The sequence below is a fragment of the Massilia sp. CT11-137 genome (assembly GCF_047302885.1).
GTDB classification, from domain to species: Bacteria; Pseudomonadota; Gammaproteobacteria; order Burkholderiales; family Burkholderiaceae_D; genus Telluria; species Telluria orientalis.
In genome coordinates, this window is the sequence record NZ_JBKYMP010000002.1 from 3,138,811 (window position 1) to 3,194,820 (window position 56,010).

Below are 56,010 nucleotides of genomic sequence, written 5' to 3' on the forward strand. Positions count from 1 at the left end.
CGCTGCCCGTCTTCATCTCCGCCGTGCGGCAGGCCGTGCAGCGCATGCCCTGGAACAGCTTCGCGCCGGCGCCGACCTGCACGGGATCGACCCTGTGCTCGTCGAGCGGCGCGACGCCTTTCGGGAAGCCGCTGGACAGGCTGCGCTGCGCGGGCACGGCGACGAGCGCCAGGTAGTGGGCGATCTTCCGCAGGTCCGCTTCCGCGATGCCGGTTTGCGTGCCGGCGGCGGCGCATGCTGCCGGTCCGTTCACGCAGGCGCGGTTCGGATAGACCGGCGACGTCACGCCCATGTCGAGGAGGAGCGCTTCGGCCGCCTGGTGGCGCAGGGTCGCTTTCGCCGCCTTCCAGCCGAAGCGGCCCAGGCGCACGGCGCTGGTTTCCGGATCGTAGGCGAAGTTGGCCACGCCGCGCACGCCATCCACGTCGGGCGTCGTGCGCGTGCGCGCGAGGATGTCCGCTTCCGGCACGGCTTCCAGCAGGCCGGTGCCGACCACGTACACCCATTCCGGGCCGTCGTAGCGGATGCCGCGGTTGTCGCCGTTCGCGGCCATCGCGTCCGTCGTCGAGAACATCGACGGCGCGACCTCGATGACGTCGCCGGCGACGAGCGGCCGGGCCGGCACGTCCTTCCCGTTCGGAAAACCGTCCGCGCCGAGATCTCGTTCCAGTCCTCGCCGCGCTCGCGTCCGTGGCGGCCATCGCGCGCGCGCCGAAGCGCGTGACGAGCGTACCGTCGGGGGAGGGTGAATTGCAGCGTCTCCAGCGGTTCGGCCGAGGCGGGCAAGGGCGTCCATCCGCTGCCCGATGCGGGATAGTTCAGGGGTGACGTCGCGTTGACGGGCAGCGTGTTGTCGTTGGCGGGCGTGCGGAGCTCGGCTTCGAACAGCGAATAGCCGTATTGCGTGGCGCGCGCGACACCCTGCAGGCGCACGTAGCGCGCGCTCGTGTCCAGGTTGAGGAATTCTTCCGTGCCGCCCTTGCCCTCGGCGACGTAGCGCAGCTGCGCCCACGTCTTGCCGTCGTCGGAGACGCGCAGCGCGTATTCCTTGCCGTACGCGTTCTCCCAGGTCAGTTTGACGGCGCCGATCGGAGTCGGCACGCCGAAATCGAACTGGATCCAGGCGCCGTCCTCGGCGGCGCCGGCCCAGCGCGTGTCCGGCTTGCCGTCGATCGCCATCGACGCCGCCAGAGCGCCGTTTCCCACCGTCGATGACGTCGCGGCCACCGGCTTGACGACAATGCCGGGCCGGGTCAGGTCGACCGGGATCGGCGTCGGAACGCTCCCGCCCGGCGTGGCGGGCGTGCCCGTAAACGGCTGGATCTCGAAGATCGAATAGCCGTACTGGCTCGAGCGTTTCACACCCTGCATGCGCAGGTAGCGGCCCTGTGCGGACAGGCCGCCGAAGTCCTCGGTGCCGCCCGTGCTGGCGTCGACGGTCTTGATCGTGGTCCAGTGCACGTTGTCGTCCGACACCTGCAGCAGGTATTGCAGCGCGTGCGCGTTTTCCCAGGCGATGTTGATGCGATTGATCGTTACGGTCTTGCCGTAATCGAGCGTCAGCCACTGGTCGTCCGTGAACCCGCTGCTCCAGCGTGTGACGGCGTCATGGTCGATCGTTGCGGCGGCCGACAGGTCGCCCCGTTCCGACGCGCTGGCGGTCGCGGCGGTGGGCGTCAGTGCGGTTTCGGTGACGATCTGGGCCGCCGTGCGCGTCATCGACTGGCCGCCCGGCGCGCCCGGATCGCCGGCACCGCAGGCGGAGAGCAGGGCGCTGGTCAACAGCGCCAGAAATGAAAATAACGGCCGTCGCAACGGCCGCTATTGAAACGTTTCCGCATGGAAATGTTGCCGATAGCTCGGGATATTGAACGTTTCAAGCGTGCGGCAAACGCGCGATGACCTTGATTTCGAACTCGAATCCGTACAGCCAGGTCACGCCGACGGCGGTGACGTTCGGATAGGGCGCCTGGCCCCAGTATTCCTGCGCCACGGCCCAGACACGCTCGAATGTCGATTGGGGATCGACGATGAACACGGTCACGTCGACCACGTCCTCGAAGCGGCAGCCGGCCGCGGCCAGGACGGCGTTGAGGTTCTCGAAGGCGCGCCGGACCTGGTCGTCCAGGTCGGGTTCGGGCGAGCCGTCGTCGCGGCTGCCGACCTGACCCGAGACGAACAGGAAGCCGTTGGCGCGCACCGCCGGCGAATAGCGGTTCTTTTCGTACAGCGCCTGGCGGCCCGGCGGGAAAACGACGTCGCGGTTGGTCATGGTGATCTCCTTTGTGGGTCAAGGATCTCACTGTAGAGCCTCAACCGTTCCCGATAAATCGCCAAGTCACGCCATCACTGTTTGTATAATCGAAACAATCAACCTTTGGAGGGAGCGTGGACCGATTCGATGGCATGCGGGCATTCGTGCGCGTCGTGGAAGCCGGCAGTTTCACGAAGGCGGCGCAGACACTGGACATGAGCCGGGCGACGGTTACCCAGCTCATCCAGCAACTGGAGACGCGCCTGCGCGTAAAACTGCTGCACCGGACCACGCGCAAGGTCAACGTCACGGAAGACGGCGCGGTGTATTACGAACGCGTCGTGCACATGCTGGCCGAGCTGGAAGACCTCGAGGCCGGGTTGCCGAACAAGGCGACGGCACCGGCAGGGCGCTTGCGCGTCGATGTGCCGAGCCCGTTCGCGACGATGCTGCTCGTGCCGGCGCTGCCCGGGTTCTACGCGCGCTACCCGGACATCCAGCTCGACCTGGGCGTCAGCGACCGGATGGTGGACCTGATCGGAGACAATGTCGATTGCGTCGTGCGGGGCGGCGTCCTGACCGACCAGTCGCTGGCCGCGCGTCACGTGGCCGACCTGCAGTTGCGGGTCTATGCGGCGCCCGCGTATCTGGAACACGCGGGCGTGCCGGCGCATCCGGCGCAACTGCGCGAGCCGTCGCACCGCATCGTGCAGTTCCGCGGCGCGCGTTCCGGGCAGGGATTCGAGTACGCATTGCGGCGGGCTGGCGAGACCGTGCTGCTGGACGCGCGGTACATGCTGGCGATCGACGACGGCAACGCGTATCTCGCGGCCGGGCTGGCCGGCCTGGGCGTGCTCTGGCTGCCCGATTACATGGCGCGGGACGCGGTCGCGCGGGGCGAGCTCGTGCGGTTGTTCGACGGCTGGGAGATCGCGCCGCTGCCACTGTACGTCGCGTATCCTGCCAATCGGCGCATCGGCAGGAAGCTGCGGGTGTTCATCGACTGGGTGGTTGAATTGATGGAGGAAAAACAATGACGATCAAGCGCATGGATAACGTCCTCATCGTCGTGGACGATCTCGACGCCGTGAAAGCGTTTTTCATCGACCTGGGGCTCACGCTGGAGGGCGAAACGACGGTCGCGGGGCCGGACGTCGGGCGCCTGATCGGCCTGGAGAACGTCAGGGCGACGCTCGCGATGCTGCGCACGCCGGATGGCCAGGGCATCGAGCTGGACAAGTTCCACACGCCGGACGCCGTCAGGTTCGGGCCGGTGGCGACGCCGATGAATGCGCTGGGCTTGCGGCGGGTGATGTTTGCCGTCGACGACATCGATCAGATGGTCGTGCGCATGCGGGAGCTTGGTCACGAGGTCATCGGCGAGATGCGGTACGGCGAGTCCTACCGGCTGGCGTATATCCGTGGGCCGGAGGGGATCATTGTTGGGCTCGCTGAAGCGGTCGGGGCGTGATTTATGTGATGCGAAACGGCGTTTGCGTAATTTCGCATAATCTATATTATGTCAAATGACGTTTATCGAGACGGCCGAGGGATGTCTCCCCTGGAGTACGCCGACACGAAGTTGGGGTTCACAGGGACAGGAGGATGGGTTTTTTGCGAATCGGCAGAAAAGGTACAACTTCGCGTCCCGCATCTGGGCATCGCGCCGCCAAGAACCAGTCTCACCGCTGCCTTTCGCTTCCATAGTCCCCGGCGACTTACTCGATCGTTGCTTCGGCTTTCGTCGACAGTCGATCAGCAGAATGCACCCCCTATAGCGACAGAACCGTGTGAGTTCTTTCCCTTCTGGAGCGAATGCGATTTACTCACACCATTCTGTCGCGGTTTTAGGGACGCCTCCGGAAGAATCAGACGGTTCTGTCGTGGTTCAGGCCTTCATTTTGGCTCGCAGCGTCCGATTTTCTACACCTTCACAGGATTCTGTCGCGCTCTCCTAGGAGCTCGATATCCAGACTGGCGGCAAACTCACATCATTCCGCCGGCAGCATGCTGACATGATTCTCTCGCTATCAGGGCGGCGCGTCCAACTCTAGCGACCACTTTTCTAACCACCCAGTCCGGCTCCTGCGAAACCTGGCGGGACGCGGTTTTTGGATTACGTGCCGACAACGCGGCTGCCGCTGCTCCAATTGTCTAATGCTTTCTGTACATGAAACGGCAGTAGTTGCTGAGGCCAATCTTTGTTCGCGCACCCAAGAGGATGGACACCGCCGCTCTTCGAGCCATGTGAAGAACGCTGAACAAAGGACTTAGCCGGTACCACCGAATACTGAAGGAGCGCATGTACAAAATGACCGCTAGGGCCACGTGTGTTTGATCTGGGAGCTGGTTGCAATCATGCCGGACCTTCACTCAGGTAGGCGTCAAGTGTGCCGACTAAAGCTGTATGCGGTGTTTCCCTAGCGAGACAATATGTGGAGGTCGAAAAGCAAACTCGACATTACAAACAGTATTGTCGAGTTTGTGACGCGTGGTATGTTGTGGGCATGATGCGAGTGCGTTTGGCGCCTTCTGAATTCGGGCCACATCGTAGCTCGATAAGCGCCAAATGCTGAGGGTCGTTTGGTTGACACCAGGCGGTAGCTATTGTGATACGGTCCGTCCGTCTGGTATACCAAGCGGCGCCGGTTACGGCCTCTTCGGTGCGCCCTGACTCTCCTAGCCACATGAGTAATCAACTCACCTTCCTCGAACTGATCGTCGTCTACAACAAGCAAGGACTTCGAGCGTTACGTCGACACCCTTCGCCGAACCATTGAACCGCGCTGTTGACTCAAGCGACATGGCTGGATCGTCGCCCCCCTTGCCTTGCCGGATACCCGCAAGAAAGGATGCAAAGTAAACATCCGTTGTGCCTGAACGCGGTAGGAGGACCGGCGATTATCGTGGTGCGCCCTCCCCTAAACGCTCGTGCATCCGGACGCCGCAGCAGCGAAAAGACTTCGCGCTTTGGACTCTTGCATGCGAAGGCGCCCGGAATCTTTCAGAGCGGCGTCGGATCAGAGCCCACCTGATGTTACTTCTATAACCACATCCGCAAAGCCGGTCGACGGGCCGCAACGATTCCGCAAACGCCAAGCTCGACCAGTTGGGGCACTACCGTGTAGTACGGCCAGTACGGCATTGGCAACACGGCACGGCGGGTGTCGGCCTACTGAGCGCAGGCGGGCCGCAGCGGCGCTACGGCTTGTCGTCCACCGGCGGGATCGCCGCAGGCACGTACGCTACCGGCGCGACGGCCTTCACCGGGATCGTCAGGTGCGCGGCCCGCAGTCCGGGCGCGCTGGCATCGACTTCGATCGAACCACTGCTGTTCCAGTTGCTCTGCACGAGCAACTGGGCCAGGCCGTTGAACAGCTTACGCGTGCTGCCTTTCTCGTCCTCGTGCGAATTCGGGTCGCCATTGCCATGTCCAATCGACCGGCCCGCGCCGGCGATGGTAAACCGCACCTCGTCCTGCGCGAGCGGCACCGCCCTGCCCTCCGCATCGAGTGCACGGACCGTGATCGGCATCGCATCCCGTCCATCGCCATCGAGGGCGGTCCGATCCGGCACCAATTCCAGCGCGACGGCCGGGCCGGTGGTCTCGACGCGCGCGCGTGCCACTTCCTTGCCGCCCGTATAGGCAATCGCCTCCAGCGCGCCCGGCGCATAAGCGACCTTGAAGTCGTTCATCCGGTAATGGTCGACCTTCTGCTCGCCGATTTCCCGACCGTTCAGAAGCAGCTTGACGCGTTCGGCATTGGACATCACCCTGACCAGGATCTCCTGCCCCTCCTTGCCGGCCCAGTTCCAGTGCGGCGCGATGTAGACCAGCGGCCGGTCCTTGATCCACTGCACCTGGTGCATGTAGTAGGCGACCTTTGGAAAACCGTTCAGGTCCATGATGCCGAAGAACGAGCTGACCGATGGCCAGGACGCGTACGGCCACGATTCGCCGTGATAATCGAAGCCGGTCCAGACAAAGCCACCGGCGACGAAATCGCGCGTGTCGATTGCTTGCCAGGCGTCGCGGTGCGTATTGCCCCAGGCCGGCGCCTGGGTGTCGTAGCTGGTCTCGATATGACGCGCCTTGTCGGTCGCGAATTCACCGCGCGTCATGAACGCCGACGTATCTTCGGAACTCGTGAACGGCTTGTTGGGATGGGCTGCATGGAATTTGTCGTACTCGGGGATCTGGTAGTTGGCGCCGACCACGTCGACCGCATGCGACACGTTCAGTGGCGTCAGCAGACCGTTGCTCATGGCCGCAGTGGTCGGCCGCGTCCCGTCGAGTGCCTTGGCGACGGCCACCATGCGGCGCGCCATTTCGTAACCGGCCTCGGTGGCCTGCACCGGCTCCTCGTTGAACACCGACCACAGGATGATCGACGGATGATGGCGGTCGCGCTTGAGCATCCACTCGAACTGCTTCATGTAATCCGGCGACGGATTGAAATTGCGGTTCTCGGCCATGACCAGGAATCCCATGCGGTCCGCCATGTCCAGCACTTCGGAGGCGATCGCATTGTGCGAGAAGCGGATCGCGTTCACCCCGAGTTCTTTCAAGCGGCGCAGACGGAATGCCCAGATCGCGGTCGGCACGGCGACGCCCACGCCGGCATGGTCCTGATGAAGGCAAACGCCTTGCAGCTTGACGTGCTCGCCGTTGAGGAAGAAGCCTTTTGCTGGGTCGAAGCGCAGCGTGCGAAAGCCGGTATCCAGCGTCAGCCGGTCCACCACCTTGCCGTCGCGCCGCACGGTCGTCGTCACGTGATACAGCGTGGTCTTGTCGAGCGACCACAGCGCCGGCCGGCGTATCGTCATCGGCAGCGACGCCGTCACCTGGGTCAGCACCGGCACTGCGATCGACGTGCTGCGGCGCGCCACCTGCTTGCCGTCCGGCCCAGTGACCACCATTTCCACTTCGACCCGCGCGTCCCGCTTGCCGTCGTTATCGAGCGTGACCGCGGCCGGGATTTCCCACGTCCCGGCGGCGGCCTCGCGCGGCGTCACGCGCACGCCATCGGGCACCACGTGCACGGCATCGGTCTTGACCAGCCAGGTGTGCCGGTACATGCCGGCCCCCTCGTACCACCAGCCTTCCATCGCGTTCGCATCGACGCGGACCGCGACGACATTGGCGTGCTGGTCGCCATAATGCAGGTACGGCGTAATGTCGATGCGCACCTCGTTATAGCCCGACCAGTTATGGTTGACGAGGTTGCCGTTCACCCATACCGTGGCATGCGTCGCGATCGCGCCGAATTCGAGTTCGACGTGCCGGCCACGATCGCTTTCGGGCAGGGCGATATAGCGCCGGTACCAGGCGATGCCGCGCGGGCGAAATCCCTGGGCCATATTCGCTTTCGGGTCGAATGGCTGTTCGACCTGCCAGTCGTGCGGCAGGTCGAGCTTGCGCCAGGCGCTGTCGTCGAATTTCACGGCTGCCGCACCCGACGCCAGGCCGGCCTTGGTGGCGTAATAGGTTTCATCCTGCGTCGCGGGCACGTGGAAAGGTACATCCCCAAGATGAAACAGCCAACCGCGATCGAGCGACAGCCGTTCGCGTCCGGCGTCGGCGTGCGCCGGCATGACGAGCAGCGCGCCGAGCACTGTGAACAAAACATGGCGAACCAAAATCCGCCAACCAGGAAAAGCAGACTTGTGCAGCTTCATTGCGTCGTTCCTATGCGAGTAAAAAATCTGTGTATCGAATCAGGGCATCAATACACGTAAGGCCAGCCATCCGCCGTAAAACCGATGCGGTTGACGCCCAGCGTCGGATTGCCATTGTTATTGGCATCGTAGTAGTGGTACACCATCAGGGGGCCGTCGCTGTCGGTCATCAGGCTCTGGCCGCCGGGTCCCTTGATGTTGCCGTGCGCGCTCAGGACGATCGTGCCCCCGCCGTTCAGCAAATTGACACCGCCGCGGTCCAGGTAGGGGCCGGTCACCGAGCTCGAACGGCCAACGATGATGCGATAAGTGCTGTTCGCACCGCTGCAGCAGTTATTGATGGACGCGAAGAGGTAGTAATACCCGTTGTAATAGTAGAGATACGAACCCTCCAGTCCCTTCGGACGCTGGGCCAGGTGGTAATTCGTCGTATTGGCCGTCGATTGCTTGCCGGTGGCCGGGTCCAGCTTGATCAGGTAAATGCCGTTCCACCACGATCCGTAGGACATCCACCAGCCGCCCGCCTGGTCCTGGATGATGCTCGGGTCGATGGCGTTGTAGGGCGTCGATGCGCTCGACGTGACCACGGTCCCCAGGTCCGTCCACGTCGTGCTGTTCGGCGTGGACGCACTGGCGACGCCGATGGCCGAGGTCTGCGCCCCGTAGCTGGATGCGGAATAGTATTGGTAGTACGTGTTGTTCATCCGCGCCACATTCGGCGCCCACAGCGTGCCACCCTTGGTATAGGTGCCGGTCCACGCAGGTATCGGCGCCAGCGCACTGCCGGCATTCGTGAAATTGATCCGGTCGCTCGAGGACGCCAGCGTATTGTTGGTGCCGTACAGCCAATAGGTCCCGCCGCCGTCGCGCAGCATGAACGGATCGTGCACGCCCGTCCCGTTGCCGCTCACGGCGCCCGGCGCCGGATACGGATCGGTGCCGGTGCTCACCAGCTGCCATTCCTGGCACAGGCAACCGGACGCGCTCCATTGGTCGATGATGGCGCTCGTCGACGTGTTCGCCTGGTAGACGTCGAGGTACAAGCCGCTATTGACGTTCTTGATCAGATAATTGCCATCGGACGCCTGGGTGACCGTCCACAAGTGATCCGCCGTGCCGTTATCGGCCCATTGGACGATTTGCGCGCCGGCCGATTTCGATCCGCTCGACACACCCAGCAACTGGTGGGTCGCGAGGTTTTCGATGTTGTACTGGCCGCCGCCCATCGGAATGAAATGCCACAACTGCTCGCTGCCGCCGGTATCGCTCCATTGAATCACGTTGGTTCCCGCGGCCTGGCTGGCGCCGGGAATCGCGAGCATCAATCCGCTGTTGACGTTCTTGATCTTGAACTGCACGGCGTCGCTCACGGCCACCTGCGCGCGCGCCTGGGTCGCCAATGCAGTCAGTAATACCAGTCCCACTGCAAATCTTTTCATGAACATCCTCCTGTCAGTAAGTACGTCAACCACGCACGCCTTCCAACAAAAAAGTGGCAGCCGAGGCTGCCACAAAGGCCACGACGGCCAAGGAGACGAGTCGTGGTTGAACGGCCCGCGCCCTTGTGAATCAAGTGACACGGTATATATTTTCGCGACGTGCTTTAACGTTAAACCAATGTTCAATAATACTAGTTGAACGTAAAACTAATTTCAAGGAAAATCCCGACATCCATTCATGCAAGGCTTTCGAATCCACTCATGGCAACCATCAAGGAAGTAGCGGCCCATGCCGGCGTCACGCCGACCACCGTCACCAACGTTCTACGCGGACGCGGCAGGACGAGCGACGCGACCCGGCAGCGCGTGCTCGATGCGGTCGCGCATCTGGGCTATCGTCCCAACCTCGCGGCGCGTGCGCTCGTCGAGCGCAAGGCCCCCACCTTCGCCCTGGTACTTACCTGCATCACGAATCCCTTCTATTCTGAGCTCATGCTGTACGTGGACCAGGCCGCCCGCAAGCACCAGCGCTATCTCATCGTTTGCAACACCGACTACGAAGCAGAAAAGGAAACCCGCTTCCTCGACGAAGTGGCCGGCTCGCTGTCCGACGGCGTCATCGTCGCCAACAATCCGGGCCTGAACGTCGAGCATCTCAAGCAGATCGTCGCGCAGGGCACACCCGTCGTCGTCAACCTGTGGGAAGACCCGGACACGCATCCGGGACTGCCCTGCCTTGCCTTCGACGGCCGCGAGGCGGGACGGATGGCGGCCGGCCATCTGGTCGAACTCGGCCACAGCAAGATCGGCGCGATCATCGCCAGCCCGAAAGACGGCATCCACAACCTGCGCTACCTGGGCTTTCGCGACGTCATGCGCAAGGCCCGCCTGGCTTGCCCAGCTGCGGCGGTGCGGTTTTGCGCGGACACGTTCGAAGGCGGAAAAGCGGCGGCGCTCGACCTGCTGTCCGCCATGCCGGACCTGACGGCGGTCTTCGTCTCGAACGACCTCGCCGCACTGGGCGTCCTCGACGCCGCCGCTCAACTGGGCCGTCCGGTCCCCGCCGCAATTTCGGTGGTCAGCATCACCAACATCATGGTGTCGAGCCAGTCGCGCCCGGCGCTGACGACAGTCGCCATCCCCACTGCCGCGATGGCCGCGCGCGGCGTGGAATTGCTGATGGAAATCCAGGAGCGCAAATACGACGCGCCGCCGATGGAATGCATTCCCGGCCTGGAACTGATCGTCAGGGAATCGACGGCGGCGCCGCGACTGCGCGCCTGAAACATCGACCGTCCGATCAGTTCTTCCAGTTCAGCGCCAGCCCAAACGTACGGTCATAACGGCGGGTATCGCGTGGATACAGGCGCTGGTCGGTCCAGTAATCGACATACTGGAAGTTCAGCAGGTTGGTGGCAGTCAGGGTTACCGACAGGTTCGGCGTGAACTTGTAGCTCAGTGAACCATCCAGCGTGGACATCGGGGCGGCGATCAAATCGCGCGCCGGTGCGCTGCCCGAATTGCTCGGGTGATCGCCATAGACCTCCACGAATTTCGAACGCCAGTTATAGGCGAGGCGCGCCGATACGCCGGCCCTTTCATACAGCGCGACCAGGTTGTACGAATTCTTCGACATGCCGCTGAACGGCTTGCCCTGCAATCCCGGCACGATGGACGACGTCAGGCCGCCTTCCATATAACTGGCATTCGCCTCCATGCCGAAGCCGCCCAGCCAGCCCGGCAGCTTGTCGTAGAACTGGCGGTACGACATTTCCAGGCCTTGCAAATGGCCCTTGTCGGTATTGAACGGACGGCTGGTGTCGTACTTGAGGCCCTGGAACATTTCGGGCACCGATTTGTTGATGATGTAGCCGTCGAAGTTATGCCGGAACACCGTCGCGCTCAGCATGCCGGTCGGTGCGAAATACCATTCCAGCGCCGCATCCAGGTTCTGGCCGGTGAACGGCTTCAGGTTCGGATTGCCGCCGCTGGCCGTCGCCTGTACTGTCGTGCCGTTCGCCGCGACGTAGGCCGTACCGGGATTGAGCTGTGCAAAACTCGGACGCGTCAGGGTCTTCGCGTAGGCAAAGCGCGCAATCACGTCATGCGGCAGCCTGGCCTTGAAGTTCGCGCTCGGCAGCACGTCGGTGCCGCTCGCGCTGACCGGCGTCTCCACGTACTGGCCGTTGACCTGGCTCTTGCCGATCAGGTCGGAGTCGGTCCGCGTCACGCGCACCCCCAGCAGGCCGTCAACGGGAATGGAGCCGACATCGAAGCCGATCTTGCTCGACACGTACATCGACACATTCTTTTCGACGTCCTTGAAGAACGAACCCGGATCGAGTCCCTTGGCGGCCGGGTTGCCCGTCACCGCCTGCCGCACCGTCGCGGTATCGTCCAGCAAGTAGCTCGCGCATGGCGTGTACCAGTTCTGCGTGCCGTAATCGCGCGACAGCGTCGGCGTGTTGCAGGTCATGCCAGGCAACGTCGATGCCTTGACGTTATTCGGCGCAGAGGCGCTGCCCTCGAACGACTTGATCGACTCCGCGGTGCGGCGGTTGGCGCGCACGCCGGCCAGGAATTCCTTGAACAAGCCGTCGGACGCCGGGGTAAAGGTGGCGTCCGAGCGGAAGTCGGTCGAACTCCCCTTGTCGTTGCCGTAACGGTCGAACAGCTGCAACAGGTTGATATTGGCCGCATTGCCGATATCGAAGCCGCTGTATTTCACATACGCGCCGCCGTCGACATTGGTCTTGCCGTACGCGTTCGGCACGGTGGTGATCACGTCCAGGATCGGATTGCGCCAGACGTATTTCGAGTCGGTATGCGCCAGTTCTGAGGTCAGGCGCAAGCCGGGCGTGACCCGCCACTTCGCACCAAGGGCGATCTGGGATGTCTTGTTGTCCGCGTTGCGCGCCTGCGTCGACAGGATCGTGTTGGCGTTCTGCGAAGTCACCGTATCGACTTCCTTGGTGCCGGGTATCATGGTGGCGCTGCTGCTGCTGGCCCAGAACGGAAAGCCCACCAGCAGGTCGGTCTGGTCGTTGCCCTGGAAATGGGAAGCCAGGCCTTCGGCGTAGACTTCCAGGTCGGCGCTGGGTTTGTACTGCGCGGCGAAATTGGCGGCCGTGCGTTTGCGTTTGCCGTAAATCGCCTGCAGGCCCAGCACGTCTGGACCGGTCGCGCCGGCCCCGAGCCAATCCTTCGAGATCGGGAACGACTGGAAGCTGCGCTCTTCCCAGTAATCGCTCTTCACGTACGACGCGCCGATCAGCGCGCCGAACTCGCCGGCACCCGTCTTCCAGCGGTTCGAGAACAGGGCGTTCGCTTCCGGGTTGGTACGGTGCGCCTTGTCCAGGTGGCGCGCGCCGGCGTTCACGCTGACCGTGGCGCCCTTGAAGTCGAACGGGCGATTGGTGCGCACGTCGATCACGCCGGCGATACCGCCTTCGAGCAATTCGGCGCTCTGCGATTTGTACACATCCACGCGCTGCAACATCGTCGATGGAATGTCCGCCAACTGGATATAGCGGCCGGTCGTCGTGAACATTTCACGGCCGTTGAGCAGCGTCGAAATCCCCGGCAGGCCGCGGATCAGCACAGAATTCGCTTCGCCGGCGTCGCGCCGTACCTGGATGCCAGTAACGCGCGCCAGCGTCTCGGCCACGTTCGTATCCGGGAATTTACCGATATCGTCCGCGACGATCGAATCGACGACGTTGTCGGCATCCTGCTTGATTTTCTGCGCCGTCTGCGCGGCCCGGCGCACGCCGGTGACCACCACGACGGTTTTCTGGTCCGCCTGCGGCGCATCGGCCGGGGCGGTTTCCTGCGCGCGAACCGGGACGCTGCTCAGGACGCCCGCTGACGCCAGCGCGGCCACCGTGAGCTTGAGCGCACATGGCGCCGTTGTGTTCTGTTTCATCCTATGTCTCCTCAAGATTTTTACTGTTATCGATGGAACCTGGACAATCACGTCGTTTGGTTTATCGTTAAACCAGACCGCGCAAAAAAAATGGACGATGCATGTCCGGTCGGAACGAATTTTAGTTTAACGTAAAACCAAAGCGCAAGAAAAATCGCGCCGACGTCCATGTACCGTGGTTTTTTTGGCACCGTCCTGTATGTTCCTGGGCCACGAACGCCCGTCTCCACGAATGAAGGCATGGCAGTGCGGCACACCCGCCATGTTGCGTAACTAGTCGAGCAATCCGTTTGCGATCTGACTTACTTGCCTGCGAAGACTTTCTGCTCGAACGGTTCCATCTGGAATTTGGTCTTGGTGGGGGTTACGGTCGGCCAGCCATCCGCGTCCATGTAAAGCGGCTTGATGTTGAGCACCGAGTTGTAATCGAAAGCCTTGGTGTAGGCGTGATAGACCAAGTAGGTGGTGTCGCCTTCCGAGTAGATGCCGTTATGGCCGCGACCGGGTTCGTTCTCGTCGCCTGCCAGCAGCAGCGAATACTTGTCGTCGACCCAACTGCCGCCATCCTTGGTCAGGTAGGGCCCGGTGATCGTCTTGGAGCGGCCCATCACGATCTGGTAGGTGCTGTTGGCGCCGCTGCAGCAGATGCCGCGCGAGGCAAAGATATAGTAATACTGCGGGTCCTTGATCAGGAAGACACCTTCGCCGAGCGACTTCGTGAGGACCGTTGGCGTGGGCGTTTCCGACAGCAGTTTCCCGGTTTTTCGATCGAGTTCGACCATCCGCAATCCAGCCTTGAAGGATCCGTAGAGCAGGTAGATCTTGCCGTCCTTGTCGATGAACACGTTCGGGTCGATGACGTTGACCCCTTCGCCGCCGTTCTTGTACGAAATGACCTGGCCCTGGTCTTCCCATTTATAGGCCGGATCAGTCGGATCGAGCGTAGTGTTGGTGGCGAGGCCAATGCTGGAATCGAAGTTCATCCAGGCCGATACGGCGTAGTACATCCAGTACTTTCCGTCGTGCCAGGAGATATCGGGTGCCCAGATCTGGGCGCCTTGCGGGATATCACGGCTCCACCAATCGAGCTTGAAGCCATTCGGGAAGACGGCGCCGGCACTCTTCCAGGTGACCATGTCCTTCGAGGTTTTGATGCCGGTGAAGGTGCCAAACACGTAGTAGGTGTCGCCGCCCTTGATCATGACTGGATCATGCACGCCAAGAGCACCTTTGAGCCCGCCGCTTTCAATGTAGGCCGGCAATGGTTTTCCCGCCACGACAGGGACGGCATCGGGCGTCGGCAAAGAAGCGGCGCCGCTTGCCCCGCCACCGCAAGCGGCGAGCAGCAGTAGGGAAAGCAAGCTGGTCGACAATCGGAGTTTGTTCACGGAATTTTTCGTCATCTGCGAGGATCTTTCTTTAAGCTGTAGGAAGGAAGAGCACGAAACCGGCGCTCGGTTGCCGGCGGCATGTTTAACGTTAAATCACTTTCTGAGTTTAACGCAAAACCGCGTTTAAGAAAATCCGCAGCGTTGCGATGCCGGCCCGCGCTTCCGTTGGCTGCCGGGCGTCGTCCGGCAAGTCCGCCACGTCGAAGCGCAACGTGGCGCGGTCGATGGCGTTGGACTGGGCTCCGCCAAGCGACGGCAATTGGCAGGTCGTCGTCTTCAAGCAATTCGTCGTGGACAGTCCAGTCATGGCAGGCGTGCGCGAAGCGGGCCGAATAGGAAAGTCATCCTTTTCAAACCTCAGTATTCTCCCGCTCCAGTAGGAAACTCCTTCCCCAAAGACGCGCTCTCTCGCCCTGACCCCTATCAACAACGCCGAGCCCGTTTGTCACGATAGTGGACGGCGCGGGAATGGCGCCTGCCCTCTGCCGGTTCCAATGCTGCAAGCTATTTCAATGGAAAGGAGTAATGTCGTGAAACATTCTGCTATCGAAATCGGGACTCAACTGGAGGCCGCGGCGCCGCAACTGAGGACTGTGGAGACCATGCTGCAAGACATGGAAAGCAATGTGGCGCCGAATGCGCGTGCGGTCGCCCAGGGAAAATCGAAGCCCTTCCTGCCGACGATGCCTGCGGCCGAGTATGAAGAACTTAAATCGAAACTGCGGGCACAGGACCGGATGGCCGACAAGCTGGTCGAGGCGGACATGGAAGCCGAAGCGGAAGCCGAAGCCGAAGCCCTCCCCCGCGCGCCCATCGTCCTCGTCGGTCCGAATTTCGCGGGTGCGACCGACGTCGACGGCCTGATGCCGCCGGACACGCATGGCGCGGTGGGTCTCGATCATTTCGTCGAGGTGACCAACTCCCACATCGATATCTTCCTGCGGACCAATCCCAGCCAGCGCACCAGCATTTCGCTGGCCGCCTTCTTCGGCTATAGCACACGCGTGCTGTTCGACCCGCGCGCCGTGTACGACAGCGTGTGGAACCGCTGGGTCGTCACGGCGGACGCGTTCCAGGAGTCGAGCACGCGCCAGCTCTTCTTCGTCGCGATCTCCACCACGTCGAATCCGCTTGGCGCGTATTTCATCTACGCGCTGAACGTGACCTTCAATGCGGGCGATTTCTGGGATTACCCGCAGCTCGGCTACGACCAGGACGCGGTCATCATCACGGCCAACGTCTTCACGTCGTCCGGCGGATTCCGGGGTGCGGACATGTTCGCGGTGGCGAAAGCGCGCCTGTATAACGGGCTCGGCTTCTCGGTTCCCGTCTTCACGGGCCTGCGCGCCACGCTCGCGCCGCCGATCGTGCTCGACCAGAATGCCCGCACGTACCTGGTCGCCGCATCGGGCGGCAGCAGTCTGAGCCTCTACACGCTCACCAATTCGAGCCGGCCGAACGCGATCCAGCTGACGGGACCGGTGAGCGTGGCGGTTCCCGCCTACACCGCGCCGCCCGACGCGCCGCAGCCGGGCACGGCGTCCAAGCTGGATACGCTCGACGGCCGCTTCGTCAATGCCAGCACGCAGACCGGCGACTTCCTGTGGCAGGTTCATACCGTCAACCTGGTGGGCTATGCGGCGCCCAAGTTCTACCAGATCAATACGGCCACCAGTGCGCTCGTGCAGAGCGCGTTCTTCTTCGGGACGTCGACGTCGTTCGACTTCAACGCGTCGATCGCCGCCAATAGCGCGAACGACATCTACGTGACCTGGACGATGACCGACCCGCCACGCGGTACCAACGCCCAGGTGCGGTTCTCGGGCTTCGACCACAACAACGGCACCACGTATTCGCTGAGCCCGGGCATCGCGGCGTTCACGAGTCCGACGTTCTTCACGGGCGGCCGCTGGGGCGATTATTCCGCAGTGACGGTGGATCCGCGCAACACGCGGCGCGCGTGGCTGGTCAACGAGGATGTCCTGACCAACCACGACTGGGGCAGCCGGATCGTCGGCATCGGCTTCGCGTCGTGATCAGCGGATGCCGCTGTCGTAAATGATGCGTACCGGCGTGAACTGGTCCTTTCCCACCGTGACCGTTTGCGCCGGCGCCTGCGGATAGATGGCCTCGGATTCGGGGTGCAGGACGTACGTGCCGGGTTCGAGGATGATGTGGAACCGGCCGCCGGAATCGCTGCGGACCTCCGCCACGCGGCGCCCTGCCCCATCCGCCACGGCGATCAGCGCCTGGTACGGGCGCTGGTTGACCATGCCCGGCCATTCGACCGGGCTCACCGGGCGCAGGATCACCTCGCCGTCGATACCGCTGGTAGCGTGAGCTGGAAGCACCATGCATCCAGTATAGTCGCGAACACGCGCAGCGTAAGGCGCTTACAGGATGCCGCGGCCGTTCACGGAAGCGATGATCTCGTCGTAGCGTTCGTTGTCGGTCTTGTGCAGATAAGCCGCCGTCGTCGCGATGTTCGCGTGGCCCGCCGTGTCCTGCAGCGTCTTCAGTTGCACGCCGTTGTTCGCATGGTTCGTCAGCATGCTGTGGCGCAGCCAGTGCGCGGATGCCTGGCGCAGCGTGGCGGCCGTGTCGGCGTCGCCGCGCCCGTCCGCCACGCCTGCCGCGTCGGCGAAGATCGCCTTGATGGCTTCCGAGGCCGCTTCGTCCGTGATGCGCGCGAGCTCGCGGCTGCGGCTGGACAGGACGAGCGGCGTGCGGTCGGTCCGGCCCGTCTGCGGGAACAGGCCGAACGCCTGGCGGTAGGTTCGAAACGCGTCCAGCATGTCCGGCGGCACCGGCAGGCGGCGCGGCTTGTTGCCCTTGCCGAGGACGTCGATCCACCAGCGGCCATTCCCTTCCGTGTAGATCGAGCCCATCGACGCACCCACGATCTCGTTCAGGCGCGCACCCGTATGCGCGAAGGCGACGAGCAGGAAGCGGTCGCGGGCGCGGCGCTTGAGCGCGGCCGGCGTGTCGGCAGCACGGCGTGCGACGGTCTCCAGCGCCAGCGCGATCGCGCCCTGCGTCAGGTAGCGCGTAATGCGGCTCGCGGACGGCGCCCGGACGTTGCGCACGAGCGCGCCCGGGTTGCGGCGCAGATAGCCCGTCTGCTCGGCAAAACCCAGCAGGCCCTTCACGGCGATCATCGCCTGTCTCCGGCTCGCGTCGGACAGCGGTCCCGTGAACGGCCGGTAGCGCGCATCGGTGCGCGGCCATTTCGTCGTGCAGACCCACTCGGGCGGCGGGTTCTTGAGGAATTCCTTGTACGCGTTCAGGTCGGCGACGTTCAGTTGGGCCAGCGTCTTTTTCGCTTCCTCGCGGCACCAGGTCAGGAAGCGGAACAATTCCTTCTGGGTGTTCTGGATGGATTTCGCGCTCAGTTCGCCGTGGGCGATGAATTCGCGCGCCAGTTCGATGTCCGTGGTCGCTTCCGTGATCGCGTCCTCGGCCTGGCGGTACATCTTGACGTGCAGGCGACCGCTCGCGCCGGTCGTGATCGCTTCCGGTATCGTTGGACCAAGGTCGATGGGCGTGAAGTTCGGCATGGCGGCGCTGGCATAACTGTGTTTTTATACAGTATAACAGCTCGGCCGCCGGCGGCCCAGCGCCGGCGTTGATTTAGTCCAGAAGTCGCTGCCGCGTCGCGGCCAGGATCTCGTCGCCCAGCGCCGGATCGTCGACCGCCCGCGCGAGCGTCACCGCGCCCACCATCGCGGCCAGCGCCAACATGGCGGCGGCCCGCGCGTCCGCCTCGGCGCGGCGCTTGCCGGGCAGCGCGCGCATCAGGCGGTCGATGGCGCCCTTCACGTGGGCCGTGAACGGGCCGCGGGTGGCCGGCTCCTTCGCGCTGTCGGCCGCGAGCGCCGTCATCAGGCAGCCCGCGCCGGCGCCGTCGACGTGGCGTCGGCTCAGGTACAGGTCGAGGTAGGCCGCGATGCCCTGCTCCGCCAGGATGCGGTCGAAATCGGCCTGCGTCCGCGACGACAGGTCGGCCAGCGCCTCGGCCATCAGCGCTTCCTTGGACGCGAAGTGGTTGTAGAACGGTCCGTGCGTAAGGCCGGTCGCCTTCATGATCTCGCCGACGCTGACGCCCGCGAAGCCGCGTTCGCGGAACAGCCGGCCCGCCTCCTCGAGGATGCGGCGGTGCTTGGCGGCGGTTTCTTCCGGTGGATAGCGCATGTCTATCGCCTCCATATAAATTGTGAGGTTGACTTCAAACATTATATCCATCATGCTTCGTCCATTCAAACATGACGTACATCATGTTTGCTTTCAACCCCACCATCGAGGAGCACATCATGAGCAAAGCACAGCAAGGCACGGCCATCGTCACCGGCGCATCCGCAGGCCTGGGCAGGATTTACGCGGACCGCCTGGCGCGGCGTGGCTACGACCTCGTCATCGTCGCCCGCCGCGGCGACAAGCTGGCCGCACTGGCCGAGACGCTGACCACGGAATATGGCGTGCAGGTCCGTCCCTTCGTTGCCGACCTGAGCCGCAGCGACGACGTGGAGCGCCTGGCCGACCTGATCCGTGACGATGCCAGCATCACCATGCTCGTGAATAATGCGGGCGTGTCGGTGTCCGGCGCGACGACGACCTTGAATCCGGCCGATGTCGCCTGGCAGCAGGCGATCAACGTGGACGCGGTCAACCGACTGAGTCTTGCCGCCCTGCCGCAATTCCTGGCGCGCAACCGCGGTACGCTCGTGAACATCGCCTCGATCCTCGGGTTCGGCTTCCTGCCGACGAGCACCTTCTACAGCGCCGGCAAGGGCCATGTCGCGAACCTGACGCGCGCCCTCCAGAACGAGGTGCAAGGCACGAACGTCCGTGTGCAACTGGTGGCGCCGTCCGTGACTGCCACCGAGATCTGGGAAGAAGACCGCCTGAATGCGATGGACCCGCGCATCGTGATGACGGCCGAGGATTGCGTGGACGCGGCCCTGGCCGGCCTCGACCTGGGCGAACAGGTGACCTTCCCGTCCGTCGAGGATGCGCAACTGTGGAAAAATTTCGAGGAAGCCGCCGCCAGACTGATGCAGGGCGCGATGAGCGGCAAGCCGGCCTCGCGCTACCTGACCGCCGCGCACGCTTGAACCGCGTTTGCAGCCCGCCCGCGCCTACGGGACAATGACCGTGACGACCAGCACACCGAAAGGAGCATGCATGAGCATCACGGTAAAGAACACGACGCCCGACACGACCCGCGTCACCCTGTTCGGCGAATTGCGCGACGGCAGCTTCGACGCGAAGATCATGGCCGAGACCGACGTACCCTACACGCGCTGCTGGGAAGATGAGGTCGAGCAGCGCATCGTCTACATCCAGCCCGATCCCGACCAGCTGAAGGCGATCCTGGCCGCGCTCAACGAGCGCCGGCTGACGATCGAACAATTGCAGGAGTTCGGCAGCGTGGGCGGCGGCACGTCCGAGATTCCGGTCTGATCCTACACGCGCGCGCCTTGCCTGCCGACAGACGGGCGGCGCGCGCGCGGCGACAATCGCTCATCAATTGACACTTCAGGAGGCGACATGAACGCGAAATCGACGACGATCGGTGTCGGCAACCCGACCAGCGGCGAAGAAGGCAGCACGCTGACCCACGAGACGATGGCCGAGACGGGCGGCAGCGGCACCCAGCCGCGTCCGGAAGAGGAAGCGCCGCTGGCGCGCGGCACCAGCCAGTCCGGCGAGGCCGGCAACCGCCAGGGCCAGCCGGACGAGCCGGCGGAAGGCGAAGGCACGGCCGCGACAGCCATCAACCGCGGCTACCAGGACACGCGCAGCCGCCAGGCCAGCCCCGGTTCGACGGGTCTCGGCGCGCCGGAAACGGGCGGCAACCAGAGCGAAGACGACCTGGCGCCGCCCCGCCGCGACTGACCGCTCAGGCGGCGCCGGCCATGCGCCGGCACGCCTCCGCGCAGGCGCGGCACGCCTGCGCACACGCCTGGCAATGGTCCATCGGATGTTTGCCGCACTCGTCGCCGCAGGCCGTGCACACGTCGGCGCACAGGCGGCACAGGTCGCGGGCAAAATCGCCGCCCCGCGCCATGAAGGCGGCGGCCGTGCGGCAGATCTGGGCGCAGTCCATGTCCAGTGCGATGCAGCGCGCCATCATCTTGACGTCGTCTTCCTTCAGACATGCCGTCGAACAGTTGTCGCAGGCGGCGGCACACACATAGCAGGCGTCGATACAAGCTTTAAAATTGTCGTTAGACATCACTTCTCCCGTCGGTCGTGGATAGGTGACGTCTATTTTCGCGCAGCGCTCCGGATGACGGCGCCGCCCTTCATGACGAAGTCCACGCGCGTCAGCGCGGCCGGATCCGCCAGCGGATCCCCGCTGACCGCCACGATGTCCGCATACTTGCCCGGCGTGATCGACCCCACGCGATCCTTCCAGCCCAGCAGGTCGGCGCCATTGATTGTCGCGGCCTGGAGCGCCTGCATGGGCGTCATGCCGTACTTGACCATGTAAAAGAACTGGCGGGCATTGTCGCCGTGCGGATAGACGCCGGCGTCGGTGCCGAACGCCATCTTGTCGCCGGCCTTGAACGCCTTGCGGAAGTTATCGCGCTGCAGTTGCCCGACCATGCGCTCCTTCTCCAGCGACTCCGGCAGCATCCCGGCCCTGGCGCCTTCCTGCAGGATGAAGTCGTCGTTATAGATGTCCATCACGAGATACGTCCCCTTTTCACGCGCGAGGCGGATGCCCTCGTCGTCGATCAGGCTCGCATGCTCGACCGAGTCGACGCCGGCCAGGATCGCGTCGCGGATGCTGCTCGCGCCATGCGCATGCGCGGCCACGCGGCGGCCCAGTTTATGGGCTTCCTCGACGATCGCCTTCATCTCTTCCAGCGTCAGTTGCTGGGCGCCCGCCTCGTCGCCTTTCGACAGCACGCCGCCGGACGCGCAGATCTTGATGGTGTCGGCGCCGAACTTCGCCATCTCGCGCACCTTGGCGCGTGCCGCCCACGGACCGTCGGCCACGCCGTTCTCCGTGAAATGGAAATCGTGCGGCAACAGGTTGTTGTCGCAGTGGCCGCCCTGGATGCCGATGGCGTAGCCGGCCACGCGCATGCGCGGACCGGGCAGCTCGCCGTCGTTGATGGCGTCGCGCAGCGCCACGTCGCCGAAGCCGCTCGCGCCCACGTTGCGCACCGTCGTGAAGCCGGCTTCCAGCGTGCGCCGCGCCGCGTACGCGCCGTACATGGCGGCGCGGATGTCGGACACGCCCAGTGACCGGTAGCCGTGCAGGTTCGGGTCGCCGGTCAGGTGCACGTGGGCATCGATCAGGCCCGGGAGCACGGTCTCGCGCGACAAATCGATCACCTGGGCGCCCGCCGGCACGGTCGTGTTCGCGCTGGGACCGACGGCCGTGATGCGTTCGCCGCTGACGAGGATGGTCTGGTCCCGCAGTACCTTGCCGCCGACGACGTCGACCAGTTGGCCGGCGCGGATGGCGACGACCTGGTCGGCGGCGGTGGCCGACAACGTGAACGTAAGGATGGCCAGTGCGGCCGCGAGCGGTGTCTTGTTCATGGGGTTGGGCTCTCGGATAAAAGAGGTTGCGCGGCCAGTCGGTACCAGCTGCGCCAGGAAACGATGGCATTGATCCAGAAGCCGCCGTACAGCACGGCCGTCAGGACGAGGTCGCGGCTCAGGTAGAGCGGTGCGGCGATGGAGTTCACCAGCAGCCAGAACGCCCAGTTCTCGACGCGGCGCTGCATCATGAGCACCTGGCCGATGACGGAAAAGACGAGGACGGCGGAATCGAGGAAAGGCGCGTATGCGCTGGTCGTGAAGTGCAGCAACGCCCCGTAGGCGGCCGTGGCGGCGATGCCCACCGGCACGGTCCACAAGAGGCTGGCAGCGCCGGCGTGCGTGATCGGCAGCGGGTCGCCATGGTCGCCGCGCACCCATTTCCACCAGCCGACGACGCTGGTGGCGACGAAGAACGCCTGCAGGGCGACGTCGGCATACAGGCGGTTCTGGGCGAACAGCGCGCCGAACAGCGTGCAGCCGACGATGCCCGTCCACCACGTGTGGACGTTGTTGCGTCCGGCCAGCAGGATGGACACCGCGACAAATCCGTTCGCCGCCAGTTCGAGCGGCGCGATCATCGCGTCCGGCCCTGCCCGTCCCTGTCCATGCACGCTCCTTCAAAGAAGCGTGTACTGTACGCCAGCCACTCCGATTATTGCAAGAGAGGAATGTTATAGCTTCAGTGTGCGGTGTTCGGCATCCATGTCCGGTCGCGTTCCCGTCACGGCGGCTTTTGCGATGGCAAACAGGCGCACCATCTTGCTGTCGTTCGAATCCCAGTATTCGACGGAGTGCGGCTCGACGCGGATCAGCACGGCGTGCTCGTCGTCCGGACCGGCCGGGAACCACGCCTGCACGCCCGCGTTCCACATCGCGCGGATGCGTTCGCGGTCGACGACGCGCTCGGCCAGGCCGCTGACCGACACGAACAGGCTGTCTTCCGGCTTCGCGAACGACAGGTTCACTTGCGGCCGGTGCGCGATGCAATCCCACAGCGCGGTCTGCGTGGACGTGAAGAACCAGACGCCGCCCGCGTCGTCGACCTCTTCCTGTGTCATCGGCTGGCTCAGCAGGTGGCCGTGTTCGTCCTGCCACGTGAACATGGGAAAGCGGACTTCCTTGATCCTCGATTTCAGGTCGGCGATGTCTTTGCTGTCGTGTGTGCTCATGGTGATTCCTTGTACGGATGGAGCCCCATCGTAGCGTGCGCCCACCTGTGGTTCGGTGCGGCGGCGAACCTTTGAGGCCGGTCAACAGTGCCCGCAAGCAGAAAAAATGCCACGTTGCAGCGCAATATAATCTGCCATCTCGTCTCATTTTCGGGTGATGCATGGGTTCCCTCTTCGAGCCGGACGAGCGGCCGCGTCTCGTCGTCCACGTGGTCGACGCGCTCGATGCCGCCCTCACCGGGACCAGCCTGCTGAACCTGATCCGCCTCCTGCCGCCCGAGCGCTATCGCCACGCCATCGTCTGCATGCACGACCGCTTCGGCCATCACGCCGACGTTCGCGAGCACGGCGTCGAGGTCGTCAACCTGCACAAGCGGTCCGGGTCCGATCCCCTGCACTACGTGCGCATGTACGGCGTCTTGCGCGCGCTGCGGCCCGACCTCATCCACACCCGTGACGGCGCCGGGCTGCCCGCCCAGGTGGTCGCGGCGCTGGCCGGGGTCAAGCTGCGCGTGCATGCGGAACACGGACGCGGCGCGGCGGATGCCGGACGGGGCCTCGGTACCCGCCTGCTGCGCCGGCTGCTGTGTCCGCTTGTCGACCACTACATCGCGGCCAGCAGCGACCTCGAGGAATGGCTCGTCGAATCCGTGGGCGCGGAACCGGCGCGCGTGTCGCAGATCGCGAGCGGCGTCGACAGCGTGCAATTCCATCCGCGGCTGGGGCCGTCCGCCGCCGTCGGCCCGCCCGGGTTCATGCACGACGGGGCATTCGTCGTCGGGAGCGTCGGCCGCATGGATGCCGACGGCAACCACACGACCCTCGTCGAGGCGTTCCTGCGCCTGATCGCGTCGCCGCATCCGGCGCATCAGCGGTTGAAGCTGCTGCTCGTCGGCGATGGGCCCGAGCGCGCCGAATGCCAAGCGCTGCTGCACCGGGCCGGCGCGGCGGCGCGTGCCTGGCTGCCGGGCGCCCGCGCCGACGTGGCGCAGCTGCTGCGGGCGATGGACCTGTTCGTGCTGCCGGCGCGCGCGGAGGACCGGTCGGGCGCGATCCTGCAGGCGATGGCGACGGGGTTGCCGGTCGTCGCGGCGGCCGTCGGCGGCAATACGGAGCTCGTCCACCCGGGCTTTACGGGCATCCTCGTGCCGCCGAAGTCGACGGAATTGCTGGCGGCGGCGATCGCCGACTACTGCAGGATCCCGGACATGGCGGCCCGCCACGGCGCCCGCGCGCGCAGCCAGGTGATCGCGCGCCACAGCATGCCGGCGATGGCCCGCGATGTCCTCGCCGTCTACGATGCCCTCACGGGCGGCGAGGCGCCGGGGAGCGTCCGCGGCGGATGCTGAACAGCGCCATCTTCCACATGCCCGCGCCAAATCGTCTATAGTGATGCCTCTTTACAAAAGCAAAACCAAGAGAGTGCGATGAAATTTGACGTAGCCATCGTCGGCAGCGGCCTCGCCGGCCTGTCGGTTGCCCTTCATCTGGCGCAAACCCGCAAGGTCGCCATCATCTCCAAGCGCGAGCTCCTCGACGGTGCCAGCAACTGGGCGCAGGGCGGCATCGCCGCCGTGCTGGACTCGGGCGACAGCCACGACCAGCATATCGCCGACACCCTCGTCGCCGGCGCCGGCCTGTGCGACGAAGCGGCCACCCGCTACATCGTCGAGCACGGGCGCGAGGCGATCGAATGGCTGATCGAGCAAGGCGTGCCGTTTACCCGCGACGAGACCGCGGAACTCGGCTTCCACCTGACCCGCGAGGGCGGCCACAGCCAGCGCCGCATCATCCACGCCGCGGACGCCACCGGCCACGCCGTGCAGGTGACGCTGGAACAGAAAGTGCGCGCGCACCCGAACATCACCCTGTTCGAGCATCACTGCGCGATCGACGTGATCACGTCCGATAAACTGCAGCCGGACGGCGTGCATGCCGGGCCGGCCCTCGTCGGCCAGCCGCGCTGCCACGGCCTGTACGTGCAGGACGAACAGAGCGGCAGGGTGCAGACGTTCGAGGCGGAGCACACCGTGCTCGCCACCGGAGGCGCCGGCAAGGTCTACCTGTACACGACGAACCCCGACACCGCGACGGGCGACGGCATCGCGATGGCCTGGCGCGCCGGCTGCCGCGTGTCGAACATGGAGTTCATCCAGTTCCACCCGACCTGCCTGTACCATCCGTTCGCGAAATCGTTCCTGATCACGGAAGCCGTGCGCGGCGAAGGCGGATTGCTGAAACTGCCGCCCGAGGCGGGACCCGCGGCCGGCACGCGCTTCATGCCCGCGCACGACGACCGCGGGGAACTGGCGCCGCGCGACGTCGTCGCCCGCGCCATCGACTTCGAGATGAAGAAGCGCGGCATCGACTACGTCCACCTGGACATCACGCACAAGAGCCCGGAATTCATCAAGGAACACTTCCCGACGATTTACGCGCGCTGCCTGGAGCTGGGCATCGACATCACGAAGGAACCGATTCCCGTCGTGCCGGCCGTCCACTTCACGTGCGGCGGCGTCGTGACCGATTTGTCCGGCCGCACCGACATCCCGGGCCTGTACGCCGTCGGCGAGACTGCCTACACGGGCCTGCACGGCGCCAACCGCCTGGCCAGCAACTCGCTGCTGGAATGCCTCGTCGTCGGCCGCGCGTGCGCCCACCAGATCGCCGCGGCGCCGCCCGTCGACGTGCCCGCGCTGCCCGCGTGGGACGAAAGCCGCGTCACCAATGCGGACGAGGAAGTGGTCATCGCCCACAACTGGGACGAGCTGCGCCGCTTCATGTGGAACTACGTCGGCATCGTGCGCACGACCAAGCGCCTGGAACGGGCACAGCACCGCATCAAGCTGTTGAAGGAAGAGATCGACGAGTACTACCGCAACTTCCGCGTCACCAACGACCTGCTGGAGCTGCGCAACCTCGTCGAGGTGGCGCACCTGATCGTGCGCAGCGCGCTGTCGCGCCACGAAAGCCGCGGCCTGCATTTCTCGCGCGACTATCCGGACACGCTGCCGAAGGCATTGCCCAGCGTGCTGACGCCGCGCCGCCGCTAATTCGGGTAGATGAATCAGAAGCTTACGCCGTCGACCGTCCTGCTGCTGACCGTCCCGCCCCTGCTGTGGGCGGGTAACGCCATCGTGGGACGGCTCGTGCGCGCGGCCGTGCCGCCGATGACGCTGAACCTGCTGCGTTGGGTCATCGCGCTGGCCGTCCTGCTGCCGCTCGGGTGGGGGACGTTGCGCCAGGCCGGCGTGCTGGACGCGATTCGCACCCGTTGGCGCCGCTATGCGCTGCTGGGGCTGCTGGGCATCGGCATGTACAACTCCCTGCAGTATCTCGCGCTGCAAAGCTCCACGCCCATCAACGTCACCCTCGTCGCCTCGGGCATGCCCGTCTGGATGATGCTCGTCGGTCGTCTGTTCTATGGCGTCGCGGTGCGCACGCGCCAGGTGATCGGCGCGTTGCTGTCGATCGCCGGCGTGCTCGTCGTACTGTGCCGCGGCGACGTCGGCCAGCTGCTTGCGCTGCGCCTCGTCGCGGGCGACCTGTACATGATCCTCGCGACCATCGCGTGGTCGTTCTACAGCTGGATGCTGCTGCAGCCGCAGGACGAGCCCGCCTTGCGCGCCGACTGGGCCGCGTTCCTCGGCGCGCAGGTGGCGTTCGGGCTGTTGTGGTCGGCCGGTTTTGCCGGCGTCGAGTGGTCGCTGGGCGCGGCAGCCATCGCGTGGAGCTGGCCCGTCGTGGCGGCCCTGCTGTTCGTCGCCGTGTGCCCGGCCGTGCTCGCGTTCGCCATGTGGGGCGCGGGCATCCGCCGTGCGGGGCCGGGCATCGGGGCCTTCTTCGTCAACCTGACGCCGTTGTTCACGGCGCTGCTGTCGTCCGCCTTCCTGGGCGAGCTGCCCCATGCCTACCACGTGCTCGCGTTCCTGCTGATCGTCGGCGGGATCGTCGTGTCCGCCAAACGTTGAAGCAGCCGTAACGTGTTTCTGTGCGGGCATCGGAGATGTTACGATCCCGGCGGAAGGAGCACATCAAGATGGCTGAAGCATTCACCGCCCACGACCACGCGGCGCGGATCGCCGCATTCCTCGACCGCCACCCGCGCGCGCTCGTACTGACGGGCGCGGGGTTGTCGACGGCATCCGGCATTCCCGATTACCGCGACCGCGACGGCACCCGCCGCGGCAAACCCCCGATCCACGGCCCGGATTTCCGCAAATCCGAGGCCGTGCAGCGGCGCTATTGGGCGCGCAGCATGATCGGCTGGCCCGTGCTCGCGCAGGCCCGGCCGAATCGCGGCCATGTCGCGATCGCGGGGCTGGAGCGGGTCGGCAGGATCGGTTCCGTGCTGACGCAGAACGTCGATGGCCTGCACGGCCAGGCCGGATCGCACGGCGTGCTGGAATTGCACGGCAATATTCATACGGTCGTGTGCCTCGAATGCACGGCGATCTTCCCGCGCGCCTTCGTGCAGGGCCAACTGGAGGATTTCAATCCGCACATGGCGGGTGCGAACGCGACGCCGCTGCCCGATGGCGATGCGTCCGTCGAACCGACGGAACTCGCCAGCTTCAGGCTGCCGTACTGCACGTGCTGCGGCGGGACCTTGATGCCCAACGTGGTCTTCTTCGGCGATAACGTCCCGCCGGCACGCACGGCCATCGCTCTGGAACAGATGGAACGGGCGGACGCGCTGCTGGTCGTCGGCTCGTCGCTGATGGTCTATTCCGGCTTCCGGTTCTGCCGCATGGCGCAGGCCGCCGGCAAGCCGATCGCCGCCATCAACCTCGGCCGCACGCGCGCCGACGACCTCCTCGACATCAAGATCGAAGAATCGGCCGAGCGGGTGCTCCCGCTCGCGCTGGACATGCTCATCAAAGGTTCGGAGCAGACGGAGCGAGACACGCCATCCATACCACTCGACGGGGGAATACTGTGACGAAAACGTTAAGCAGCACTGGTGTCAAACCCTGGCAGGCCGGCGCATTGCTGGCCGGTCTCGGCCTCGCGGCCTCTTATTTCTATGTGCGTTCGAAAACGAAACAGGCGGAGGCGGAGAATCCGCCGCAGGGCCGCTTCGTCAAGGTCGACGGCGTACGCCTGCATTACGTGGAACGGGGCAGCGGCCCCGCGCTGGTCCTGCTGCACGGGAACGGCGTGCTGGCCAACGATTTCCAGACGAGCGGCCTGATGGACAAGGCGGCGGAGCACTACCGCGTGATCGCGTTCGACCGCCCCGGCTTCGGCTACAGCGAGCGGCCGCGCAGCAAGGTGTGGACGCCGCAAGCCCAGGCGCGGTTGCTCCATCACGCGCTGCAGGAGATCGGCGTCGATTCGGCCATCGTGCTGGGCCACTCGTGGGGCACGCTGGTTGCGTTGTCGATGGCGCTGGAAGTGCCGGACTTCGTGCGCGGCCTCGTGCTGCTGTCGGGCTACTACTACCCGAGCCTGCGCGCGGACGTGCCGCTGCTGTCCGGCCCCGCGATCCCGGTCGTGGGCGATTTGATGCGGTACACGATCTCGCCGCTCGTCACGCGCATGCTGTGGCGTCCGCTGACGAAGCGCGTGTTCTCGCCGCAGCCGGTCGACGCCCGCTTCCGCGAACTGCCCGTGTGGATGCTGCTGCGTCCGAGCCAGCTGCGCGCCAGCGCGGCGGAGACGGCGCTGATGGTGCCGTCGGCCGTGGCGCTGGCCAGGCGTTATCCCGAGCTGAAGGTGCCCGTGGTGGTGGTGGCTGGCACCAAGGACAAGATCGTCGACTTCGGCCACAACTCGGAGCGGCTGGACGAGCGCCTGCCGGACAGCGAGCTGCAGTTGCAGCCCGGCGTCGGGCACATGACGCATTATGCGCATCCGGAGAAGGTGCTGGCCGCGGTCGACGAGATCGCGGGGCGCGTCGGCGAGTCCGTGTATCGGAGGAATCCGCAGGCGGAGGCGTTGGCGAGGGCCAGTGAGAGCGGGACGTAAAGCGAAGAGCGGAACGTAAAAAAACACCGTCGCTCCCGCGCAGGCGGGAGCCCAAGCTTGCGTGGTCAGTCACAAAAAATTGGGTTCCCGCCTCCGCGGGAACGACGTTTTGGGACTCTCACCTAACAGGCGAGGGCCAGCGAGAGCGGGACGTAGAACGAAGAGCGGAACGTAAAAAACACCGTCGCTCCCGCGCAGGCGGGAGCCCAAGCTTGCGTGGTCAGTCACAAAAAATTGGGTTCCCGCCTCCGCGGGAACGACGGTCTTGGGACTCTCACCTAATAGACGAGGGCCAGCGAGAGCGGGACGTAGAACGAAGAGCGGAACGTAAAAAACACCGTCGCTCCCGCGCAGGCGGGAGCCCAAGCTTGCGTGATCAGGCACAAAAAATTGGGTTCCCGCCTCCGCGGGAACGACGGTCTTGGGACTCTCAGCCAATAATGCGCAGCGAGTAGTCCGTCGCCTTGACGTCCTTGGTCAGGCCGCCGATCGAAATCCGGTCGACCCCGGTCTCGGCGATCGCACGTACGGTCTGCATATTGATGCCGCCGGACGCTTCCAGCAACGCCCGTCCCTCGTTGATGCGCACCGCTTCGCGCATCATGTCCAGGTCAAAATTGTCGAGGAGGACCGACGTTGCGCCAGCCGCAAGCGCTTCTTCCAGTTCGGCGATCGACTCCACCTCGATCTGGATCGACACACCCGCGTTCAGCGCGGTCGCCGCCTGCAGCGCCGGCGTGATGCCGCCCGCGGCCGCGATGTGGTTTTCCTTGATCAGGATGCCATCGTATAGCGCCATGCGCTGGTTCGCGCCGCCGCCCACGCGCACGGCGTACTTCTGCGCCTGGCGCAGCCCCGGCAGCGTCTTGCGCGTGTCGAGGATCTGCGCCCTGGTGCCGGCGATGACGTCGACATAGGTGCGCGTGGCCGACGCGACGCCGGACAGCAGTTGCAGGAAGTTCAGCGCCGAGCGCTCCGCCGTCAGCAGCGAGCGCGGCGAGCCCTCGATCGTGCAGACGACGCTGTCGGCCGCCATCACGTCGCCCTCGGCATATTTCCAGTCGATCTCGATGTCCTGGTCGACGGCGAGCATGACGCCTTCGAACCACGGCGCGCCGCACAGGACGGCCTGCTCGCGCACGATCACGCGCGCCTTCGCGCGGGGCGCTTCCGGCACGAGCTTGCCGGTCAGGTCGCCGCTGCCGACGTCTTCCAGCAGCGCGGCCAGCAGGTTCTGTTCGAATGCGGCCTGCAGCTTGTCGTCGAACTGGCCTTCGTCGGCGTAAGGGTTGCGGAGATTGCTCATGCGGGACCGATTCCTTTGAAGAGGTTGGCTTCCTGCTCCAGCGCGCCGGTCGGCAGCGCCTTCGCCTTCTTGGCGGCGGCGAAGTCGAGCATGCGGTCGATGGCGCGCTTGGCCTGCTTGCCGATTTCCGGATCGACGAAGATCTCGTTTTTACTGTCAGAGGCTTGCAGCACGTCGGCCAGGTTCTGCAGGCCGTTCATCGCCATCCACGGGCAGTGCGCGCAGCTCTTGCAGGTGGCGCTGTTGCCCGCCGTCGGGGCTTCGATCAGGGTCTTGCCCGGCGCGGCCATGCGCATCTTGTGCAGGATGCCGTTGTCGGTGGCGACGATGAAGTGCGTCGCATCCATCGTCTGCGCCGCGTTGATCAGCTGGGTGGTCGAGCCGACGACGTCCGCCTGGGCGACGACGTTGGCCGGCGATTCCGGGTGCACGAGGACTTTCGCGTGCGGGTACTCCGCGCGCAGCAGGTCCAGTTCGATGCCCTTGAACTCGTCGTGCACGAGGCAGGAACCCTGCCACAGCAGCATGTCGGCACCCGTCTGCTTCTGGATATACGAGCCCAGGTGGCGGTCCGGCGCCCACAGGATCTTCTTGCCCTGGTCGTGCAGGTGCTTGACGATGTCCAGGCCGATCGACGAGGTCACCATCCAGTCCGCGCGCGCCTTCACGGCGGCGGACGTGTTCGCGTAGACGACGACCGTGCGGTCCGGATGCTGGTCGCAGAACGCGGCGAACTCGTCGGCCGGGCAGCCCAGGTCCAGCGAGCAGGTCGCGTCCAGGTCCGGCATCAGGATCGTCTTTTCCGGGCTCAGGATCTTCGCCGTCTCGCCCATGAAGCGCACGCCCGCCACGACGAGCGTCCTGGCGGGATGATCGCGGCCGAAGCGCGCCATTTCCAGCGAGTCCGACACGCACCCGCCCGTTTCCTCGGCGAGGTCTTGCAGGTCGGCATCGACGTAGTAGTGCGCTACGAGGACGGCTTCGCGCTCTTTCAGCAGGCGGCGGATGCGGTCCTTCAGCGCGGTCTTTTGTTCGACTTCGAGCGGCGACGGGGTACGGGCCCAGGCCTCGGCGGTGGAACACGCGCCGCCGACCGGCCGGTCGTATTCAAAGATTTTAACGGGGGCAATGGTATTCATATACAAATTGTACTCTCCGAAACGAAGGCGGGCACGGGGTGCCCACCCTACGGCACGCGCCACGTAGGGTGGGCACCCCGTGCCCACCGTTCATGCGCGAATCATGTTCGCGTCACAAAAATCAATCCAGACCCTGGCTCTTCAGGTAATCCTCGTAATTGCCATGGAAGTCGATGATGCGGTCTTCCTTGATCTCCAGGATACGGGTCGCCAGCGACGACACGAACTCGCGGTCGTGCGACACGAAGATGAGGGTGCCTGCGTATTTATCCAGCGCGATGTTCAGCGACTCGATCGATTCCATGTCCATGTGGTTCGTCGGCTCGTCGAGCAGCAGGACATTGTGACGGCCCAGCATCAGCTTGCCGTACATCATGCGGCCCTTCTCGCCACCGGACAGCACGCGCACGGACTTCTTGACCTCGTCGCCGCCGAACAGCAGGCGGCCCAGGATCGAGCGCACGGCCTGGTCGTCGTCGCCTTCCTTCGTCCACTTGCCCATCCAGTCGGTCAGGTTCAGGTCGGTGGCGAATTCTTCCGTCGGATCCTGCGGCATGTAGCCCGGATTCGCATTCTCGGCCCACTTCACGCGGCCGGTGTCGGCGTCGAGACCCGTGATCGGGGCGCTGCCGATACAACGCAGCAACGTGGTCTTGCCGGCGCCGTTGGCACCGATGATCGCGATGCGCTCGCCGGCCTCGACCATGATCGAGAAATTCTTGAACAGCTGGCGGTCGTACGATTTCGACAGGCCTTCCGTCTCGACGGCCAGGCGGTGCAGTTTCTTCTCGCCTTCGAAGCGGACGAACGGATAGGCGCGCGAGGACGGCTTGAATTCCTCGATCTTGATCTTGTCGATCATCTTGGCGCGCGACGTGGCCTGGCGGGCCTTGGACTTGTTCGCGGAGAAGCGGCGCACGAAGTCCTGCAGCTCGGCGACCTTCTCTTTCGCCTTCGCATTGTTGGCCAGCTGCTGGTTGCGGGCCTGCGTCGACGCTTCCATGTAGTCGTCGTAGTTACCCGGATAGACCTTCAGCGTGCCGTAGTCCATGTCGGCGACGTGCGTGCAGACCGAGTTCAGGAAGTGGCGGTCGTGCGAGATGATGATCATCGTCGAGTTCCGCTGGTTCAACATGTCGGCCAGCCAGCTGATGGTGTGGATGTCCAGGTTGTTGGTCGGTTCGTCGAGCAGCAGGATGTCCGGATCCGAGAACAGGGCCTGCGCCAGCAGCACGCGCAGCTTCCAGCCCGGCGCCACGGCGCTCATCGGGCCCTGGTGCAGGTCGGTGGCGATGCCCAGGCCCAGCAGCAGTTCGCCGGCGCGCGCTTCGGCCGAGTAGCCGTCGTATTCGGCGACCTTGCCTTCGAGCTCGGCCGCTTTCATGTAGTCCTCGTCGGTCGCTTCCGGATTCGCGTAGATGGCGTCGCGTTCGCGGATGGCTTCCCACAGTTCCGTGTGGCCCATCATGACGACGTCGAGGACGCGCACGTCTTCGTAGGCGAACTGGTCCTGGCGGAGCTTGCCGAGGCGTTCGTGCGGGTCGAGGCTGACGTTGCCGGCGGACGGCTCGAGGTCGCCACCGAGGATCTTCATGAAGGTCGACTTGCCGCAGCCGTTGGCGCCGATGAGGCCATAACGGTTACCGTCGCCGAACTTGACGGAAATATTTTCGAACAGCGGCTTGGCGCCGAACTGCATCGTGATGTTGGCTGTACTTAACATTAGTACCTGTCTATTTCTTTAGGAGAATCAACGGCTTAATGCCGAAACAACCATTATACAACACCACCATAACCCGCTGTATGAACCGATGAAAAACAATGGGCGTCGAGCCAAGTCGAGGAAACGCGCGCGGCGACATGCCGAGGTGAACAGTGTGGGGAATCGAAGTGTGGCTGCCAGCCTTGCGCTGACAGCCTGGGGCCGAACTGTGGCTACTACAATAACGCGATATGGTCCGAGACCCCGACAGTGGTCACTGGAACGTGATTTTCCGTGCCCGTGGCGCTATACACGTCGTGTGCCGCCAACGTCCCGACATTGGTATCGTTTGCTTTCGTTGCCGCGAGATAGTCTGTATCGGAGGTCGGGCTGATCGACCCTGGATTCTGCCAGTAGCCGCCCCTCTTTTTCCGCCACTTAGGGGAACATCGGGCAGCTTGATATCGCCGCCACCATTCGACCCGCCCCGCTCCCGCCCGTCGAGTCACCGCCACCGCCCGACGCCTGGCCGAAGCCGTTTTGAGCCTGGATTACCTTGATGGTTTCCCAGTATAAAATAACGTCATTTAAGCCGGGAGAGAATCCGTCGAACTTGAATGGTTCAAGCTGCATGCACGCCGCGAGTGTGGAAAGGACAGCATTACTGTTGTGCCCGCCAAATGAATCGAGTGCCATGTAGTCATAATTCGCTTTATATATTTCGACACTGCACTGGATGGCTGCACTCCACATTTTATCCTGGATGACTGCCTTGTCGCCGATAGCCACGACCCGCTGAAGCGTTTCAGGATTGATCTCCATCCCATATTCGGTGGTAAAAACGATCTTGCCTCCGATGCCAGTCGCGGACGGAACCCCATCCTTGAACTGCAGTCCGTTCAGTTGTCCAATGACTCTTCCGGAGTCGTCCTTCAGGATATAAAATAGTGAAGTCCCACCTGTCCAATTCCAAGTACTTCGGTCTTGATTGGATTTGCGGCCTGAATAATCTGCATCTTTTCTACCTAGTAATTTTCGCGTTTTGTCGTGCTCGCGATTTCTATCGCGTTTCGACGAATCTTTGCAGCAATATGGATGGTAAGTTTGTACCTTTCGGTGCGCGAAGCATCCGGGCTCATGATCGTGGTTTTGGCGGAGCCATCATATGTGCAGTCCGCAGGCGGCGTCGGGACATAAGTGAAGCCCAATTGCTCGAGTTTCCCGCGTGGGTCGGGCATTGCAAGGATGTCCGGCTTGTTGACGAGCTGACCGACCGCATAATCGATACCGACACTGCTGGTAAAGGCGGAATATCGAAGCGTTTTTGCTACCTCGCTATCGCCGAGTCCTGAATAATCCGCCGTGGCGACGGGGTCCAATGCGCATGCAGTCAGTAGCGCGAGCATGGGCGTATATTTGAGAATCTTCATTCGTAACCTGATCCGTAGCGTCCAATAATGAGATGGTTAAGTTTTGACGTCCTCCCGGAATAAATGTAAATCGTGACGCAATGCTGATTGAAGTTCACGATTGCATCATTCTAGTAGGCAAAACACGTAACATTCTAGCCAAATGTTACTTTTGTTAAATTCTTTTATGCGCCATGAGAAGCTACCTTGGTCCGCTTGGGCGAGCGGACGCGGCCTGCCGAGACCCCTGGAAATTCGAGGCCATTGCAGTGGGCATATAGCAAGGAGTGGGTACGACGAATGCCCAAGCTGTGTTGGGCAGGATCTCTCTGTCGGGTGACCTGCGTCAGGCGGCCGAGAGCGTCGGGTAATCGGACATCTTCAGCGACCAACGGTCGCCATCGCACTGCAAATGCCCCTGCGCCCCGAACGGAATCGTCACGTGGCGCGCGATGTGGCCGAATTCCAGCCCCGTCAGTACCGGCACGGGCAAGGTCGCGCGGACATACGCCAGCATTTCGTCGAAGTCGTAGCCGTTGTCGTTCGCGCCGAGCCGGTAGCCGGAGAAATCGCCCAGCACGATGGCGCGCTGCTTGTCCAGCACGCCGGCCTGCAACAGCTGCAGCAGCATGCGCTCCACGCGGAACGGGTGCTCCGCGATGTCCTCCAGGAACAGGATGCCGCCGTCGATGCACGGGAAGTACGGCGTGCCCATCAGCGACATGACCATCGCCAGGTTGCCGCCCCAGACGATGCCCGTCGCGTCGAGGCGCGGGTTGGCCGCGCCGTGGCCGGAGATCGTGTGCGTGGGACCGGCCAGGCAATGCCAGAAATCGTTCAGCGTGAATTCGTTCGGCTCGGTCGTGCCCACGTCGGCCGTGAACATGGGCCCGGCGTAGCTGATGGCGCCCGTCTTCGCGTACAGCGCCATGTGGAATGCCGTGACGTCGGAGTATCCGACGAAGATCTTGCCGCTGGCGGCCATGCGTTCGAAGTCGATGTGCGGCAGCAGGCGCGTCATGCCGTAGGCGCCGCGGATGGCCATGACGACCTGCACGTCCGGGTCGGCGGCCGCCGCTTCCAGCTGGGCGAGGCGTTCCGCGTCCGTGGCCCCGAAGCGCTGGTGGCGCTCTTCGTGCTTGTAATAATTGTGGACCAGGATGCCCTGGGCTTCGAGGCGCGCGATGCCGCGCGGGATCGCTTCCGGCTCGGGCGCGTAGCTGCCCGGCGCGATGAGGGCAATGCCCGGTTTTGGGATGGTCACTGTTTGACGAAGAGCCTTGGTGTCGAGTCGGGCGCCATCTTACCGTGCGCATGGGCGTCGATCAAGGCGAGGAGCCGCTCCAGCAGCTGCGGCGGCAGGTCGTGTCCCATGCCCTCGATGACTTCGAGGCGGGCGCCGGGAATCGCCTGCGCCGTGGCGACGCCGCACGCGAGCGGCACGAGCGGATCGGCCGCGCCGTGGATCACGAGCGTCGGCGCGACGATCGTCTGCAACTGCGGCGTGCGGTCGCCGCAGGCCGTCACGGCCAGCATCTGGCGCACGACGCCCCCCGGGCAGCAGTTGCGGCGCAGCGCGCGGGCGACGCGGCGGCGCAGGTGTTTTTCCGGCGTCGGATACGCCGGGCTGCCGATCGCTTGCAGGAGCTGCACGTTGTACTCGATCGCCGCGTCGATGTCGCCGGCGCCCCGCGGACGGCGCAGCAGCGCGCGGCGGGCCACTTGCGTCGGGCCCGGCAGGCCGCGGCGGCCGCTGCTGGACATGATCGACGTGAGGCTGAGCACGCGCGACGGGTACTTGGCCGCCATCAGCTGTCCGACCATGCCGCCCATCGACATGCCGACGACGTGGGCGCGGGCGACGCCCAGCGCGGACAGCACGCCGATCGCATCGTCGGCCATGTCTTCCAGGCGATACGGCGGTTTGAGCGGGATGCGCAGCAGCGACTTCAGCCAGGCGAGCCCGAGGCTGGGCGTGCCGGCGTGTTCGAACTTGGTGGACAGGCCGCTGTCGCGATTATCGAAACGGATCACGTAAAAGCCCAGCTCGACGAGGCCTTCGACGAATTCGTCCGGCCAGGCCGTCAATTGCAGGCCGAGGCCCGAAACCAGCAGCAGGGGTACGGATTTCGGATCGCCCGCCGTGTCGAAGGCGATGCGGATCCCGTTGGCGTTCAGGCTAGGCATTGTCGATAGCTGGGTCGTGAAATCCTCCGCTACCGGGAAGCAGCGAAGGCCTGGGACCAGCATATCATTTTTGGCAAACGGGTGGTGTCAGCCTTGCGTGCGCCGGGCGGCACGCCGCTCGGCGAAGAACCCCTTGAGCATGGCGCTCGCTTCGTCGGCCAGCACGCCGCCGACGACGTCCGTGTGGTGATTCAACTGCTCCAGCGCGAACAGGTCGAGGATCGAGCCGCACACGCCCGTCTTGGGATCGGGCGCCGCGTACACGACGCGGGCCAGGCGCGCGTGCATCATCGCGCCCGAGCACATCGCGCAGGGTTCGAGCGTCACGTACAGCTCGCAGCCAGGCAGCCGGTAGTTGCCGAGCTTGTCCGCCGCCGCGCGCAGGGCGACGATTTCCGCGTGCGCGGTCGGGTCATGGCGGCCGATCGGCTGGTTGAAGCCGGTGGCGATGATCGCGCCGTCGCGCACGACGACGGCGCCCACGGGCACCTCGCCCGCCGCCCAGGCCTTGCGGGCCTCCTGCAGGGCCAGGCCCATGTACGTATTGTCGTCCGCTTCAGGCATCCGTGATTTCGGCCCAGCAGTTCGGGGTCTCGTGCAGCACGAGCTTTTGCAGGCGCAGGCCGGTGCCGTAGCGGTCGGTGTAGGCCGCCTTCAGGATGTTCCATGCCACCTGCGCGAGGTTTTCCACGGTCGGGATCCGGTCGATCACGACCGTCTTGTGATTCGGCAGGCTGGCGAGGAAGCCGCGCACGGACTCGTCCTTCTCGTACACGAGGAAGGCGTGGTCCCAGACGTCGACGAGGTGCGCTTTCGCGAGTGCCTTGATGTCCGAGAAATCCATGATCATGCCGTTGTCGGAATTGCCTTCGACGTCGATGACGGCGCCCGTCAGCGTGATTTCCAGCGTATAGCGGTGGCCGTGCAGGTTGCGGCACTGGCTTTTATGGTCGGGGATGCGGTGGCCGGCGTCGAATTCCAGCTTGCGGGTAATGGTCAGCATGTGTGCTCAGGGGATGTTCAGGAGTTTATGGGTCTGGAGGCTGAGCTTCCACTTCGGGTTGCGGCGGCACGTGTCGATGGCCAGTTGCGTGTTGAACTGGGCCAGCGGGCCGTCCATCGGCTGCACGAAGAAGTTGTCGAAATCCAGGTGTTCGTACGCGGCCAGGTCCTGGCCCGTCTGCGGGATGACGACCTTGAGCTCGTTGCCCTTTGCGACCACCAGTGTCGAGCCCATCTTCGGGCTCACGCAGGTCCAGTCGACGCCCGGCGGCACCGGCAAGGTGCCGTTCGTCTCGATGGCGATCGTGAATCCGACGGCGTGCATCGCGTCGATCAGGGCCGCGTCCAGCTGCAGCAGCGGCTCGCCGCCCGTGAAGACGACGTATTTGCTGGCCAGATAGGTCTCCGGCCACAACCCATTGATTTCCGCGGCGAGGCTCGCGGCATCCTTGAATTTGCCGCCCCGTTCGCCGTCGGTGCCGACGAAATCCGTGTCGCAGAACTGGCAGACGGCCGTGGAACGGTCCGCTTCGCGGCCCGTCCACAGGTTGCAGCCCGAAAAGCGGCAGAACACGGCCGGGCGGCCCGCATGGGCGCCCTCGCCCTGCAGGGTGTAGAAGATCTCTTTGATGCTGTAAGTCACAGTAAAAATCCGGTAAGGCTCGCGTCAACCTTCCATTATACCGCGCCCCGGCCGGGTGGCAGAAGAGGCGCATTTCCCACGCATGGTGCTGTAAAGACGGCAAAATTGATGGTGAGCAAAAACGTGCCATTCGGAAAGTCGTACCTTTGGATACGGAAAGTTCCTAATCAAGTCGTCCTAGTCCTCGCCGGAGGGATCGTGATGAAAACCTTGCTGCTCCAGTCGCTGCGTGTCACGCTCGGGGCCCTGCTGTTGCTCACCGCGTGGTTCGGCCTGTCCGAACACGCCCGCATGCTCGCGGTGCCGGAGCGGCTGCAACTGGGTGTGCTGGTGCTCGTCGCGTTGTCCGTGCTGTTTGCCGTGCTGTTCCGGCGCGTGCACAGCGAGGACCAGATCGCGCGCCTGGAAGCCGCGCTGTGCCGGGAACAGAAGGCCCGCAGCCAGGCCGACCAGGCGCTGGCCGAGTCCGATATGCTGCTGGGGCGGCTGACGGGTGGCCCGGACGGCCGCCGCGGCAACCTCGACCCGCTCGCGCAACTGGTGGCCATCCAGACCGAGCTGCTGCAGGTGCGCCGCCAGTACGCGCTGGAAGATCCGCTCCTCGCGTCGCGCATCGATCTATTGTGCACCCGGGTCGACCGGGTCGCCCAGGCGATCGTCACCCACGCCGACGAGCCGGGGTAACAGCCCCGTCCACCCTTGCTGAAAATCAAGGGGGCGCCATTGTCTGTAGCGCACAATCGGTTCTCGTCAGCAAGTAATTGCTAATCAGAACCGAAGGACGGTACATGACAAGCACAACAACAATACAGCGGCTCATGGATGCCTCGGGCGCGCCGGCCGATCGCGCTTTCGCCCACCAGTTGATGGAGACGCTGGCCATTCCCATTTTCGTCCTCGACACGACATCCCGCGTGATGCTGTGGAACCGCGCCTGCGAGCGGCTGACGGGCGTGCCCGCGCGCGACATCATCGGTACGCGCGACCACTGGCGCAGCTTTTTCGAGGAGCGCCGCCCCACCCTCGCCGACCTCCTGATCGAAGAACGCGCCGGCGAAGCGCACCGGCCCCGCATCGGCCTGCCCGAGGATCCGCACCTGTCCGCCGAAAGCTGGTGCGACATGCCGCGCATGGGCCGCCGGCGCTACCTGGCTGCGGACGCGAGCCCGATCTACGACGAACGCGGCCGGCTGGCCGCCGTCGTGGAGACGCTGCGCGACATGACGGATGAAAAGCTGGCCCAGATCGCGCTCGAACAACTCGCCACGCGCGACGGCCTCACGGGCCTGGCTAACCGCCGCTGCTTCGACGAGACGCTGCACGCCGAATGGGCGCGCGCGCTGCGCCAGCGCCAGCCGCTGTCGCTGCTGATGGTGGATGTGGACAATTTTAAGGCGTATAACGACGCGAATGGCCACTTGGGCGGCGACGAATGCCTGAAACGGATCGCCACGGCCGTCGCCAGCGAAATGCGCGCCAACGACCTCGTGGCGCGCTATGGCGGCGAGGAATTCGCCGTGATCCTGCCGAACCAGTCACTGAAGGGCGCCGCGACCGTCGCCGAACGCATCCGCGCCCGCGTCGAACAATTGCAAGTCCCCAACCGCCTGGCGCCGGGACAGCACGTGACCGTGTCGATCGGCGCGGCCACCGCGATCGCCACGCCCGACAACAGCGCCAGCGAACTGGTCGCCATTGCCGATGCGGCGCTGTACCGGGCCAAGCATATGGGACGGAACCGGATCAGCTTGCCCCTCACCGAACTGGCATAAGCCACGTCGTTCCCGCGCAGGCGGGAATCCCTGCCGAGTGTCTCGTTCAACCCGGCATGGGTCCCCGCCTCCGCGGGAGCGACGGTCAGCCGATGGTCGCCCTGTCCCATCCGTGCCGCACCGCGGCCTTCATCTTCTCCCAGGTCGACGCGCCATCCTTGCCGTAGCGCGTATCCCAGTCGGCCCGCAGGTCGTTCTCGACGTCCGACCAGTCGCGGTTGCGATAGCGGACGTCATTGCGCATCTCGGCGCCGTAGCGATAGGCCGGGGCCAGGTCGTCGTAGCTCGTCCCGCTCGGCTTGTACGTGTTCGTCCAGTGCGTGCGGTAGTGGCTGTCGTCGTCCGTGGACGTCGTCTCGCCCGTCATGCTTTCCCAGCCGTGGCGGACGGCCGCCTTGATGCGTTCCCACGCGGACGGTTCGTTGTCCGTGCCGTACCTGCTGTGCCAGTCCTTCTTGAGGTCGTGCTCGACGTCGTCCCAGTCGCGGTCGCGATAGGTGCCGCTGCTGCGCATCTCGTTGCCGTAGCGATAGGCCGGTGCGACGTCGTTGAAGTCCGTGCCGCTGGCGGCGTAGGTCGACTCGTAATGCGTGTGGTAGTAGGTCGAGTCGTCGTCCATGTCCGGGGTGATCTTGTCCCAGCCATGGCGCACGGCGTCCTTGAACTTCTCCCACGTCGACCCGCCCGTCGTGTAGCGCGAGTCCCAGTCGGATTTCAGGTCGGATTGCACGTCGTCCCAGTGGCGGCTGCGGTATTTCTGCAGGCGGCGCGCTTCGTTGCCGTAGCGGTAGGCCGGCAGGTAGTCGTCGTAGTTGTCGTCCGCGTTCGAGTACCGCGCGTTCCAGTGGCTGCGGTAATAGCTGTCGTTATCGATGTCCGGGGTGATCTTGTCCCAACCGCGGCGCACGGCGGCCTTGAATTTCTCCCACGTGGACTCGCCCGGATGACGCGATTCCCAGTCGCTGCGCAGGTCCGACTCCACCTCGTCCCACGAGCGGTCGCGGTATCTGGCGCTCGAACGCATCTCCGTGCCGTAGCGGTAGGCCGGCTCGTAGTCGGCGTAGCCGCCGCCCAGGCTCGAATAATTGTCGTGCCAGTCCGAGTGGTACCAGTCGTCCGTGTTCAGGTCCGGGGTGATCCTGTCCCAGCCATGGCGCACGGCCGCCTTGAATTTCTCCCACGTCGACTCGCCCGGATGGCGCGCTTCCCAGTCGGTGCGCAGGTCCGGCTCCACCTCGTCCCACGCGCGGTCGCGGTAAGTCGCGTCGCGCCGCATGTCGCTGCCGTAGCGGTATGCGGGTGCATAGTCGTCGTAGCTGCCGCCCAGGCTCGAGTAATTGTCGTTCCAGTGGCTGCGGTAGGTATCGTCGTACGTATCGCTCATGCCGCCGTCATGCGAGAACACGCGCACGTTGCCGCGCGAGACGGAGCTTCCCGTATCGCGCTGCATGGAGCTGCCGACGCGGGCCGTGCCGCCCAGCGACGTGTCGTCCGAGCCGGGAATCGATGCGGTGCCCTGCAGCGTGGCGCCGCTCTGGTTCAGCGAACCGCTCTGCGCCGACTGCAGCGACGAGGAGGTGGCCGGGTTCTGCGCCGAGCTCTGGGTGCCGCTCAGCGTGTTGCCGCCGATGGCGCTGTCCATCGATCCGCCCGACTGCTCCGAGGCGCCCAGCGGCTCCTCGTAGGTCTGCCCTTTCGGGACCGGATCGTTGATGTTCTGCGTGGCGAAGAAGTTGCGGTCGTCGTGGCCCGTGAACTGCAGCGAACCCGGTTCCGTGCCCGGGGGCGTGCCCTGGTACGAGCCGGACGAGGCGGAACCCGATCCGGGGCTGCCCGACTGCGCGGACATGCTGCCCGATTGCCGCATCGCGGACGCCGCGCCTCCGGGGACGCCCGCGCCGCCCGGCTCGCGCGTCCACTCGTCGTGGTGCTCGTCGATGTCGACGGGGCCGAAGCGCTCGATGATGTCGGCGGCGCGTTCGACTTCCGGCTCGGAGTCCGTCGTCAGGGTCAGGACGTGATGGCCGCGCGTGACGGCGTACGAGTACTTCATCGCGTGTTCGTTCGTGTCGGATCCGAACAGGCCCGTGAAGAAGTGCTTGATCGAGGCGCCGAAGCCTTCCTCGCGTTCGCCCTCCAGCAACTCGTTGTCGCCGGTGACGCTGTTCGACTGGCCGGTGGGGTCGGCGCTCGAGAGGCTCGCATCGGTGCGCGGGAAGCCCGACGCCAGCAATTCGTCCAGGGCGCTTTGTGCGTCGCTTCGGTTGTCGAAGACTGCTACCAGGGTGTGTCGCATGATGTTCCTCCGCTGTATTGGTGAAGAAGACACCGGCTTCCGCGAAGCGCGCCACGCCGACCTGCTCGCCTCCGAGCACGACGTTTTCCGCGTGGAGCTCCTCACGCCGGTTCCTTGTCGAGACTACTCCAAAGCGGCCGCGTTGCGCGCACCATTGACCGGCTACAACTCATGCGTATCGCACCCATGAAAAACGGGCCGTGTGGCCCGCGTTTCGTCCATGTTATCCATGGGTTCAGTGAGCACGCGCACCGACCGGCACGCGGCAATCCGGCTGTCAGCCGAACGGATTGGCGACCGTTTTCACGTCGGGCGGCGGCAGCCGGTCCGGCAGGTCGCGCGCTTCCAGGCCGGCGACGATGCGGCCCAGCAGGTCGTGCAGCAGGCGCGCCCTGGCCAGGCCGTCCTTGTCGGCCGTGAGGTCGACGTCGCCCGCCACCGTGACCCGGTCGAGCCGGTTCTCGAGCGTCAGGTTGCCGATCTCGACGACGTCGGCCTCGTTCTCGTAGGGTGCAAACTTGGTCATAAGGTTCCTATTTACGGTTGCGGGACGGCTTGACGCGCACTTCCGGCAGCGCCAGCACGCGTTCCTTCTCGGCGTCGGACAGCGCGGGCAGCAGGTTGATGCCGATGATGCGCTCGAGCTCCGGGATCGGGATCACGTTCGCCTTCGCATCCGCCGCGTTCTCGACGAGCCACGCGGCCCCGGCGCGCTGGCGCGGGCTGTACACGAGTTTATACAAATGGGTCGGCACGAGCACGTTGCCGATCTTCTTCAGGTCGGCGCCGAGGAAGGCCGGCCCCGTCACCACGTACAGGTCGCCCTCCTTCTTCGCCATCTTGCGCACGGCGCCTTCGATGCCGGCCCACAGGTTGCGGTTGTTCGCGCCGTCCTGCGGGACGATGTTGGCGAGGCTGAAGCTGTCGCGCTGGCTGTCGCGGTCCGGCATGTCGCCGTTCGGGGCCATGTGGCCGCGGTCGTAGCCGCTGCGCGAGTAGTCCGATAACTCCGCGCGCTGGCCGGCCGGCAGGCGCGCTTCGGAATGGAACGAGTTTTCGCGCGACAAATCCTGCGCCGCCGCGATATTCTCTGCCTGCAGGTGTTCCGCCGACCACAGCGGCGTGCGTGTGATCCCCGAGTGCAGCACGCTGAACACGTTGAAGCACAGGGTTTCCGTCTTGTTGTCGAGCTTGGGATTCGTGATGCGCGGCGCCTGGCCGGCCACGAAATGGTCGTCGCAGGATTGCGGTTGCGGGGCGCGCGCTTCCGTCTGGACGCGGGCCGGGGCCGGGTTCGTGGACTCGCGCTTGCACGCGCCGAGGGATAACAGCGATGCCAGCACGAGCGCCGGCGTGACAAACTTCTTGAACATGATGAAAAGACAAATCAACGATCGCGCTATTTTAGCCGACGCGCGCTTGCGCTTCCTCAGGGGTTTCCTGTGTGCATAGCCGCGCACGCTTGAAATCTACCTGCATTTCCGAAAAGAATGCTATACAATCCCAATTTCAAAAAGCTAAGTATATTTGTCCAAATTAAATGGCGATGGATAATTCCTCCATACCCGAGGACCTCCGACGCTTCGTGCTGACCAGCATCCCCTCGGTCCCTTTCCTGGAAGCGCTGTTGCTGATGCGCGCCAATCCGGACTACGCCTGGCGCCGCGATACGCTGGCGCGGCGGCTGTACGTGCGCGAAAAGACGGCGGAAGACCTGCTCGCCGACCTGTGCACGGCCAGGATCGCTGTGCCGTGCGAGGAAGCCGGGGCCTACCGCTATGGCCCGGCCGATGCCGGCCTGCGCGAACGGATCGACCGCCTGGCCGATGCGTATGCGACGCACCTCGTCGAAGTCACCCACCTGATCCACTCTTCACTCGACCGCAAGGCCCAGCAATTTGCGGACGCGTTCAAATGGCGTAAGGATTCATGATGGCGATTACCATCTATTCGCTGTGTACATTGACGTCGCTGGCGTGCGCCTGGCTGCTGCTGGGCAGCTATCGGCGCACCGGCCACCGGCTGCTGTTCTGGAGCGGCGCCTCGTTCGCCGCACTGACCGTGAACAACGTGTTCCTCATGCTGGACAAGGTCGTGTTCCCGGATATCTACCTGCTCCCCGTGCGCCAGGTGTCGGCCCTGGTGGCCATGCTTCTGCTGCTGTACGGCCTCATCTACGAGAAAGAATGACATGAGCAACCTGATTTCCGGCGCCATCGTCATGGCTTCCTTCGTGATCGCGCTGTTCTTCCTGCGCTTCTGGCGCAACTCGCGCGACCGTTTCTTCCTGTACTTCTCCCTGTCGTTCGGCATCGAGGGCGTGCACCGCATCGTGTCGGCGCTGACGTTCGACGAGGCCGAGGACACGCCCCTGCACTACCTCGTGCGCCTGCTGGCGTATGGGCTCATCCTGTGGGCGATCCTGGAAAAGAACCTGCCCGCGCGCCGCCGCGACGGCAAGTAGCGTGCGCCGCGGCCGCCCTTCCCCGCGCCATAATCGGCCCGACACCACTATCGGGAGGACGCCATGACAGGACAGGACAAACGCAAGGATCAAAGCGCCCAGCGCGCCGATCCGGGCCAGCAGCAGCGCGCCGAAAACCGCTCGGAGTCTCTGTTGCCAGGGGACGATGCCGGCGACGGCCGCTACGACGTGGCCGAGGAAGTGAACCTCGACCAGCAGTCGGACCAGCTGCGCCGCGTCGGCAAGCCGCCGCAGGACATCCCTAAACCGTAAGCCCCATCTTCAGGCCCTCGATCGCGTGGGCCTGTTCGATGTGTTCCAGCGCCGGCACGATGCGGCAGCGCAAGTGGTCGCGCACCTCGGCCGGCAGCGCATCCCAATAGGCCTGCGTCACCTGCAAGTCGTGCTTGTCGGCGTTGCGGCCGTCCGGCGCATCCACGCCCAGCACGAGCACGGGACGCGACTGCTGGCTGCGGTTCGCCGTGCCGCGGTGGATCGTCAGGGCCGAACGGGCCGAGATGTCCCCGACTTTCGGCAGCTTGCGCTGGGCGCGCGCCTCGTAGCGCGGGTACAGCGACTTGTCGGGAAACATGAGGTCGCCGCCGGCGAGGTCGTCCCATTGCGTGCCGGGTGCGATCTCGAATGGGCCGATCTCTTCCGTCACATCCACCGTCGTGAGGTTGAAGGCGAGCGAATTCAGGCGGCGCCCGACCAGCGTTTCCGGCGGCGACGGAAAGTCGCGGTGCCACGGCTGGTGCATGGCGCCCGGGAACGGGATGTCGAAGCCGACCTCCACGATCTTGTAGTCCGGCCCCAGCACGGCCCGGCACACGGCGACGACCCACGGGTGCGTCGCCAGCTCGGCGAAGCCGCGCAGCCGTTCCGGATGCACCTCGACGTAATAGCGGCACGGGCCGCGTTCGAGGGCGCCGTTCGGACGCGCACGCGCCTCGGCGAACAGGGTTTCGATGTCTTCCTTCAGTTGCGCTACCCACGCGGCGCTGAAGGCGCCCTTGCAGGCGATGATGCCGTCGCCGTACAGGCCGCCCATGATGGCGCCCACGTCGTAGCCGGCGCTCTCGTTCGATGCTTGCATGCTGATCTCCTCGCTAGACCTCGGCCATCCTACCGGCGATCGGCGGGAGACGGCGCCCGAATGTCACCGTTGACAGTTGGCCGTTCAGCTCCTACAGTCGCATCACGATGACTTCCACTTCCCGTGTGAGCGGCCGGATGCAGGGACGCGTGCTGTTCTTGTGCGACCGTCCCGTTTCCGACCCGGCCATCGGCACCGTTGCCGCCGAGATGGGCTACGACCTCGTGCGTGCGGGCACGCTGGACGAGGCGCTGGCCCACGCCCGCCACGACGACGACCTGCCCGGCTTCGCCCTCGTCCTGGCCGGCTATTCCGGCAACGTCGACGCCCTGTTCGACAGCGTGCGCCGCCTGCGCGCCGCCCTGCCGGAGGCGCCCGTGATCGCGCACGGCGTGCCCGTCTCCCCGCCGTTCACGCTCGAGTCGCTGTACGACGCCGGCGCGCTGGCCGTGCTGCACGATCCCGTCTCCGTCCCCATCCTCAAGGCCAAGGCGCGCTTCTTCCTGGAAGCCTACGCCACGGCGGCCGAGCGGCGCCGGGCGGAGACCGCGCTGCAGGACACCCGCGCGCGCCTGGAAGCCATCATCGCCGCGGCCGAGGTGGCCGTGTGGTCGCTGGACATCGCCACGGGCCGCATCCGGGGGGACGCGCGCATGATCGAGATGTTCGGCCTGCGTCCCGAAGACGGGCAAAGCGCCGAGGTGGCCACGTATTTCGCCGCGATCCATCCGGACGACGTGCCGCCGACCCAGGTCCTGCTCGGCCGCGCCATGGAGACGGGGGCGCCGTACGATGCCACGTTCCGCGTCCGTACGCCGGACGGCGCGTGGCGCTGGGTGCTGGCGCGCGGCCACCTGGACCGGCATGCCGGCACGCGCGGCATGATGCGCGGCGTCGTGATCGACGCGTCGCTGCAGAAAGAGGCGGAGGAGCGGCTGCAGGCGAGCGAGGAACGCTACCGCACGCTGTTCGACGCGATCGACGAAGGCGTGTGCGTCGTCGAGATGCTATACGACGATGCCGGCATCCCGAACGACTACCGCTTCCTCGAGGTCAATCCGGCGTTCGTGAAGGCCACGGGGCTGGCCCATGCCGTCGGGCGCACGATGCGCTCGCTCGTCCCGCAGCACGAGGCCCACTGGTTCGAGACCTACGGCCGCGTCGCGGCGACGGGCGAGCCGGCGCATTTCGTCGACGAGGCGGCGCACATGGGCCGCTGGTACGACGTGTACGCGGCGCGCGTGGGTCCGGCCGGCAGCCGCAAGGTGGTCGTGCTGTTCACCGACATCACGGAACGCCGCCGCACGGAGCTGGAGCTGCGCCGCCTGGCCGACGACCTGGCCGAGCAGGACCGCCGCAAGACGGAATTCCTCGCCACGCTGGCGCACGAGCTGCGCAATCCGCTGGCGCCCATCCGCAGCGGCCTGCAGCTGATGCGGCGCGCCCGCTCCGACCCGGCCGCCATCGCGCGCGTGCAGGACATCATGGACCGCCAGCTCGACCACCTCGTGCACCTCGTCGACGACCTGCTGGACGTGGCCCGCATCACGCGCGGCCAGGTCGACCTGAAGCCGGCGCTGGTGCCGCTCGCGGACGTGCTGAACGCGGCCGTCGAAACGAGCCTGCCGCTGATCGAGGCGGCGCGCCACGAGCTCGACGTGCGGCTGCCGGGCGAGCCGCTGATGCTGCACGCGGACGCCAACCGCATCACGCAGGTCGTCAGCAACCTCCTGAACAACGCGGCGAAATACACCCCGCGCGGCGGCCACATCGTGCTGGCGGCGGAGCGCGACGGCCGGCAGGCGCTGATCGCCGTGTCCGACAACGGCATCGGCATCCCGCCCGACGCGCTCGACGAAGTCTTCCGCATGTTTACGCAAATCCCGAACGCGACCCGGCACATGCCGGGCGGCCTCGGGATCGGCCTGTCGCTCGTGAAAAGCCTCGTCGAGCTGCACGGCGGGACGATCCAGGCGGCCAGCGCCGGCATCGGCACGGGCAGCGTCTTCACGGTGCGCCTGCCGCTGGCCGACCATGGCGCGGACAAGGCGGCGCCCGGCGCGCCGGGCCCGGACGCGACCCGCATTCCGGCGCTGCGCCTGCTCGTCGTGGACGACAACCGCGACGCGGCCGACACGCTGGCCGCGCTGCTGTCCGTGATGGGCCACGACGTCGCGGTGGCGCACGACGGCCACCAGGCGCTGCGCATGCTGGGCGGCCTGGAGCCGCACGCCGTGTTCCTCGACATCGGCATGCCCGGCCTGTCCGGCTACGAGGTGGCGCAGGCCGTGCGGCGCGAGGCGCGCCACGACGGCGTCATGCTCGTCGCGCTCACCGGCTGGGGCGGCGCGGACGACCGCGCGCGCACCGCGCAGGCCGGTTTCGACGCGCATCTCACGAAGCCGGCGACGGTGACGGCCATCGAGTCCGTGCTGCGCGACGTGGAATTGCGGCGGACTCCTTCACCAGCCGATCGCTAGCAGCTTCCCGGCCATGCGCGGCCAGCACAACGCCGCGACCTCGTCGCGCGTGGCCCAGCGGAAGGCATCCATCTCCGGCGTCGGCCTGCCCGTCACGTGGTGCGGGAACATGCTGGTGCACGCCAGGTGCGCAAGGTCCGGCAGCGCCTCGCCCACGTCCACGCGGAACAGGTGCAACACCTTGTCGCGCCGGTAGTCGAAGCGGCCCAACTCGCGGAAGGCGCCGGCCGGGAATGCGAGGCCCGTCTCTTCGAACAGTTCGCGCATGGCCGCGTCCAGCGGCGTTTCGCCCGGATCCCGCAAGCCCTTCGGGATGTCCCAGCGCGGCGTGTGCGTGACGTGGCCCAGCAGCAGCCGGCCGCCGGCGTCAACCACGAGGGTGCCGCAGGAGACGTCGACGGCCTTCATGGCAGCGTGCGCGCGGCGGCGGCCAGCGCCTGTTCCAGCGCCTCCAGGCTCACGGGCTTCGTCAGGTGCTGGTCGAAGCCCGCCTCGTGCGACTGCTGCTGGTCGCTCTGCGCGCCCCAGCCGGTCAATGCGATGAGGACGATCTGGCGCATCCCCTGGTTGCGCCGGATCGCGCGCGCCACCTCGTAGCCGCTCATGCCGGGCAGGCCGATGTCGAGCAGGACCAGGTCCGGCTGCGCCTCGAGCGCCAGGCGCAGACCTTCCGGGCCGTCGCGCGCGACCGATGTCGTGTGGCCGAGCGCGTCGAGCAGCGCGACGAGGCTGTCGGCCGCATCCGCGTTGTCGTCGACGACCAGCACCCGGAGGGGCGCCGGTGGCCGCGCGTGCGCGTTCTCCCCGGTCGCGCGCGGACGCGCGTGCGGCGAGCCGGGTTGCAGCGGCAGGCGCACCGTGAACGTGCTGCCGTGGCCCCGGCCGGCGGAAAACGCGGCGACGCGCCCGCCGTGCAGCTCGACGAGGCGGCGCACCAGCGACAGGCCGATCCCGAGGCCGCCCTGGGCCCGGTCGAGGCTGCCGCGCACCTGCGTAAACATCTCGAACACGGAGCCGATCGCATCCGGCGGAATGCCGATGCCGCTGTCCGACACGGCGACCACGGCGTGCCCGTCCTCGCGCCATGCGGACAGCGCGACGCGCCCGCCGGCCGGCGTGTACTTGGCGGCGTTGTTCAGCAGGTTCGACAGCACCTGCACCATGCGCGTGACGTCCGCCTCGAGCGGCAGCGCTTCCTCGGGCAGGTCGACGTCCAGGCGGTGGCCGTGCGACTCGATCAGCGCGGCGCTCGTCTCCACGGCCATCTGCGCGATGACCTTCAGGTCGACGTTCTCCCGTTTCAGTTCGATCTTGCCGCGCGTGATGCGGGCGATGTCGAGCAGGTCGTCGACGAGGTGGATCAGGTGGCCCAGCTGGCGGTCCATCATCGCGTGGATGCGCGCCAGCGCGTCCTTGTCGGCCGGCGCCATGCGCAACAGGTCGAGCCCCGTGCGGATCGGGGCCAGCGGGTTGCGCAGTTCGTGCGCGAGCGTGGCGAGGAATTCGCTCTTGCGGTGGTCCGCCTCGGACAGGTCGGCGGCCACGCGGCGCAGCTCGTCCTCGGCGCGCTTCTGCGCCGCGATGTCGCGCGTGATGGTCGCGAGGCCGATGTTGTTGCCCTCCGCGTCGCGCACCGCGAACCCCTTGAAGTAGACGGGCAGCGGCGGCCGGCCGTCCGGTTGCGCCAGGCGCAGTTCTCCCTCCCATTCGGCCGCGCCGACCGTCAGCGCGGCCATCACGTGGTCGCGCACGAACGGCCGGTCTTCGCGCGGGAAGAAATCGATCATGCGCCAGGCGGCGATGTTGGTGCGGTCATCGAGGCCCGCCATGCGCCGGCCCGCCGGGTTCAGGTAGATGCCGCCGGCGTCCGGCGTGAAGATGCCGATGAAGTCGGACGACTGCTCGGCCACGGCGGCCAGGCGCCGGATGCCCTCTTCGGCGCGGCGGCGGTCGGTCTCGTCGCGGAAATACAGCGCGAGTCCGCCGGCCCCCTCCATCGGGAACGAGTTGATCTCGAACCAGCGGCCCTCGGCGTCGTCGTACGCTTCGATGCGGGATCGTTCGCGTTCCAGCGCCGTGCGCCGCAGCGCGCGTTCCTGCTGGCTGCCTTGCAGGCGCGCGAACAGGTCCCAGAACTGGGCGCCCACGAGTTCCTCGCGCGGCTTGCGCGTGACGGCTTCGGCCGCGCCGTTCGCGTACGTGATGCGCCAGGCCGGATCGAGCGCGATGAAACCCTCGCTCATGCTTTCCAGGATCGCGCGCGAGCGGTGCTCCGCGGCCTGCCGTTCGGCCGCCTCGTGGCGCTGGCCGATCACGAGCGACGCGGTATTCGCCAGCAGCGCGAGCGCCGCCTCTTCCTGCGGGTTCGGCAGGCGCCGTTCGCGGTAGTACAGGGTGAACGTGCCGAGCACCGTGCCGGACGGCGCCAGGATCGGCAGCGCGCGCGCCGCGCGCAGTCCGTGCCCCTGCGCGAGCAGCACGTGCTGCTGCCACAGCGGGTCGGTCGCGATGTCGGCGCAGACGATCGGTGCGCCCTGCCACGCGGCGCTGCCGGCGGCACCCGCGACGGGGCCGACGGGCACGGTGTCGAGCGCGCGCTGGAATTCCACGGCGAGCGACGGCGCCGCCGCGTGCTGCAGGCGCCCGCCGCCGGCCATCAGCTGCACGGAGGCCAGCGCCGCGCCGCCCGTGTAATCCTCGGCGGTGCGGGCCAGCACGTCGAGCACGTCGCCGAGCGGCGCGTCGGTGACGGCCAGTTCCAGCGCGCCGCGCTGGCCGATGGCCAGCAGATTCGCACGCGCGCGCTCGGTGACGTCGACGCCGTGCAGCAGCACGCCCGACACGCTGCCGTCCGGTTCCCGCAGGGCCATGCACACGAAGTCGAGGAAGTGTTCTTCCAGGCCCGTGTGCGCGTCGCCGGTGCCGTCCGCGGCAGGGGCCAGCAGCAGGCGCACGTTATGGCCCTCGACCGCTTCGCCGCTCGCGAACACGCGGTCCAGCACGTCGGCAAAACCCTGCCCCGCCAGTTCCGGCAACGCCGTTCGCACGGGGCGCCAGGCAAGCTTGCGGCCGCCGGCCAGTTCCAGGAAACGCTGGTTGGCCATCTCGATCACGTGGTCCGGGCCGCTCATCACGCACATGATGGCGGGCGCGCGGTGGAAGATGTCGCGCATGCGCTCGCTGGCGGCCTGCAGCTCGCGCAGCAGCCGTTCGCGTTCGGCCTCGGCCTCGCGCCGGCTTTCGTCCAGTTCGTGTTCGCTCTCGGCCAGCCGTTCGGCGGCCAGCTTTTCGGCGGTGGCGTCGCGGATGATCTTGGCAAAGCCGACGTGCACGCCCGCCTCGTCGCGCAGCGGCACCATCACGCCGTCCGCGAAGAAACGCGTGCCGTCGCGGCGCAGGTGCCAGCGGCGGTCCTCCGCGCGGCCCTGTTCGAGCGCGCGCCGGGCTTCCAGCTCGGGCTGGCCGTGCGCCACGTCTTCCGGCGTGAACAGCAGGTCGGCGCCGCGCCCGCGCACGTCGTCGGGCGACCAGCCGGTGATCGCGGCGGCGCCCCCTTCCCACTCCGTCACGATGCGGTCGACGTCCGTGCCGATGAACGCATAGTCGCGGATGTTGTCGAGGATGAGCCGCAGGCGGGCATCGCGCGAACGCAGCTGGGCGCGGTGGCGTTCTTCCTCGATGCGTGCCAGTTCCGCGTTCTTGCGGTACAGGTCGATGAACACGGCGACCTTGGCCCGCAGGACGATGGGATTGAGCGGCTTGGTGAGGTAGTCGACCGCGCCCAGCGCGTACGCGCGCTCGAGCGGGAATTCGTCGGCGTCGCCGGCGGTGAGGAAGATGATGGGCAGGCTGTGCGTTCGCGGGTGCTCGCGGATCAGCTCCGCCAGCTCGAACCCGTTCATCGTCGGCATGCGCACGTCCAGCAGCACGACGGCGAAATCGTGGGCCAGCACTTCGCGCAGCGCCGCCTCGCCGGACGTCACGGACACGAGCGTCTGCCCCAGGTCCGCCAGGATGGCCTCGAGCACCGCCAGGTTGGCCGGCTGGTCGTCGACGAGCAGGATCTTGGTGGTCTGGTCGGAGGCCATCGGTGTCGGGCGGTGTATTGATGCAAATAAGACAATGTATGCCGCGCCCTTCCGAAAGTCAATTGTGCGCGGCCGGATGGCGCCCGCCCGCACACTGGCGGCTGGCTTTCGTTTTTAGTGAATCATGTCGATGACGTTTCCCTTCCTGTCCCGATCCGGGCATGTCTCCTTTCTCAACAATGGTGTCGAAGACTGGGCCCTGGCCCTGGGCGTGGCGCTTGGCAGTGCCGTCGCGATGGTGTTCCTGCGCGCGTTCGTGCTGCGGCGCATGGAAGCGCTGTCGCGCCGGACCGAAACCCGGCTGGACGACTTCGTCACGGCGATGCTGTCGAAGACGTATCTGCTGTTCATCCTCGTGTTTGCCGTGTATTTCGGCAGCACGTTCCTGGAACTGACGGCCAGGCAGGACAAGTTCGTCACCCGCATCGCCATCGCGTCGCTGCTGCTGCAGGCGGCGATCTGGGGCGACACGGGCCTGCGCGCATGGCGCGACCGGTTCAGCATCGGCCCGGTCGACGGCGCGCGGCGCGCATCGAGCAGCGTGCTGTGCTTCATTTCGCGGCTGCTGCTGTGGGTGGTCGTCACCCTGATGATCCTCGATAACTTCGGGATCAACATCACGACCCTCGTGGCCAGCCTGGGCATCGGCGGCGTGGCCGTCGCGCTCGCCACGCAGAACATCCTGGGCGACCTGTTCGCGTCGCTGTCGATCATGCTGGACAAGCCGTTCGAGGTCGGCGATTTCATCATCGTGGGCGACGTGCTCGGGTCGGTGGAACACATCGGCCTCAAGACGACGCGCGTGCGCGGGCTCGGCGGCGAGCAGGTCGTGTTTTCCAACGGCGAGCTGCTGAAGAGCCGCATCCACAACCACAAGCGCATGCAGACGCGGCGCGTGGCGTTCGTCCTGCGCGTCGCGTACGGCACGCCGGAAGACCAGCTGTGCCGCATCCCGCAGATCATCCGCGAGATCGTCTCGAACCAGCAGAACGTCGACTTCGAGCGCGCCCACTTCTTCAGCTGGGGCCAGTGGTCGCTGGATTTCGAAGTCGTGTACCACTTCCGCAGCCCGGACTACATCCTGCACATGGATGCGCAGCAGGCGATCTTCCTCGGGATCTACCGCCGCTTCCAGAAAGAAGGCATCGAGTTCGCGCACCCGCTGTCGATCGTGCGGCTGGACGACCCGAAGCTCGCGGAATCCTTCCTGCGCCGCGGCGATGCGATGCCGCCGGGGCCGTCCGTGCACTGATTGTTGCACCAAAATGGACAGACTCATCCTACAAGTCAGCCGTAAGAATTCCTATTCACCATGCATAAGGACGGGCTTACCATGGACTCACCTCTTCCCGATCGGGCGTCACGAGACGCTGCTCCGGCAGAGGAAGTGCAAATGCGCTCAACCCACTTAAAGGAGAACGATCATGGCATCGAACAACCAACAAGGCGGTAACAAGGGCAACAACCAGAGCGGCGATACCAGCAACCGCGGTTTCGCATCGATGGACCCGCAAAAGCAGCGCGAAATCGCATCGGAAGGCGGCCGCGCCGCCCACGCTTCGGGCAATGCCCACGAGTTCACTTCGGAAGAAGCACGCCGTGCCGGCTCGATGAGCCACAAGAACGACGGCAACAGCCAGAGCGGTAATGCTGGCAACTCGCAGAGCGGCAATCAGCGGGGTAACAGCACGCGCGGCGGCACGCCGGAGCAGCACGCCAAGGCCGGCTCGCAGAGCCACAAGAACGATGGTAAGCGTTAATGCCCAGGCGTTAATGCGCAAGCGCTGATCACTCACCGCTTGGCGTGACGAAAACCGCTGGCTTCGGCCGGCGGTTTTTGTATTTGCGTGACGCGTTCGAATAATCGCCATGCATTCGTCCGCATCCAATTGTGCGGGGCCAAACGGGTGAGGGGTGATATATTTTTGGCACTATATTTCACATTCCTATCGTGTAGTAACTGCAAGTCACCAGCAGCGCATGCGGGCATGGGTCACACATCACTTTTCAAACAGGATCAGCGAATGAAAAAAAATATTGCCATTGTCGGTGCTGGGTTTTCCGGAGCTGTCATTGCCCACCAGCTGGCCCATGCGGGCTACAACGTCGAGATCTTCGAGGCCCGCGACCACATCGCGGGCAATTGCCACTCGGAGCGCGACAGCGAGACCGGCGTCATGGTCCATGTGTATGGACCGCACATTTTTCACACCGATAACGAACGGGCGTGGGAATTCGTCAACCGTTTCGCGGAATTCATGCCCTACGTGAACCGCGTGAAGGCGATCACGAACAACCGCGTGTTCACCCTGCCGATCAACCTGCTGACGATCAACCAGTTCTTCGGCAAGACCTTCCGTCCCGCCGAAGCCCAGGCGTTCATCCAGTCGCTGGGCGACAAGTCGATCGAGAATCCGCAGACGTTCGAGGAACAGGCGCTGCGCTTCGTGGGCCGCGAACTGTACGAAGCCTTCTTCAAGACGTACACGATGAAGCAGTGGGGCCTGCATCCGAGCGAACTGCCGGCCAGCATCCTGAAGCGGCTGCCCGTGCGCTTCAATTACGACGACAACTACTTCAACCACAAGTACCAGGGCATGCCGAAGGACGGCTACACGGCGCTCGTGGAAAACATCCTGAAGGTGCCGGGCATCAAGGTGCACCTCGGGACGCGCTTCGATCCGGCGTCCAGGTCCGACTACGACCACGTGTTCTACAGCGGCCCGATCGACGCCTGGTTCAAGCACGTCGAAGGCCGCCTGCCGTACCGCACGCTGGATTTCGAAGTCTTCCGCGACACCGGCGACTACCAGGGCAACGCCGTGATCAACTACTGCGACGATTCGCAGACCTATACGCGCATCACCGAGCACAAGCACTTCTCGCCGTGGGAACAGCACGAGCGCACGATCTGCTACATGGAGTACAGCCGCCAGTGCGAGGAAAACGATACGCCGTACTACCCGATCCGCCAGGCGCGCGAGAAGGCGCAGCTGGAAAAATACGTGAACCTGGCGCGCACCGAGCCGAACGTGACTT

Annotated in this window: 53 protein-coding genes and 1 pseudogene (2 of these 54 cut by a window edge); 23 read left to right on the top strand and 31 right to left on the bottom strand. The window is 65.3% G+C overall.

The window, feature by feature from the left end; genetic code table 11:
• The 3 genes and pseudogenes from ACEN98_RS30825 to ACEN98_RS30835 form a co-directional block, all read right to left on the bottom strand.
• Positions 1 to 796 carry the 5' portion of a di-heme oxidoredictase family protein gene (locus tag ACEN98_RS30825; RefSeq protein ID WP_413388599.1) on the bottom strand. The gene continues 329 nt to the left of window position 1, outside the view, so 796 of the gene's 1,125 nt are visible here — the first part of the coding sequence; it begins with the start codon at positions 794 to 796; the stop codon falls past the left edge of the window.
• Between the two features lie 146 nt (positions 797 to 942).
• Positions 943 to 1,719, bottom strand: a pseudogene (locus tag ACEN98_RS30830) (discoidin domain-containing protein); the annotation flags it as partial.
• A 157-nt stretch (positions 1,720 to 1,876) separates the two neighbouring features.
• Complete coding sequence (locus tag ACEN98_RS30835; RefSeq protein ID WP_413388600.1) at positions 1,877 to 2,272, bottom strand: RidA family protein; 396 nt, start codon at positions 2,270 to 2,272, stop codon at positions 1,877 to 1,879.
• Between the two features lie 116 nt (positions 2,273 to 2,388).
• Here ACEN98_RS30835 and ACEN98_RS30840 point away from each other — a divergent pair, with 116 nt between their 5' ends.
• A complete protein-coding gene (locus ACEN98_RS30840; protein ID WP_413388601.1) occupies positions 2,389 to 3,291 on the top strand; it encodes a LysR family transcriptional regulator in 903 nt (300 codons plus the stop codon).
• Entirely contained in the window at positions 3,288 to 3,725 is a 438-nt protein-coding gene (locus ACEN98_RS30845; RefSeq protein WP_413388602.1) for a VOC family protein, read from the top strand. The genes ACEN98_RS30840 and ACEN98_RS30845 overlap by 4 nt, the downstream gene beginning before the upstream one ends.
• A 1,730-nt stretch (positions 3,726 to 5,455) precedes the next feature.
• On the opposite strand, the gene galA is transcribed toward ACEN98_RS30845, so the two are convergent.
• Both galA and ACEN98_RS30855 read right to left on the bottom strand, forming a co-directional pair.
• Entirely contained in the window at positions 5,456 to 7,870 is a 2,415-nt protein-coding gene (gene galA, locus ACEN98_RS30850; protein ID WP_413389116.1) for a beta-galactosidase GalA, read from the bottom strand.
• Between the two features lie 110 nt (positions 7,871 to 7,980).
• Positions 7,981 to 9,372: a family 43 glycosylhydrolase gene (locus ACEN98_RS30855; RefSeq protein ID WP_413388603.1), complete on the bottom strand. Its 1,392-nt coding sequence runs from the start codon at positions 9,370 to 9,372 to the stop codon at positions 7,981 to 7,983.
• A 261-nt stretch (positions 9,373 to 9,633) separates the two neighbouring features.
• Here ACEN98_RS30855 and ACEN98_RS30860 point away from each other — a divergent pair, with 261 nt between their 5' ends.
• Positions 9,634 to 10,656: a LacI family DNA-binding transcriptional regulator gene (locus ACEN98_RS30860; protein ID WP_413388605.1), complete on the top strand. Its 1,023-nt coding sequence runs from the start codon at positions 9,634 to 9,636 to the stop codon at positions 10,654 to 10,656.
• Between the two features lie 16 nt (positions 10,657 to 10,672).
• On the opposite strand, the gene ACEN98_RS30865 is transcribed toward ACEN98_RS30860, so the two are convergent.
• The 3 genes from ACEN98_RS30865 to ACEN98_RS30875 form a co-directional block, all read right to left on the bottom strand.
• Positions 10,673 to 13,297 carry a TonB-dependent receptor gene (locus ACEN98_RS30865; RefSeq protein ID WP_413388606.1) on the bottom strand — a complete coding sequence of 875 codons (2,625 nt, stop codon included), beginning with the start codon at positions 13,295 to 13,297 and terminating at the stop codon, positions 10,673 to 10,675.
• A 302-nt stretch (positions 13,298 to 13,599) separates the two neighbouring features.
• Positions 13,600 to 14,685 (bottom strand): arabinan endo-1,5-alpha-L-arabinosidase, encoded by a 1,086-nt coding sequence (locus ACEN98_RS30870; protein WP_413388607.1) that lies wholly within the window; start codon positions 14,683 to 14,685, stop codon positions 13,600 to 13,602.
• A 109-nt stretch (positions 14,686 to 14,794) separates the two neighbouring features.
• A complete protein-coding gene (locus tag ACEN98_RS30875; RefSeq protein WP_413388608.1) occupies positions 14,795 to 14,968 on the bottom strand; it encodes a hypothetical protein in 174 nt (57 codons plus the stop codon).
• 250 nt (positions 14,969 to 15,218) lie between these two features.
• Between ACEN98_RS30875 and ACEN98_RS30880 the strand changes: the two genes are divergently transcribed.
• Positions 15,219 to 16,724, top strand: coding sequence for a hypothetical protein (locus tag ACEN98_RS30880; protein WP_413388609.1), 1,506 nt, complete (start codon positions 15,219 to 15,221; stop codon positions 16,722 to 16,724).
• Here the strand turns inward: ACEN98_RS30880 and ACEN98_RS30885 are convergent, their stop codons facing one another.
• The 3 genes from ACEN98_RS30885 to ACEN98_RS30895 form a co-directional block, all read right to left on the bottom strand.
• Positions 16,725 to 17,039 (bottom strand): hypothetical protein, encoded by a 315-nt coding sequence (locus ACEN98_RS30885; RefSeq protein WP_413388610.1) that lies wholly within the window; start codon positions 17,037 to 17,039, stop codon positions 16,725 to 16,727.
• A 42-nt stretch (positions 17,040 to 17,081) separates the two neighbouring features.
• Entirely contained in the window at positions 17,082 to 18,245 is a 1,164-nt protein-coding gene (locus tag ACEN98_RS30890; RefSeq protein ID WP_413388611.1) for a tyrosine-type recombinase/integrase, read from the bottom strand.
• A gap of 73 nt (positions 18,246 to 18,318) precedes the next feature.
• Positions 18,319 to 18,879, bottom strand: coding sequence for a TetR/AcrR family transcriptional regulator (locus ACEN98_RS30895; RefSeq protein WP_413388612.1), 561 nt, complete (start codon positions 18,877 to 18,879; stop codon positions 18,319 to 18,321).
• A 119-nt stretch (positions 18,880 to 18,998) separates the two neighbouring features.
• Between ACEN98_RS30895 and ACEN98_RS30900 the strand changes: the two genes are divergently transcribed.
• The 3 genes from ACEN98_RS30900 to ACEN98_RS30910 all read left to right on the top strand — a co-directional run bounded on the left by ACEN98_RS30900 (position 18,999) and on the right by ACEN98_RS30910 (position 20,583).
• Positions 18,999 to 19,799, top strand: a complete 801-nt coding sequence (locus ACEN98_RS30900; RefSeq protein ID WP_413388613.1) for an SDR family NAD(P)-dependent oxidoreductase — start codon at positions 18,999 to 19,001, stop codon at positions 19,797 to 19,799.
• Positions 19,800 to 19,869: 70 nt separating this feature from the next.
• A complete protein-coding gene (locus ACEN98_RS30905) occupies positions 19,870 to 20,148 on the top strand; it encodes a hypothetical protein (RefSeq protein WP_036229288.1) in 279 nt (92 codons plus the stop codon).
• 87 nt (positions 20,149 to 20,235) lie between these two features.
• On the top strand, positions 20,236 to 20,583 hold the full coding sequence (locus ACEN98_RS30910) for a hypothetical protein (protein WP_413388614.1): 348 nt from the start codon (positions 20,236 to 20,238) through the stop codon (positions 20,581 to 20,583).
• A gap of 4 nt (positions 20,584 to 20,587) precedes the next feature.
• Here the strand turns inward: ACEN98_RS30910 and ACEN98_RS30915 are convergent, their stop codons facing one another.
• The 4 genes from ACEN98_RS30915 to ACEN98_RS30930 all read right to left on the bottom strand — a co-directional run bounded on the left by ACEN98_RS30915 (position 20,588) and on the right by ACEN98_RS30930 (position 23,417).
• Positions 20,588 to 20,923: a four-helix bundle copper-binding protein gene (locus ACEN98_RS30915; protein WP_413388615.1), complete on the bottom strand. Its 336-nt coding sequence runs from the start codon at positions 20,921 to 20,923 to the stop codon at positions 20,588 to 20,590.
• A gap of 32 nt (positions 20,924 to 20,955) precedes the next feature.
• Positions 20,956 to 22,245 (bottom strand): amidohydrolase family protein, encoded by a 1,290-nt coding sequence (locus ACEN98_RS30920; protein ID WP_413388616.1) that lies wholly within the window; start codon positions 22,243 to 22,245, stop codon positions 20,956 to 20,958.
• The gene (gene pnuC / locus ACEN98_RS30925) at positions 22,242 to 22,826 is read right to left on the bottom strand and encodes a nicotinamide riboside transporter PnuC (protein ID WP_413389117.1); all 585 of its coding nucleotides are present in this window, start codon (positions 22,824 to 22,826) and stop codon (positions 22,242 to 22,244) included. The genes ACEN98_RS30920 and pnuC overlap by 4 nt, the downstream gene beginning before the upstream one ends.
• Positions 22,827 to 22,919: 93 nt before the next feature.
• On the bottom strand, positions 22,920 to 23,417 hold the full coding sequence (locus ACEN98_RS30930) for a pyridoxamine 5'-phosphate oxidase family protein (protein ID WP_413388618.1): 498 nt from the start codon (positions 23,415 to 23,417) through the stop codon (positions 22,920 to 22,922).
• Positions 23,418 to 23,578: 161 nt separating this feature from the next.
• Here ACEN98_RS30930 and ACEN98_RS30935 point away from each other — a divergent pair, with 161 nt between their 5' ends.
• From ACEN98_RS30935 to ACEN98_RS30955, 5 genes are all read left to right on the top strand, one after another.
• Positions 23,579 to 24,766 (top strand): glycosyltransferase, encoded by a 1,188-nt coding sequence (locus tag ACEN98_RS30935; protein WP_413388620.1) that lies wholly within the window; start codon positions 23,579 to 23,581, stop codon positions 24,764 to 24,766.
• Between the two features lie 30 nt (positions 24,767 to 24,796).
• Complete coding sequence (nadB, locus tag ACEN98_RS30940; protein ID WP_413389118.1) at positions 24,797 to 26,470, top strand: L-aspartate oxidase; 1,674 nt, start codon at positions 24,797 to 24,799, stop codon at positions 26,468 to 26,470.
• A 9-nt stretch (positions 26,471 to 26,479) separates the two neighbouring features.
• Positions 26,480 to 27,388: a DMT family transporter gene (locus tag ACEN98_RS30945; RefSeq protein WP_413388622.1), complete on the top strand. Its 909-nt coding sequence runs from the start codon at positions 26,480 to 26,482 to the stop codon at positions 27,386 to 27,388.
• A 68-nt stretch (positions 27,389 to 27,456) separates the two neighbouring features.
• Positions 27,457 to 28,359, top strand: a complete 903-nt coding sequence (locus tag ACEN98_RS30950; protein WP_413388623.1) for an NAD-dependent protein deacetylase — start codon at positions 27,457 to 27,459, stop codon at positions 28,357 to 28,359.
• On the top strand, positions 28,356 to 29,387 hold the full coding sequence (locus ACEN98_RS30955) for an alpha/beta fold hydrolase (RefSeq protein ID WP_413388624.1): 1,032 nt from the start codon (positions 28,356 to 28,358) through the stop codon (positions 29,385 to 29,387). The genes ACEN98_RS30950 and ACEN98_RS30955 overlap by 4 nt, the downstream gene beginning before the upstream one ends.
• A gap of 430 nt (positions 29,388 to 29,817) precedes the next feature.
• Here the strand turns inward: ACEN98_RS30955 and nadC are convergent, their stop codons facing one another.
• The 10 genes from nadC to queE all read right to left on the bottom strand — a co-directional run bounded on the left by nadC (position 29,818) and on the right by queE (position 38,775).
• Positions 29,818 to 30,693: a carboxylating nicotinate-nucleotide diphosphorylase gene (gene nadC, locus ACEN98_RS30960; protein ID WP_413388625.1), complete on the bottom strand. Its 876-nt coding sequence runs from the start codon at positions 30,691 to 30,693 to the stop codon at positions 29,818 to 29,820.
• Positions 30,690 to 31,832 (bottom strand): quinolinate synthase NadA, encoded by a 1,143-nt coding sequence (gene nadA, locus ACEN98_RS30965; RefSeq protein ID WP_413388626.1) that lies wholly within the window; start codon positions 31,830 to 31,832, stop codon positions 30,690 to 30,692. Before nadA ends, nadC begins: the two co-directional genes overlap by 4 nt.
• Positions 31,833 to 31,953: 121 nt before the next feature.
• Complete coding sequence (locus ACEN98_RS30970; RefSeq protein ID WP_413388627.1) at positions 31,954 to 33,555, bottom strand: ABC-F family ATPase; 1,602 nt, start codon at positions 33,553 to 33,555, stop codon at positions 31,954 to 31,956.
• Positions 33,556 to 33,972: 417 nt separating this feature from the next.
• Positions 33,973 to 34,356, bottom strand: coding sequence for a hypothetical protein (locus ACEN98_RS30975; RefSeq protein WP_413388628.1), 384 nt, complete (start codon positions 34,354 to 34,356; stop codon positions 33,973 to 33,975).
• Positions 34,357 to 34,559: 203 nt separating this feature from the next.
• Positions 34,560 to 34,964 (bottom strand): hypothetical protein, encoded by a 405-nt coding sequence (locus tag ACEN98_RS30980; protein ID WP_413388629.1) that lies wholly within the window; start codon positions 34,962 to 34,964, stop codon positions 34,560 to 34,562.
• 325 nt (positions 34,965 to 35,289) lie between these two features.
• Positions 35,290 to 36,207 carry a muramoyltetrapeptide carboxypeptidase gene (gene ldcA, locus ACEN98_RS30985; protein WP_413388630.1) on the bottom strand — a complete coding sequence of 306 codons (918 nt, stop codon included), beginning with the start codon at positions 36,205 to 36,207 and terminating at the stop codon, positions 35,290 to 35,292.
• Positions 36,204 to 37,130, bottom strand: a complete 927-nt coding sequence (locus tag ACEN98_RS30990) for an alpha/beta fold hydrolase (RefSeq protein ID WP_413388632.1) — start codon at positions 37,128 to 37,130, stop codon at positions 36,204 to 36,206. The genes ldcA and ACEN98_RS30990 overlap by 4 nt, the downstream gene beginning before the upstream one ends.
• Before the next feature lie 87 nt (positions 37,131 to 37,217).
• Positions 37,218 to 37,694, bottom strand: a complete 477-nt coding sequence (tadA, locus tag ACEN98_RS30995; RefSeq protein ID WP_413340804.1) for a tRNA adenosine(34) deaminase TadA — start codon at positions 37,692 to 37,694, stop codon at positions 37,218 to 37,220.
• Positions 37,687 to 38,133 carry a 6-carboxytetrahydropterin synthase QueD gene (queD, locus tag ACEN98_RS31000; protein WP_413388633.1) on the bottom strand — a complete coding sequence of 149 codons (447 nt, stop codon included), beginning with the start codon at positions 38,131 to 38,133 and terminating at the stop codon, positions 37,687 to 37,689. Before queD ends, tadA begins: the two co-directional genes overlap by 8 nt.
• A gap of 6 nt (positions 38,134 to 38,139) precedes the next feature.
• Positions 38,140 to 38,775: a 7-carboxy-7-deazaguanine synthase gene (gene queE / locus ACEN98_RS31005; protein WP_413388635.1), complete on the bottom strand. Its 636-nt coding sequence runs from the start codon at positions 38,773 to 38,775 to the stop codon at positions 38,140 to 38,142.
• A 198-nt stretch (positions 38,776 to 38,973) separates the two neighbouring features.
• On the opposite strand from queE, the gene ACEN98_RS31010 reads away from it, so the two are divergent.
• Both ACEN98_RS31010 and ACEN98_RS31015 read left to right on the top strand, forming a co-directional pair.
• Complete coding sequence (locus ACEN98_RS31010) at positions 38,974 to 39,459, top strand: hypothetical protein (protein ID WP_413388637.1); 486 nt, start codon at positions 38,974 to 38,976, stop codon at positions 39,457 to 39,459.
• 104 nt (positions 39,460 to 39,563) lie between these two features.
• Entirely contained in the window at positions 39,564 to 40,547 is a 984-nt protein-coding gene (locus ACEN98_RS31015) for a diguanylate cyclase (RefSeq protein WP_413388639.1), read from the top strand.
• A gap of 85 nt (positions 40,548 to 40,632) precedes the next feature.
• On the opposite strand, the gene ACEN98_RS31020 is transcribed toward ACEN98_RS31015, so the two are convergent.
• Complete coding sequence (locus tag ACEN98_RS31020) at positions 40,633 to 42,843, bottom strand: hypothetical protein (RefSeq protein WP_413388640.1); 2,211 nt, start codon at positions 42,841 to 42,843, stop codon at positions 40,633 to 40,635.
• On the opposite strand from ACEN98_RS31020, the gene ACEN98_RS31025 reads away from it, so the two are divergent.
• A complete protein-coding gene (locus ACEN98_RS31025) occupies positions 42,842 to 43,033 on the top strand; it encodes a hypothetical protein (RefSeq protein ID WP_413340816.1) in 192 nt (63 codons plus the stop codon). The genes ACEN98_RS31020 and ACEN98_RS31025 overlap by 2 nt on opposite strands.
• A gap of 87 nt (positions 43,034 to 43,120) precedes the next feature.
• On the opposite strand, the gene ACEN98_RS31030 is transcribed toward ACEN98_RS31025, so the two are convergent.
• A complete protein-coding gene (locus tag ACEN98_RS31030; RefSeq protein ID WP_413388642.1) occupies positions 43,121 to 43,369 on the bottom strand; it encodes a hypothetical protein in 249 nt (82 codons plus the stop codon).
• 7 nt (positions 43,370 to 43,376) lie between these two features.
• Entirely contained in the window at positions 43,377 to 44,216 is an 840-nt protein-coding gene (locus ACEN98_RS31035) for a DNA/RNA non-specific endonuclease (protein ID WP_413388644.1), read from the bottom strand.
• A gap of 173 nt (positions 44,217 to 44,389) precedes the next feature.
• Here ACEN98_RS31035 and ACEN98_RS31040 point away from each other — a divergent pair, with 173 nt between their 5' ends.
• The 4 genes from ACEN98_RS31040 to ACEN98_RS31055 all read left to right on the top strand — a co-directional run bounded on the left by ACEN98_RS31040 (position 44,390) and on the right by ACEN98_RS31055 (position 45,580).
• Positions 44,390 to 44,776 (top strand): hypothetical protein, encoded by a 387-nt coding sequence (locus ACEN98_RS31040; RefSeq protein WP_413340821.1) that lies wholly within the window; start codon positions 44,390 to 44,392, stop codon positions 44,774 to 44,776.
• Entirely contained in the window at positions 44,773 to 45,033 is a 261-nt protein-coding gene (locus ACEN98_RS31045) for a DUF5985 family protein (RefSeq protein WP_413388646.1), read from the top strand. The genes ACEN98_RS31040 and ACEN98_RS31045 overlap by 4 nt, the downstream gene beginning before the upstream one ends.
• A 1-nt stretch (position 45,034) precedes the next feature.
• Positions 45,035 to 45,307 (top strand): DUF5985 family protein, encoded by a 273-nt coding sequence (locus tag ACEN98_RS31050; protein ID WP_413388648.1) that lies wholly within the window; start codon positions 45,035 to 45,037, stop codon positions 45,305 to 45,307.
• Between the two features lie 63 nt (positions 45,308 to 45,370).
• Positions 45,371 to 45,580 (top strand): hypothetical protein, encoded by a 210-nt coding sequence (locus ACEN98_RS31055; protein ID WP_413388650.1) that lies wholly within the window; start codon positions 45,371 to 45,373, stop codon positions 45,578 to 45,580.
• On the opposite strand, the gene ACEN98_RS31060 is transcribed toward ACEN98_RS31055, so the two are convergent.
• A complete protein-coding gene (locus ACEN98_RS31060) occupies positions 45,570 to 46,403 on the bottom strand; it encodes a phytanoyl-CoA dioxygenase family protein (RefSeq protein ID WP_413388652.1) in 834 nt (277 codons plus the stop codon). The two genes, ACEN98_RS31055 and ACEN98_RS31060, sit on opposite strands and share 11 nt — an antisense overlap.
• A 107-nt stretch (positions 46,404 to 46,510) precedes the next feature.
• Between ACEN98_RS31060 and ACEN98_RS31065 the strand changes: the two genes are divergently transcribed.
• Complete coding sequence (locus tag ACEN98_RS31065) at positions 46,511 to 48,883, top strand: ATP-binding protein (RefSeq protein WP_413388655.1); 2,373 nt, start codon at positions 46,511 to 46,513, stop codon at positions 48,881 to 48,883.
• Here the strand turns inward: ACEN98_RS31065 and ACEN98_RS31070 are convergent.
• A complete protein-coding gene (locus ACEN98_RS31070; RefSeq protein WP_413388657.1) occupies positions 48,866 to 49,291 on the bottom strand; it encodes an NUDIX hydrolase in 426 nt (141 codons plus the stop codon). The genes ACEN98_RS31065 and ACEN98_RS31070 overlap by 18 nt on opposite strands.
• Entirely contained in the window at positions 49,288 to 52,971 is a 3,684-nt protein-coding gene (locus tag ACEN98_RS31075; RefSeq protein ID WP_413388659.1) for a response regulator, read from the bottom strand. Before ACEN98_RS31075 ends, ACEN98_RS31070 begins: the two co-directional genes overlap by 4 nt.
• Positions 52,972 to 53,101: 130 nt before the next feature.
• Between ACEN98_RS31075 and ACEN98_RS31080 the strand changes: the two genes are divergently transcribed.
• From ACEN98_RS31080 to glf, 3 genes are all read left to right on the top strand, one after another.
• Positions 53,102 to 54,223, top strand: coding sequence for a mechanosensitive ion channel family protein (locus ACEN98_RS31080; protein ID WP_413388661.1), 1,122 nt, complete (start codon positions 53,102 to 53,104; stop codon positions 54,221 to 54,223).
• A 172-nt stretch (positions 54,224 to 54,395) separates the two neighbouring features.
• Entirely contained in the window at positions 54,396 to 54,731 is a 336-nt protein-coding gene (locus ACEN98_RS31085; protein WP_413388663.1) for a KGG domain-containing protein, read from the top strand.
• Between the two features lie 264 nt (positions 54,732 to 54,995).
• Positions 54,996 to 56,010, top strand: the 5' portion of a protein-coding gene (glf, locus tag ACEN98_RS31090; RefSeq protein WP_413388665.1) for a UDP-galactopyranose mutase. The gene runs 140 nt beyond the window's last position; 1,015 of the gene's 1,155 nt are visible here — the first part of the coding sequence; the start codon lies at positions 54,996 to 54,998; its stop codon lies beyond the right edge, outside the window.

What these genes read in the sequence shown, in the direction of transcription:
- ACEN98_RS31060 (WP_413388652.1), bottom strand. Translation starts at nt 46,403, where the DNA reads ATGCAAGCATCGAACGAGAGCGCCGGCTACGACGTGGGCGCCATCATG.
- ACEN98_RS31080 (WP_413388661.1), top strand. Translation starts at nt 53,102, where the DNA reads ATGACGTTTCCCTTCCTGTCCCGATCCGGGCATGTCTCCTTTCTCAAC.
- ACEN98_RS30835 (WP_413388600.1), bottom strand. Translation starts at nt 2,272, where the DNA reads ATGACCAACCGCGACGTCGTTTTCCCGCCGGGCCGCCAGGCGCTGTAC.
- pnuC (WP_413389117.1), bottom strand. Translation starts at nt 22,826, where the DNA reads ATGATCGCGCCGCTCGAACTGGCGGCGAACGGATTTGTCGCGGTGTCC.
- ACEN98_RS30990 (WP_413388632.1), bottom strand. Translation starts at nt 37,130, where the DNA reads ATGCCTAGCCTGAACGCCAACGGGATCCGCATCGCCTTCGACACGGCG.
- ACEN98_RS31015 (WP_413388639.1), top strand. Translation starts at nt 39,564, where the DNA reads ATGACAAGCACAACAACAATACAGCGGCTCATGGATGCCTCGGGCGCG.
- ACEN98_RS31065 (WP_413388655.1), top strand. Translation starts at nt 46,511, where the DNA reads ATGACTTCCACTTCCCGTGTGAGCGGCCGGATGCAGGGACGCGTGCTG.
- ACEN98_RS31085 (WP_413388663.1), top strand. Translation starts at nt 54,396, where the DNA reads ATGGCATCGAACAACCAACAAGGCGGTAACAAGGGCAACAACCAGAGC.
- ACEN98_RS30910 (WP_413388614.1), top strand. Translation starts at nt 20,236, where the DNA reads ATGAACGCGAAATCGACGACGATCGGTGTCGGCAACCCGACCAGCGGC.
- ACEN98_RS30920 (WP_413388616.1), bottom strand. Translation starts at nt 22,245, where the DNA reads ATGAACAAGACACCGCTCGCGGCCGCACTGGCCATCCTTACGTTCACG.
- queD (WP_413388633.1), bottom strand. Translation starts at nt 38,133, where the DNA reads ATGCTGACCATTACCCGCAAGCTGGAATTCGACGCCGGCCACCGCATC.
- ACEN98_RS30895 (WP_413388612.1), bottom strand. Translation starts at nt 18,879, where the DNA reads ATGCGCTATCCACCGGAAGAAACCGCCGCCAAGCACCGCCGCATCCTC.
- ACEN98_RS30845 (WP_413388602.1), top strand. Translation starts at nt 3,288, where the DNA reads ATGACGATCAAGCGCATGGATAACGTCCTCATCGTCGTGGACGATCTC.
- ACEN98_RS30865 (WP_413388606.1), bottom strand. Translation starts at nt 13,297, where the DNA reads ATGAAACAGAACACAACGGCGCCATGTGCGCTCAAGCTCACGGTGGCC.
- ACEN98_RS31075 (WP_413388659.1), bottom strand. Translation starts at nt 52,971, where the DNA reads ATGGCCTCCGACCAGACCACCAAGATCCTGCTCGTCGACGACCAGCCG.
- ACEN98_RS30935 (WP_413388620.1), top strand. Translation starts at nt 23,579, where the DNA reads ATGGGTTCCCTCTTCGAGCCGGACGAGCGGCCGCGTCTCGTCGTCCAC.
- ACEN98_RS30930 (WP_413388618.1), bottom strand. Translation starts at nt 23,417, where the DNA reads ATGAGCACACACGACAGCAAAGACATCGCCGACCTGAAATCGAGGATC.
- ACEN98_RS31070 (WP_413388657.1), bottom strand. Translation starts at nt 49,291, where the DNA reads ATGAAGGCCGTCGACGTCTCCTGCGGCACCCTCGTGGTTGACGCCGGC.
- nadA (WP_413388626.1), bottom strand. Translation starts at nt 31,832, where the DNA reads ATGAATACCATTGCCCCCGTTAAAATCTTTGAATACGACCGGCCGGTC.
- ACEN98_RS31020 (WP_413388640.1), bottom strand. Translation starts at nt 42,843, where the DNA reads ATGCGACACACCCTGGTAGCAGTCTTCGACAACCGAAGCGACGCACAA.
- ACEN98_RS31045 (WP_413388646.1), top strand. Translation starts at nt 44,773, where the DNA reads ATGATGGCGATTACCATCTATTCGCTGTGTACATTGACGTCGCTGGCG.
- ACEN98_RS30950 (WP_413388623.1), top strand. Translation starts at nt 27,457, where the DNA reads ATGGCTGAAGCATTCACCGCCCACGACCACGCGGCGCGGATCGCCGCA.
- ACEN98_RS30915 (WP_413388615.1), bottom strand. Translation starts at nt 20,923, where the DNA reads ATGTCTAACGACAATTTTAAAGCTTGTATCGACGCCTGCTATGTGTGT.
- ACEN98_RS30980 (WP_413388629.1), bottom strand. Translation starts at nt 34,964, where the DNA reads ATGAAGATTCTCAAATATACGCCCATGCTCGCGCTACTGACTGCATGC.
- ACEN98_RS30975 (WP_413388628.1), bottom strand. Translation starts at nt 34,356, where the DNA reads ATGGAGATCAATCCTGAAACGCTTCAGCGGGTCGTGGCTATCGGCGAC.
- ACEN98_RS30900 (WP_413388613.1), top strand. Translation starts at nt 18,999, where the DNA reads ATGAGCAAAGCACAGCAAGGCACGGCCATCGTCACCGGCGCATCCGCA.
- ACEN98_RS30890 (WP_413388611.1), bottom strand. Translation starts at nt 18,245, where the DNA reads ATGCCGAACTTCACGCCCATCGACCTTGGTCCAACGATACCGGAAGCG.
- ACEN98_RS31030 (WP_413388642.1), bottom strand. Translation starts at nt 43,369, where the DNA reads ATGACCAAGTTTGCACCCTACGAGAACGAGGCCGACGTCGTCGAGATC.
- ACEN98_RS30970 (WP_413388627.1), bottom strand. Translation starts at nt 33,555, where the DNA reads ATGTTAAGTACAGCCAACATCACGATGCAGTTCGGCGCCAAGCCGCTG.
- nadC (WP_413388625.1), bottom strand. Translation starts at nt 30,693, where the DNA reads ATGAGCAATCTCCGCAACCCTTACGCCGACGAAGGCCAGTTCGACGAC.
- ACEN98_RS31035 (WP_413388644.1), bottom strand. Translation starts at nt 44,216, where the DNA reads ATGTTCAAGAAGTTTGTCACGCCGGCGCTCGTGCTGGCATCGCTGTTA.
- tadA (WP_413340804.1), bottom strand. Translation starts at nt 37,694, where the DNA reads ATGCCTGAAGCGGACGACAATACGTACATGGGCCTGGCCCTGCAGGAG.
- ACEN98_RS31040 (WP_413340821.1), top strand. Translation starts at nt 44,390, where the DNA reads ATGGATAATTCCTCCATACCCGAGGACCTCCGACGCTTCGTGCTGACC.
- ACEN98_RS30860 (WP_413388605.1), top strand. Translation starts at nt 9,634, where the DNA reads ATGGCAACCATCAAGGAAGTAGCGGCCCATGCCGGCGTCACGCCGACC.
- ACEN98_RS31055 (WP_413388650.1), top strand. Translation starts at nt 45,371, where the DNA reads ATGACAGGACAGGACAAACGCAAGGATCAAAGCGCCCAGCGCGCCGAT.
- ACEN98_RS30855 (WP_413388603.1), bottom strand. Translation starts at nt 9,372, where the DNA reads ATGAAAAGATTTGCAGTGGGACTGGTATTACTGACTGCATTGGCGACC.
- ACEN98_RS30945 (WP_413388622.1), top strand. Translation starts at nt 26,480, where the DNA reads ATGAATCAGAAGCTTACGCCGTCGACCGTCCTGCTGCTGACCGTCCCG.
- ACEN98_RS30905 (WP_036229288.1), top strand. Translation starts at nt 19,870, where the DNA reads ATGAGCATCACGGTAAAGAACACGACGCCCGACACGACCCGCGTCACC.
- ACEN98_RS31025 (WP_413340816.1), top strand. Translation starts at nt 42,842, where the DNA reads ATGATGTTCCTCCGCTGTATTGGTGAAGAAGACACCGGCTTCCGCGAA.
- ACEN98_RS31050 (WP_413388648.1), top strand. Translation starts at nt 45,035, where the DNA reads ATGAGCAACCTGATTTCCGGCGCCATCGTCATGGCTTCCTTCGTGATC.